Origin of the sequence: Collinsella sp. CLA-ER-H5, from assembly GCF_040092375.1 — a bacterium.
Taxonomy (GTDB): Bacteria; Actinomycetota; Coriobacteriia; order Coriobacteriales; family Coriobacteriaceae; genus Collinsella.
This window is the reverse complement of the sequence record NZ_JBBNLR010000003.1, coordinates 57,672-115,342: the sequence shown is the minus strand read 5'-3', so window position 1 is coordinate 115,342 and position 57,671 is coordinate 57,672. Positions and strand designations below refer to the sequence as shown.

The 57,671-nt window shown below is 60.2% G+C and carries 51 protein-coding genes and 6 tRNA genes (1 of these 57 only partly in view); 54 read left to right on the top strand and 3 right to left on the bottom strand.

The window, feature by feature from the left end; genetic code table 11:
• The 4 genes from cbiM to AAAX31_RS02280 all read left to right on the top strand — a co-directional run.
• Positions 1–679, top strand: partial view of a cobalt transporter CbiM gene (cbiM, locus tag AAAX31_RS02295; RefSeq protein WP_349076059.1) — the 3' portion only. 407 nt of this gene lie to the left of the window's left edge; the window shows 679 of its 1,086 coding nt (coding positions 408–1,086); its start codon lies off the left edge, out of view; it ends in the stop codon at positions 677–679.
• On the top strand, positions 657–1,493 hold the full coding sequence (locus AAAX31_RS02290) for an energy-coupling factor transporter transmembrane component T (RefSeq protein WP_349076058.1): 837 nt from the start codon (positions 657–659) through the stop codon (positions 1,491–1,493). Before cbiM ends, AAAX31_RS02290 begins: the two co-directional genes overlap by 23 nt.
• A gap of 46 nt (positions 1,494–1,539) precedes the next feature.
• Positions 1,540–2,310, top strand: coding sequence for an ABC transporter ATP-binding protein (locus AAAX31_RS02285; protein ID WP_349076056.1), 771 nt, complete (start codon positions 1,540–1,542; stop codon positions 2,308–2,310).
• A gap of 80 nt (positions 2,311–2,390) precedes the next feature.
• Positions 2,391–3,239 carry a hypothetical protein gene (locus AAAX31_RS02280; RefSeq protein WP_349076055.1) on the top strand — a complete coding sequence of 283 codons (849 nt, stop codon included), beginning with the start codon at positions 2,391–2,393 and terminating at the stop codon, positions 3,237–3,239.
• Between the two features lie 202 nt (positions 3,240–3,441).
• Here AAAX31_RS02280 and pyk read toward each other — a convergent pair whose 3' ends face one another.
• A complete protein-coding gene (gene pyk, locus AAAX31_RS02275) occupies positions 3,442–4,902 on the bottom strand; it encodes a pyruvate kinase (RefSeq protein WP_035136807.1) in 1,461 nt (486 codons plus the stop codon).
• A 74-nt stretch (positions 4,903–4,976) separates the two neighbouring features.
• Here pyk and AAAX31_RS02270 point away from each other — a divergent pair, with 74 nt between their 5' ends.
• From AAAX31_RS02270 to proC, 27 genes are all read left to right on the top strand, one after another.
• Positions 4,977–5,204 carry a hypothetical protein gene (locus AAAX31_RS02270; protein ID WP_195621186.1) on the top strand — a complete coding sequence of 76 codons (228 nt, stop codon included), beginning with the start codon at positions 4,977–4,979 and terminating at the stop codon, positions 5,202–5,204.
• A gap of 140 nt (positions 5,205–5,344) precedes the next feature.
• Positions 5,345–8,026: a cation-translocating P-type ATPase gene (locus AAAX31_RS02265; protein WP_349076054.1), complete on the top strand. Its 2,682-nt coding sequence runs from the start codon at positions 5,345–5,347 to the stop codon at positions 8,024–8,026.
• Between the two features lie 353 nt (positions 8,027–8,379).
• Positions 8,380–9,459: a ribosome small subunit-dependent GTPase A gene (rsgA, locus tag AAAX31_RS02260; RefSeq protein WP_349076064.1), complete on the top strand. Its 1,080-nt coding sequence runs from the start codon at positions 8,380–8,382 to the stop codon at positions 9,457–9,459.
• Between the two features lie 251 nt (positions 9,460–9,710).
• A complete protein-coding gene (cpaB, locus tag AAAX31_RS02255; RefSeq protein WP_022094089.1) occupies positions 9,711–10,370 on the top strand; it encodes a Flp pilus assembly protein CpaB in 660 nt (219 codons plus the stop codon).
• Positions 10,370–12,001, top strand: coding sequence for a P-loop NTPase (locus AAAX31_RS02250; protein WP_349076052.1), 1,632 nt, complete (start codon positions 10,370–10,372; stop codon positions 11,999–12,001). The genes cpaB and AAAX31_RS02250 overlap by 1 nt, the downstream gene beginning before the upstream one ends.
• 2 nt (positions 12,002–12,003) lie before the next feature.
• Positions 12,004–13,332 carry a CpaF family protein gene (locus AAAX31_RS02245; protein ID WP_271737914.1) on the top strand — a complete coding sequence of 443 codons (1,329 nt, stop codon included), beginning with the start codon at positions 12,004–12,006 and terminating at the stop codon, positions 13,330–13,332.
• Between the two features lie 50 nt (positions 13,333–13,382).
• On the top strand, positions 13,383–14,231 hold the full coding sequence (locus tag AAAX31_RS02240; protein WP_260699097.1) for a type II secretion system F family protein: 849 nt from the start codon (positions 13,383–13,385) through the stop codon (positions 14,229–14,231).
• Positions 14,228–14,869, top strand: coding sequence for a type II secretion system F family protein (locus tag AAAX31_RS02235; RefSeq protein WP_349076050.1), 642 nt, complete (start codon positions 14,228–14,230; stop codon positions 14,867–14,869). Before AAAX31_RS02240 ends, AAAX31_RS02235 begins: the two co-directional genes overlap by 4 nt.
• A gap of 10 nt (positions 14,870–14,879) precedes the next feature.
• The gene (locus tag AAAX31_RS02230) at positions 14,880–15,113 is read left to right on the top strand and encodes a hypothetical protein (RefSeq protein WP_006235091.1); all 234 of its coding nucleotides are present in this window, start codon (positions 14,880–14,882) and stop codon (positions 15,111–15,113) included.
• The gene (locus AAAX31_RS02225) at positions 15,077–15,640 is read left to right on the top strand and encodes a hypothetical protein (protein ID WP_161115718.1); all 564 of its coding nucleotides are present in this window, start codon (positions 15,077–15,079) and stop codon (positions 15,638–15,640) included. The genes AAAX31_RS02230 and AAAX31_RS02225 overlap by 37 nt, the downstream gene beginning before the upstream one ends.
• A gap of 1 nt (position 15,641) precedes the next feature.
• A complete protein-coding gene (locus AAAX31_RS02220) occupies positions 15,642–15,860 on the top strand; it encodes a hypothetical protein (RefSeq protein WP_022094024.1) in 219 nt (72 codons plus the stop codon).
• Positions 15,796–16,332 (top strand): TadE family protein, encoded by a 537-nt coding sequence (locus tag AAAX31_RS02215; protein WP_349076049.1) that lies wholly within the window; start codon positions 15,796–15,798, stop codon positions 16,330–16,332. The genes AAAX31_RS02220 and AAAX31_RS02215 overlap by 65 nt, the downstream gene beginning before the upstream one ends.
• Positions 16,304–18,457, top strand: coding sequence for a hypothetical protein (locus AAAX31_RS02210; protein WP_349076048.1), 2,154 nt, complete (start codon positions 16,304–16,306; stop codon positions 18,455–18,457). Before AAAX31_RS02215 ends, AAAX31_RS02210 begins: the two co-directional genes overlap by 29 nt.
• Entirely contained in the window at positions 18,457–18,933 is a 477-nt protein-coding gene (locus AAAX31_RS02205; protein WP_138374418.1) for a hypothetical protein, read from the top strand. Before AAAX31_RS02210 ends, AAAX31_RS02205 begins: the two co-directional genes overlap by 1 nt.
• Positions 18,909–19,289, top strand: coding sequence for a DUF192 domain-containing protein (locus AAAX31_RS02200; protein ID WP_349076046.1), 381 nt, complete (start codon positions 18,909–18,911; stop codon positions 19,287–19,289). The genes AAAX31_RS02205 and AAAX31_RS02200 overlap by 25 nt, the downstream gene beginning before the upstream one ends.
• A 58-nt stretch (positions 19,290–19,347) precedes the next feature.
• Positions 19,348–19,614, top strand: coding sequence for a hypothetical protein (locus AAAX31_RS02195; RefSeq protein WP_195362141.1), 267 nt, complete (start codon positions 19,348–19,350; stop codon positions 19,612–19,614).
• Entirely contained in the window at positions 19,611–19,898 is a 288-nt protein-coding gene (locus tag AAAX31_RS02190; protein WP_199575474.1) for a ribbon-helix-helix domain-containing protein, read from the top strand. Before AAAX31_RS02195 ends, AAAX31_RS02190 begins: the two co-directional genes overlap by 4 nt.
• Before the next feature lie 123 nt (positions 19,899–20,021).
• Positions 20,022–20,094: transfer RNA gene (locus AAAX31_RS02185), tRNA-Phe, on the top strand.
• Positions 20,095–20,392: 298 nt separating this feature from the next.
• Complete coding sequence (locus tag AAAX31_RS02180; RefSeq protein ID WP_349076045.1) at positions 20,393–21,454, top strand: cellulase family glycosylhydrolase; 1,062 nt, start codon at positions 20,393–20,395, stop codon at positions 21,452–21,454.
• A gap of 6 nt (positions 21,455–21,460) precedes the next feature.
• Entirely contained in the window at positions 21,461–22,339 is an 879-nt protein-coding gene (gene rsmI / locus AAAX31_RS02175; protein WP_117876694.1) for a 16S rRNA (cytidine(1402)-2'-O)-methyltransferase, read from the top strand.
• A gap of 69 nt (positions 22,340–22,408) precedes the next feature.
• Positions 22,409–24,010 (top strand): methionine--tRNA ligase, encoded by a 1,602-nt coding sequence (gene metG, locus AAAX31_RS02170; RefSeq protein WP_117876696.1) that lies wholly within the window; start codon positions 22,409–22,411, stop codon positions 24,008–24,010.
• Positions 24,011–24,120: 110 nt separating this feature from the next.
• Positions 24,121–24,981, top strand: a complete 861-nt coding sequence (gene rsmA / locus AAAX31_RS02165) for a 16S rRNA (adenine(1518)-N(6)/adenine(1519)-N(6))-dimethyltransferase RsmA (RefSeq protein WP_349076044.1) — start codon at positions 24,121–24,123, stop codon at positions 24,979–24,981.
• On the top strand, positions 24,971–25,888 hold the full coding sequence (locus AAAX31_RS02160) for a TatD family hydrolase (protein ID WP_349076042.1): 918 nt from the start codon (positions 24,971–24,973) through the stop codon (positions 25,886–25,888). The genes rsmA and AAAX31_RS02160 overlap by 11 nt, the downstream gene beginning before the upstream one ends.
• Positions 25,889–25,931: 43 nt before the next feature.
• A tRNA-Leu gene (locus AAAX31_RS02155) sits at positions 25,932–26,018 on the top strand.
• A 288-nt stretch (positions 26,019–26,306) separates the two neighbouring features.
• On the top strand, positions 26,307–27,245 hold the full coding sequence (locus AAAX31_RS02150; protein ID WP_349076041.1) for an SPFH domain-containing protein: 939 nt from the start codon (positions 26,307–26,309) through the stop codon (positions 27,243–27,245).
• Positions 27,246–27,251: 6 nt separating this feature from the next.
• Positions 27,252–27,722, top strand: coding sequence for a 23S rRNA (pseudouridine(1915)-N(3))-methyltransferase RlmH (rlmH, locus tag AAAX31_RS02145; RefSeq protein ID WP_099432630.1), 471 nt, complete (start codon positions 27,252–27,254; stop codon positions 27,720–27,722).
• Between the two features lie 73 nt (positions 27,723–27,795).
• Complete coding sequence (gene proC, locus AAAX31_RS02140) at positions 27,796–28,566, top strand: pyrroline-5-carboxylate reductase (protein WP_349076040.1); 771 nt, start codon at positions 27,796–27,798, stop codon at positions 28,564–28,566.
• Between the two features lie 158 nt (positions 28,567–28,724).
• On the opposite strand, the gene AAAX31_RS02135 is transcribed toward proC, so the two are convergent.
• Positions 28,725–28,898: a DUF6724 family protein gene (locus AAAX31_RS02135; protein ID WP_168170424.1), complete on the bottom strand. Its 174-nt coding sequence runs from the start codon at positions 28,896–28,898 to the stop codon at positions 28,725–28,727.
• Positions 28,899–29,009: 111 nt separating this feature from the next.
• Between AAAX31_RS02135 and serS the strand changes: the two genes are divergently transcribed.
• The 7 genes from serS to AAAX31_RS02100 all read left to right on the top strand — a co-directional run bounded on the left by serS (position 29,010) and on the right by AAAX31_RS02100 (position 34,835).
• Positions 29,010–30,293: a serine--tRNA ligase gene (gene serS, locus AAAX31_RS02130; RefSeq protein ID WP_349076038.1), complete on the top strand. Its 1,284-nt coding sequence runs from the start codon at positions 29,010–29,012 to the stop codon at positions 30,291–30,293.
• 173 nt (positions 30,294–30,466) lie between these two features.
• A complete protein-coding gene (locus AAAX31_RS02125; protein ID WP_117645937.1) occupies positions 30,467–30,844 on the top strand; it encodes a hypothetical protein in 378 nt (125 codons plus the stop codon).
• A 77-nt stretch (positions 30,845–30,921) separates the two neighbouring features.
• A tRNA-Arg gene (locus tag AAAX31_RS02120) sits at positions 30,922–30,998 on the top strand.
• 355 nt (positions 30,999–31,353) lie between these two features.
• Positions 31,354–31,430 (top strand) — tRNA-Arg (locus tag AAAX31_RS02115).
• Between the two features lie 348 nt (positions 31,431–31,778).
• Positions 31,779–31,855: transfer RNA gene (locus AAAX31_RS02110), tRNA-Arg, on the top strand.
• Positions 31,856–32,208: 353 nt separating this feature from the next.
• Positions 32,209–34,650, top strand: coding sequence for a hypothetical protein (locus tag AAAX31_RS02105; protein ID WP_349076036.1), 2,442 nt, complete (start codon positions 32,209–32,211; stop codon positions 34,648–34,650).
• Positions 34,651–34,744: 94 nt separating this feature from the next.
• Positions 34,745–34,835 (top strand) — tRNA-Ser (locus AAAX31_RS02100).
• Positions 34,836–34,966: 131 nt separating this feature from the next.
• Here AAAX31_RS02100 and AAAX31_RS02095 read toward each other — a convergent pair.
• Positions 34,967–36,307: a D-alanyl-D-alanine carboxypeptidase family protein gene (locus AAAX31_RS02095; protein WP_349076035.1), complete on the bottom strand. Its 1,341-nt coding sequence runs from the start codon at positions 36,305–36,307 to the stop codon at positions 34,967–34,969.
• 197 nt (positions 36,308–36,504) lie between these two features.
• Between AAAX31_RS02095 and AAAX31_RS02090 the strand changes: the two genes are divergently transcribed.
• The 16 genes from AAAX31_RS02090 to hisS all read left to right on the top strand — a co-directional run bounded on the left by AAAX31_RS02090 (position 36,505) and on the right by hisS (position 57,464).
• Positions 36,505–37,200, top strand: a complete 696-nt coding sequence (locus tag AAAX31_RS02090; protein WP_117628978.1) for a response regulator transcription factor — start codon at positions 36,505–36,507, stop codon at positions 37,198–37,200.
• 25 nt (positions 37,201–37,225) lie between these two features.
• Positions 37,226–38,464, top strand: coding sequence for an ATP-binding protein (locus AAAX31_RS02085; protein WP_349076034.1), 1,239 nt, complete (start codon positions 37,226–37,228; stop codon positions 38,462–38,464).
• Between the two features lie 103 nt (positions 38,465–38,567).
• Positions 38,568–39,443 (top strand): phosphate ABC transporter ATP-binding protein PstB, encoded by an 876-nt coding sequence (gene pstB, locus AAAX31_RS02080; RefSeq protein ID WP_199409619.1) that lies wholly within the window; start codon positions 38,568–38,570, stop codon positions 39,441–39,443.
• Positions 39,444–39,507: 64 nt separating this feature from the next.
• The gene (locus AAAX31_RS02075) at positions 39,508–40,236 is read left to right on the top strand and encodes a response regulator transcription factor (protein WP_089572665.1); all 729 of its coding nucleotides are present in this window, start codon (positions 39,508–39,510) and stop codon (positions 40,234–40,236) included.
• A 3-nt stretch (positions 40,237–40,239) separates the two neighbouring features.
• On the top strand, positions 40,240–41,664 hold the full coding sequence (locus AAAX31_RS02070) for an ATP-binding protein (protein ID WP_349076032.1): 1,425 nt from the start codon (positions 40,240–40,242) through the stop codon (positions 41,662–41,664).
• 178 nt (positions 41,665–41,842) lie between these two features.
• Entirely contained in the window at positions 41,843–42,499 is a 657-nt protein-coding gene (locus tag AAAX31_RS02065; RefSeq protein WP_055250503.1) for a Wzz/FepE/Etk N-terminal domain-containing protein, read from the top strand.
• A gap of 2 nt (positions 42,500–42,501) precedes the next feature.
• Complete coding sequence (locus AAAX31_RS02060; RefSeq protein ID WP_117736214.1) at positions 42,502–43,239, top strand: CpsD/CapB family tyrosine-protein kinase; 738 nt, start codon at positions 42,502–42,504, stop codon at positions 43,237–43,239.
• Positions 43,240–43,256: 17 nt separating this feature from the next.
• Positions 43,257–43,907: a CpsB/CapC family capsule biosynthesis tyrosine phosphatase gene (locus tag AAAX31_RS02055; protein WP_055250497.1), complete on the top strand. Its 651-nt coding sequence runs from the start codon at positions 43,257–43,259 to the stop codon at positions 43,905–43,907.
• 39 nt (positions 43,908–43,946) lie between these two features.
• A complete protein-coding gene (locus AAAX31_RS02050; protein WP_117637372.1) occupies positions 43,947–44,447 on the top strand; it encodes a GNAT family N-acetyltransferase in 501 nt (166 codons plus the stop codon).
• A gap of 202 nt (positions 44,448–44,649) precedes the next feature.
• Positions 44,650–46,674 (top strand): molecular chaperone HtpG, encoded by a 2,025-nt coding sequence (gene htpG, locus AAAX31_RS02045; RefSeq protein WP_349076031.1) that lies wholly within the window; start codon positions 44,650–44,652, stop codon positions 46,672–46,674.
• 483 nt (positions 46,675–47,157) lie between these two features.
• Entirely contained in the window at positions 47,158–49,932 is a 2,775-nt protein-coding gene (locus AAAX31_RS02040; protein WP_349076030.1) for a YhgE/Pip domain-containing protein, read from the top strand.
• Positions 49,933–52,122, top strand: a complete 2,190-nt coding sequence (locus AAAX31_RS02035) for a YhgE/Pip domain-containing protein (protein ID WP_349076029.1) — start codon at positions 49,933–49,935, stop codon at positions 52,120–52,122.
• Positions 52,123–52,322: 200 nt separating this feature from the next.
• The gene (locus AAAX31_RS02030; RefSeq protein ID WP_349076028.1) at positions 52,323–53,306 is read left to right on the top strand and encodes a DMT family transporter; all 984 of its coding nucleotides are present in this window, start codon (positions 52,323–52,325) and stop codon (positions 53,304–53,306) included.
• 116 nt (positions 53,307–53,422) lie between these two features.
• Positions 53,423–54,718 (top strand): M20 family metallopeptidase, encoded by a 1,296-nt coding sequence (locus AAAX31_RS02025; RefSeq protein ID WP_349076026.1) that lies wholly within the window; start codon positions 53,423–53,425, stop codon positions 54,716–54,718.
• A 40-nt stretch (positions 54,719–54,758) separates the two neighbouring features.
• Positions 54,759–55,916, top strand: coding sequence for an MFS transporter (locus tag AAAX31_RS02020; protein ID WP_349076025.1), 1,158 nt, complete (start codon positions 54,759–54,761; stop codon positions 55,914–55,916).
• Between the two features lie 234 nt (positions 55,917–56,150).
• Entirely contained in the window at positions 56,151–57,464 is a 1,314-nt protein-coding gene (gene hisS, locus AAAX31_RS02015) for a histidine--tRNA ligase (protein WP_349076024.1), read from the top strand.
• Positions 57,465–57,671: the final 207 nt, after the last annotated feature.

Here is a 57,671-nt window from a genome sequence, read left to right as displayed (position 1 = left end):
CTGGGGCACCTCGGTTTCTGCCGTCGTGAGCGGTTGGGTCGGCCTGTGCCTGGCGGCCCTGTGCGCGGCAATCGAGTTTGGTATTCAGCCGATGCTCTTTACCAACGCTTCGGGCGCGCCGCTGTACTGCCCCTTCCCGCTGTCCGTGGCTATTCCGGCCATGTTGATCCCGCATATGCTGGTTGCCGGCGTGATCGAGGGCGTGGCGACGGCCGCCATCTACGGTTTCATTAAGAAGACGGCGCCGAGCGTTATCGTCGGGCCCGAGGCCGTCGATGGCCAGCTTACTGCCGAGGGCGCTGCTGCCAAGAAGACCTCGCTGGTCCCCACGCTCATCTTGGTTGCCGTGCTTGTCGTGGCTACGCCGCTCGGCTTGCTTGCCACAGGTGACGCATGGGGCGAGTGGGACGCCGAGGGCGCCGCGACCGCCGTTCAGGAGGCTGGTGACGACAGCCTGCAGGCTTCGGTCGGCCTTGATACCCCGACCTTTGCCGACGCTCTGCCTACGGGTGATTACCTGCAGGCCTATTCCGAGGAGCAGGGTCTTGGCTTTGCCGGTCAGGCTGCCATGTATATCCTGTCCGGCGTGATTGGCGTGGCGGTGCTCACCATCGCATTCCGTCTGATCTCGCTGACGGTTAAGGAAAGCGGTGCTCATGGCAATAGCCGAGCTGCCTAGCTGGCTTGCGGTCGAGCAGCGTTACGAGCCCGTGGGGGCTCGGCATCGTGTGATGCAAAAGAACGTCCTGCACCTGGCGAGCCTGCTTGAGCGGGTTCGCCTGGGTGGAGGCGCGCACGAGGGCGGGTCGATGGTCGACCGCGCCCTTTCTTGCGTTTCGGCTCCGGTGCGCCTGGTGGGGATGTTCGTCTGCGTCCTGTGCGTGTGTCTGACGCAGAGCCCGCTGTACCTCATGTTGATGGCGGCTATCGCGCTGGTGCTGGTCGCGGTGCGCCCCGCACGCGGGCTGCGTGCGACCATTGTACCGGCGCTCGGCGCCACGGGGCTTGCGGTGGTTCTGGCATTGCCTGCCCTGCTGCTGGGCGCGTCTGCCACGGGCGCCATGCTCAAGATCGCGCTCAAGACCTTCATTAATGTGTCGCTGGTGCTGGGCGTTTCGTGGACGCTTACCTGGAGCCGCATGTCGGCGGCGCTCAAGATGCTGCATCTACCCGACGAGGTCATCTTTACGTTTGATATGGCGCTCAAGCACATTGAGGTGCTGGGTCGCACGGCGCACAATCTGTGCGAATCGGTCATGCTGCGCAGCGTTGGCCGTGCGCCTGAGGGATTTTCGCGTACCGATTCGATCGCGGGTATCATGGGCATGACCTTTATCAAGGCGATGGAATGCAGCCGCGCGATGGACGAGGCCATGCTCTGCCGCGGCTTTGCCGGCGCGTATCCGGCTCCCGCGCGGAGCGGCTTTGGCTGGCGCGATGCGGTCTATGCGGCCGGCGTGGCGCTGCTGGCAGTGTTGTGCGCCGTGCTGTAGGCGCTGCTGGTTCTGGCTGGGGATGCAAATAGGGAAGGGCGACGTTTTGACGATCGATATGAATAGTGCGGCGGGCACGAACGGTGTGGGCGGCGCCGAGGACACGCCGCTTATTGAGTTGCGCGACGTGGTGTTTTCCTATACGGGTCATACGGTTGTCGATGGTGTGTCGCTGCAGGTCGATCGTGGTGAACTCGTTGCCCTGCTCGGTCCCAACGGCTGCGGTAAGACGACGATTATGCGCCTTATTAACGGCCTTGAACTCGCGAACGCAGGGGCATACCTGTTTGACGGACGCGTGGTCGATGCGGCGTATCTGAAGGATTCTGCTGCTGCTCAGAAGTTCCACCAGCGCGTGGGCTTCGTGTTCCAAAACGCCGATGCCCAGCTGTTCTGCGCCACGGTGGGCGAGGAAGTTGCTTTTGGTCCCGCGCAGATGGGGCTGCCGGCAGACGAGCTCGAGCGCCGCGTGAGCGATGCCATGGGGTTGTTCCAGGTTGCCGACCTTGCCGACGCCTCTCCCTATCAGCTCTCGGGCGGGCAAAAGAAGCGCGTTGCGCTGGCTGCGGTGGTGTCGATGAACCCGGATATCTTGGTCCTTGACGAGCCTACCAATGGGCTCGACGAGGATTCATGCGACATCGTGGTCAACTTCTTGCTGGCCTACGTCGCGGCGGGTAAGACGGTCTTGATGAGCACACATCATCAGGATTTGGTGCGGCGCCTGGGTGCCCGCGCCATCTATATCGATCGATATCACCATGTGGTCGAGGCGCCGGTGTCGTCGTATGGAACCGAGAGCGGCGCTGCGGAATAGTTGCTGCGTAGAGCGTGCGTAGCCGCCCGCGCGGCTTTGCCGTGATGGTATAGTTATCCAGGTTTTTTATGGGGGTGGCTATGCCAAGCTGGAACATTCATATCGCTCAGACGGAGCGTTTGCTGGAGCGCACCGGTGCGCTTGCCAAGAGCGTGCGCGACCGCAATGCCTTTTTGTTTGGCTGCGTGGTTCCGGATATTTTCGTGGGCTATATGGTCCCTGGCATCGCCGATCCCATCCCGTACCGCATTACGCACTTTGCCAAGCCCGAGCCTATCCCTAAGCCGCGTGAGCACGAGTTCTGGGATACCTATGTGGCACCGTTGCTTAAAAGTTCGCCCACCGGTGCGCCAGCCGCGGCGACCTCGATTATCGAGGAGCGCGAGCGACTGAATCGCGTGCACTATCCCCAGCGCTACAGGGATGCTGAGCCGGTTGTCGGTCCCGGCGCTCGTGAGTTCTCGCTTGCGTCCGAAGATGTGGCGCAGTCGTTGCTCGATTTGACACTGGGTGTCTGGTCGCATCTGGTGGCCGATACCGTATGGAATACGCGCGTGAATCAGTACCTGGAGGCGCACGGCGGCAAGCCGTGCGAGGAGTTCCGCATTAAAAAGCAAGGCGACTTTGACTGGTTCGGCAAGACGCTCGGCATTGTTTCGATTCCGCGCGCGACCGATCGCCTGTATACTGCGGCGACGCGTTTTGGGCAGTATCCCATCCATAAGGAGTATGTGCTCAAGACCATCGGCGTTATGCACGAGATCGTGCGCGAAAACCCCGGCGAGCCCGACCATCCGCCATACCGCCTGCTGACCGAGAAATTCTTCGACGCAACGTTTACCGAGGTCATCGAGCTGACCGAGGCGGGTTTTGCCGCCCGTGTCGAATCGCCCGATGTGCCTGCGCTGCCCCTGATTGCTAGCTGCTAGCTGGCCGGCTTGACGGTGAACAGTTCATCCCAATTGACCAACGGCTCCCGTCGCAGGGCGTCTTCGGTGGTGCACTCGGCATCGGAGAGGCTTGCGACTGAACGCAAATCGATGAGGCGGCATATGAAGAAGGTCTTAAAAAGGGCCCGGAAGGCAATGCCTTCCGGGCCCTTTGCAATGCAAATGTGCTTGCAAGTACGATTTAGCGCACCTGAGCGACGTAAGCGACGTTGGTCGAGGAGACCTTGTCCTCGAGCTGGACGCTCATGCGGGGGTCGCCGGCGGTGGCGACGGTCAGATCGCCGGCCTCGACGTAGCCGAGCTCCTTAGCGGTCTCGATCGCCTTGACGATCGTGCCGTTGACGGTGCCCTGGGTAATCTCGGCCTGGTGCGGGATAACGCCCCAGTACATGATCATCTGCTGGACGGCCCACTCGTGGCGGGAGAACGCGCAGATCGGCATGTTGGGACGGAAGTGCGAGATCAGGCGAGCGGTACGACCGGTGGTCGTCGGCACGGTGATGCACTTGGCGCCAACGGTGGTAGCCATGTTCACAGCGGACATACCCACAACGTTGTTGACGACGCGGGTGCCGTGAGCATCGGCCGGAACCTCGAGCGGAGCGTGAGCCGGGAGGTACTTCTCAGTCTCGAGAGCGATGCTGGCCTGCATCTTGACGGCCTCGACCGGGTACTTACCGGCAGCGGACTCGCCGGACAGCATAACGGCGTCGGTGCCGTCGTAGATGGCGTTAGCAACGTCGGCAACCTCGGCGCGCGTCGGGCGCGGGTTTTGCTGCATGGAGTCGAGCATCTGCGTAGCGGTGATAACGGGCTTGTAGGCCGCGTTGCACTTGGCGATGATCTCCTTCTGGATGTGCGGAACGAGCTCGGGCTTGATCTCGATGCCCAGGTCGCCACGGGCGACCATGATGCCGTCGGAAGCCTCGAGGATCTCGTCGAAGTTTTCGACGCCCAGGGCGCACTCGATCTTCGGGAAGATCGTCACGTGCTCGCCGCCGTTCTCGCGGCAAAGCTCGCGGATGCCGCGGACGGACTCGCCGTCACGGATGAAGGAAGCGGCGATGTAATCGATGTTCTCGGTCAGGCCAAAGAGGATGTCCTGACGATCGCGCTCGGTGATGGCGGGCAGCGAGATGTTGACGTTGGGCATGTTGACGCCCTTGCGCTCGCCGATCAGGCCGTCGTTCTTGACGACGCAGGTCATGTCCTGGCCGTCGACGGACTCGACCTCGAGGGCGACCAGGCCGTCATCGATCAGGATGAGGGAGCCCTTCTCGACCTCGGAGGGCAGAGCCAGGTAGTCAAGGGAGATGTGCTCAGAGGTGCCGTGGAAATCCTCGGACGTGGGCTGAGCGGTGACGACGATCTTATCGCCGGTCTTGACGGCAACCTTCTTGCCATCGACCAGAAGGCCGGTGCGGACCTCGGGGCCCTTGGTGTCGAGCAGGATGCCGACGGGCAGACCGAGCTCCTTGGAAATACGACGGACGCGCTCGATGCGACCGTGGTGCTCGTCGTAGGATCCGTGCGAGAAGTTAAAACGGGCGACGTTCATGCCCGCCTTGATCATCTCACGGATGGTCTCGTCGCTATCGCAGGCGGGACCCATGGTGCATACAATCTTGGTGCGCTTGTACATTCAGACCTCCATCTGACATCGTCTTGCGCTGATAGATAAACCATAAGAAATAAAACTGAGATGATTATAACGAAATGCCGACCGAATACCCCAAAAAATCGACCGTATGCCGAATTAGAAGTTCATTTTTTGCGGTAAAAACGGTATATGAAAAATCTTTACCAACCGCTCTGACCGCTGCTATCTGGGCGATATTTCAGTTTGACGATGCGCCGAAGAAAAAACGTTTTATCAATGTTGAGCATCACACGGTCTGCATCGTTGCACTCGAGCCGTGTTTCCAATTGGAATGTTTTGGCTAGACGCGCCGCTTTGGGGTACCATAGCTCCACTATCAACTGCCGCTCAGCACGGCAGCCTTGATGAGCCCTTGCCCTTCTCCTGGGAATTATGATCGGGCATCAATCTGCTGAGTGGCCCGAATCCCAGGAGGGGACTCTATATGCAAAAGGAATACCTGTCCGCCGCGGCGGAGGTACTCAGCGACCAAGGTGTCGATGAGAACCTCGGCCTGAGCAACGACGAGGCGTCGTCGCGCCTCGCCAAGACAGGCCCTAACAAGCTCGAGGAAGCCGAGAAGACGCCGTTGTGGAGGCGCTTCTTTGAGCAGATGGCCGATCCCATGGTCATCATGCTGATCGTTGCCGCCGTCATCAGTGCACTCACGGGCATGGTCAAGGGCGAGGCGGACTTTGCCGACGTCGCCATCATCATGTTCGTCGTTATCGTCAACTCGGTGCTGGGCGTGGTCCAGGAAGCTAAAAGCGAGGAGGCTCTCGAGGCCCTGCAGGAGATGAGCGCGGCGCAGTCCAAGGTGCTGCGCGACGGCAAGCTCGTGCACCTGCCGAGCGCCGAGCTCGTGCCCGGTGACGTGATCATGCTCGAGGCGGGCGACTCCGTCCCGGCCGACTGCCGCGTGCTCGAGAGCGCCACGATGAAGATCGAAGAGGCTGCACTCACCGGCGAGTCCGTGCCTGTCGAGAAGCATGCCAACGTGATCGAGCTCGCCACCGGCACCGATGACGTGCCGCTCGGCGACCGCAAGAACATGTGCTACATGGGCTCCACCGTGGTGTACGGCCGTGGCCGCGCCGTCGTAGTCGGTACCGGCATGGATACCGAGATGGGCAAGATCGCCGGTGCCCTGGCTGAGGCCAAGGAAGAGCTCACGCCGCTGCAGGTGAAGCTTGCCGAGCTCAGCCGCATCCTCACCATCATGGTCATCGTCATCTGCGTCGTTATCTTTGGTGTCGATATCATCCGCCACGGCGTGGGCAACGTTCTTACCGACCCGACCGCCCTGCTCGACACCTTTATGGTCGCTGTCTCGCTTGCCGTCGCCGCCATCCCCGAGGGCCTGGTCGCCGTCGTGACCATCGTGCTGTCGCTTGGCGTGACCAAGATGGCCAAGCGTCAGGCAATCATCCGCAAGCTCTCTGCCGTCGAGACCCTTGGCTGCACGCAGACCATCTGCTCCGACAAGACCGGTACCCTCACCCAGAACAAGATGACCGTCGTCAAGCACGAACTCGCCGCGCCTAAGGAGAAGTTCCTGGCCGGTATGGCGCTGTGCTCCGATGCCCAGTGGGACGAGGACTTGGGCGAGGCCGTGGGCGAGCCGACTGAGTGCGCGCTCGTCAACGACGCCGGCAAGGCGGGCCTCACTGGCCTGACTGCCGAGCACCCGCGCGTGGGCGAGGCCCCGTTCGACTCGGGCCGCAAGATGATGTCCGTGGTTGTCGAGACCCTGGACGGCGAGTATGAGCAGTACACCAAGGGCGCGCCCGACGTGGTGATCGGCCTGTGCACCCATATCTACGAGGGCGATAAGGTTGTCCCCCTGACCGAAGAGCGTCGCGCCGAGCTCGTGGCCGCCAACAAGGCTATGGCCGACGAGGCCCTGCGCGTACTGGCGCTGGCAAGCCGCACCTACACCGAGGTCCCGGCCGACTGCAGCCCCACTGCGCTCGAGCACGACCTGGTCTTCTGCGGCCTGTCCGGCATGATTGACCCGGTTCGCCCCGAGGTCGCCGACGCCATCCGCGAGGCGCACGACGCCGGTATCCGCACCGTCATGATCACGGGCGACCACATCGACACCGCCGTGGCCATCGCCAAGCAGCTGGGCATCGTCACCGATCGCAGCCATGCCATTACCGGTGCCGACCTCGACCGCATGAGCGACGAGGAGCTCGACGCGCACATCGAGGACTACGGCGTGTACGCCCGCGTCCAGCCCGAGCACAAGACGCGCATCGTCGAGGCCTGGAAGTCGCGCGACCAGATCGTCGCCATGACCGGCGACGGCGTCAACGACGCCCCGTCCATCAAGCGCGCCGACATCGGCGTCGGTATGGGCATCACCGGCACCGACGTCACCAAGAACGTTGCCGACATGGTGCTTGCCGACGACAACTTCGCCACCATCATCGGTGCCTGCGAAGAGGGCCGTCGCATCTACGACAACATCCGCAAGGTCATCCAGTTCCTGCTTTCGGCCAACCTTGCTGAGGTGTTTTCGGTGTTTATCGCCACGCTCATCGGCTTTACCATCTTCCAGCCGGTGCAGCTGCTGTGGGTGAACCTGGTCACCGACTGCTTCCCCGCGCTCGCGCTGGGCATGGAGGATGCCGAGGGTGACATCATGAAGCGCAAGCCGCGCAACGCCAAGGACGGTGTCTTTGCCGGTCACATGGGCCTGGACTGCGTGGTCCAGGGTCTGATCATCACCGTGCTGGTGCTGGCGAGCTTCTTTGTGGGCGTGTACTTTGACATGGGCTACATCCACATCGCCGATATGATCGCCGGCAATGCCGACGAGGAAGGCGTGATGATGGCGTTCATCACGCTCAACATGGTCGAGATTTTCCACTGCTTCAATATGCGCAGCCGTCGTGCGTCGCTGTTCACCATGAAGAAGCAGAACAAGTGGCTGTGGGCTTCTGCCGCGCTGGCACTGGTGCTGACGGTGATCGTGACCGTGCAGCCGACGCTTGCCGAGATGTTCTTTGGCCCCGTGACGCTTGAGCTCAAGGGCGTTCTTGCCGCGCTGGGCCTGGCCTTCCTGATCATCCCACTGATGGAGATCTACAAGGCGATCATGCGCGCGGTGGAGAAAGAGTAACGCTCTCGTCCGGGCCCGCCCGCCTGCGGGGTTTCCACGGGCACGTCCTCGCCGCTTTGCGGCTGCGGGATGTGCCCTTAGGAAACCCCTCCCGGCGGGCGGGCCCTGCGGTATCCTTGCTGGCTTTTCTCCCGTGCGGATGGTAAAGGGCTGAAGGAAAGTATGTGAGCTGGTCGGGCTTTGCCCGACCAGCTCTTTTTGATTTAAAATACCTGCTCAGTTGTGATTTATGGTGCTGGGAGGCGCTTGTGGGCAAGGCGAAGGCTAAGGCGAAGAAAAAGACGACGGGGGCGCGGGCTAAGCGCGATCGTCGTCGGAAGCTTGCGACCGAGGCCCCCGCGTCTGCCGAGGAGCTGCTGGCAAGCGTGCCGGGACTCGACGCGCTGCAGGACGTTCCGGCGTTTGATGACCTGCCGGTCGATGAAGCCCAGCAGACTGCCTTTGACGATTTTTGCGCACATGCCGAGGAACCCGAGCAGATGCAGCTTGGCGCCGTGGTGCGCTTGGATCGCGGGTTTCCGCTGGTGGCGACTGCCGACGACACCTTCCGCGCCGAGCATGCCGTGGGGTTTGCCAAGTCGCGCGGCGAGGACGAGGTCCTGCTGCCTGCCGTGGGCGACCGTGTGGCGGTGCGCCGCGCTCCCGGGCACGATATGGGCGTGATTGAGTGCGTGCTGTCGCGCCGTACGAGCTTTGAGCGTTGGCGCGGCCGTGCCCGCGGAGAGCGTCAGGTGCTCTGCTCCAATGTGGATTGCGTGCTAATCGTGCAGGCGCTCGGTGCCGGTGAGGTGCTGCTCGACCGCGTGGCGCGCTCGCTGGTGTTGGCACTCGACTGCGATGCCGAGCCGGTGGTGGTGCTCACCAAAGCTGACCGCTGCGATGCCGAGGAGCTCGAGCGCGATCTGGACCGCGTGCGCCGCCTGGTGGGTCCGGACGTGCGCGTGATCGTGACGTCCTCTGCCGAGGGGCGCGGCCTGGACGAGGTTCGTTCCTGCGTGCCTGCCGGGAGCTGCGCCATGATTCTGGGCGAGTCGGGTGCCGGCAAGTCGACACTGCTCAATGCACTGCTGGGCCACGATACGTTGGCGACTGGCGGTGTGCGCGAACGCGACGACCAGGGCCGTCACACTACCGTCGCGCGCGTGATGGTGGCACTGCCGGGCGACGCCGGCGTGATCGCCGATGCCCCGGGCCTGCGCAGCCTACCGCTCGTGGGTCACGAGCGGGGTCTGGCGCGCGCCTTCCCCGAGATTGTCGAGGCATCGCGCGCGTGCCGGTTTGGCGATTGCACACATACCCATGAGCCGGGTTGCGCCGTTCGCGAGGCCGAGGACGCCGGGCAGATCGACAGCCTGCGTCTGGAAACGTTCCAAAACCTGGCGTCATCCATGCGCGTGAGCGCTCAAATGCTCGATCCCGATGTTCATCTGTAATTGATTTTTCTATGACAGCCGTCTCCCAACTGTTCGGGAGACGGCTTTTTTGCTGCGGAAAAGCCTCGAAACATGCAGTTTGCTGACGTGCTGACCAAAACCTTGCCACGAGCTTGACGGGCTGGTCAGCTTCTGGTCAGCGATTGGTTTGACATCGAAAACCAAGATCGCGATTGCGCCGCTTTGCACTCTGACCGCCCAGACAATGGTGGTAAGGGCATTCGCCCGGCACTGCCATGAGAGGAGCGGCCGTGAACAAGAGCAAGCGCATCGCTATCAGTCTGGTCGCGGGCGTGCTCGCTGCTCTGCTCTGCATGGTTTACGGCTCGTCGATCCGCTCGCAAGCCGAACAGGTCCAGGCTGAGACCTTGGCCAAGTACGGTGGCGATCGCGTCGAGGTATGCGTTGCGGCGCGCGATATCGATGTGGGCGAGACCCTCGATGAGACCAATGTCATAACCCAGGAATGGCTGACGAGTCTGCTGCCGCGTGACGCGGCGACCGAGCTGCGCCAGGTGCGCGGCGACGTGACGACTTCGCGTATTCCCAAAAACGCCGTGATCTGCAATGTCTACACCAAGGCCGAGAGCCACAAGCTCGAGGTGCCTAAGGGCAAGGTCGCCGTTTCGGTGGCGGTCGATGCCGAGCACTCGGTCGGCGGTGCTACGGGCGTGGGCAGCTACGTGGATGTGTATGTGCAAAAAGACGGCGTAACCGATCGGCTGTGCGGCGCGTACGTGATCGATACCAGTGAGGATTCCGGTGCCACGCGCGAGGGCAAGATCGAATGGGTGACGCTGGCGGCTGACCCCGAAGACGTCAAGGAACTGCTGGGAGCCTCGGGCAAGGGAACGGTCAGCTTGACGATTCCCGCCACGGCGCGCGGCAAAAAGAGCGGAGGCGACGAGTGATGAAGGCGATCTGGCTTGCGTGCTGCGCGTGCGGCGATTACGGGCTGTTGCAGCGGGAAGTCGAGGGCCGTGACGCGGGTGCACAGGTGCTTCGCGTGGGTGACCTGGACGGGCTGGTTTCCATGGCGCGGGCGTTTCCGTCGCGCCGCGGAGCTGCCATCATCGCGGCGTCTCTGTTTGATACCGAAGATGTGCGCAAAACTGTTGCGCGCCTGACGGCCGAAGGCCGCGTGAGTCGCGTGGTCGTCTTGATAGAAGCGCTCGATCCGTCGGATATCGAGGGGCTGTTTCGTGCAGGGGCGACCGAGGTCATCGCTGCGCACAGTATATGCGGCAACGGGCGCGCGGGCGAGGGAGCGGTTGATTCCGATCGGCGCATGACGATTGAGCCCGATGCTTTTGTTGATAGGGAACCCGGGGCGCCTCGCGCTACAAGAGGCCCGCGTGTTGATGATTATGGAAAAGCGGAAGCCGAGCATGGTCGGCGCCCCCGGAACCCCCTTGCATACGATGGCGCTGGAGGGCCGGTGCAGCATACTAGCGATTCCCCGGCTGTAGATATGGGATACGTGCACGGCGTGAATCTGGTGGATGAACTCGACGAAGTTGAGGGCTTTGCCGGGTGCGGCGAGTTGTCGCTGATGCAGCATGAGCAGATTGCACAGAACGAGCCTGCCTCGCAGACCGAACAAGCTGCCATGCCGGCTTGGACACAGCGTGTGGTTGCGGCGGAGGAGACGGGGACGCTGTCACCGACGCCTCCGATGCCGCCGGTAGACGCTGCCGCTCCGCAGCGTCGAGCTCCGGTCATCTGCGCCATTTCGGGTTCGGGCGGTTGCGGCAAGTCGACGATCGTTGCCACCATGGCACACACATCGTCGCTGTTGGGCTTGCGTGCCGCCGTGCTCGACCTGGACCTGATGTTTGGAAACCTTTACGACTTGTTAGGCGTCGATGCTCCGCGCGATATGGCGGCACTTATCGAGCCGTCGGCGGCGGGCGCGCTCACCGAGCCGGATATCGTAGCCGCATCGATGCGCGTGGCGCCGGGCGTTACGCTCTGGGGTCCCGTCGCGGCGCCCGAGCAAGCCGAGCTCATGGCACGTCCGGTGGAGCTACTGCTTGATGTCCTGCGTCGCGAATCCGACGTGGTCTTTATCGATACCTCGGTCTTTTGGGGCGACGCCGTGGCGGCTGCGGTGGCGGCGAGCGACCGTTGCCTGGTCGTTGGCGATGCTGCGGTGTCGTCCGCGACATCGGCGTCGCGCGTCATTGAACTGGCAAGTCGAGTAGGTGTGCCGCGCACGCGCATGAGCGCCGTGTTCAACCGGTTCGGTGCGCGCGGGGCAGACGAGGACGTCGCCATGCGCTTTGAGATTGCCTGTGCGTTGAGCTCCAAGATTCGTATCGCCGATGGCGGGCAGGATCTCGCCGCGCTCATGGCGTTTGGGCGCGCTGACGAGGCAGTGGGGCAGACCAGCGCTTTTGCGACCAGCGTGCGCGAGGCCACGCGCGAGATGCTCGTGGAACTGGGGTGCGCCGTCGGCCCTTGGAGCGATATGGTCGCCGATCGTGCAACGCGCACCGAACGCCCGCGTATTCGCCTTCCCTGGTCGCGCGAGGGCGATTAGCGATGAGCCTGCAAACGAGGATTAAGGCTGCCGGCGCTGCAGCGGCGGCAGCGCCTGTAGATGCGGGGCGTCGCCGCGCGGTGAAACGACGCACCAAGCGCGCCGTGATGGACCGCATGGGTTACGACGAAGTGGCGCGTATCAGCGCCTATATCGACCCGGCACTTGCCCGCTCGGAATTGCGTCCCGCGGTGGAGGCGGCGCTCAATGTTGAGGAGCCGACCGATCTCGCGACGACCGAGCGCGAGACCATCATCGACGAGATTTTGGATGACGTGGTGGGCTTGGGGCCGTTGCAGCCGCTCATCGAGGATGACACCGTTACCGAGATCATGATTAACGGCTGCCGCTCGGCTTTCTTTGAACGCGGCGGCGTCTTGCACCCCATCGAGCATGCGTTTGAGGATGATGAGCAGATCCGTGTGCTTATCGACCGCATCATCTCGCCACTTGGCCGCCGTATCGACGAGCGCAGCCCCATCGTCAACGCCCGTCTCAAAACGGGCTATCGCGTCAACGCGGTGATTCCGCCTGTGGCGATTGACGGACCGATTCTCACCATCCGAAAGTTCTCGGACCGCATCTGCTCGCTGGACGAGCTTGTGGGGCTGGGGTCGCTGCCGCTTTGGTATGCGCAGCTGCTGTCATGCGCTGTGTCGCTGCGACAGGACCTGGCGGTTGCGGGAGGCACGGGATCTGGTAAGACCACTCTGCTCAACGCGTTGTCATGCGAGATCTCCACCGGCGAGCGCATCGTGACGATCGAGGACTCTGCCGAGCTCAAGTTTGCGCATCATCCGCACGTGGTGCGCCTAGAGGCGCGCGAGGCTTCAATTGAGGGCGAGGGCGCGGTGACGATCCGCGACCTGGTGACCAATGCCCTGCGCATGCGCCCCGACCGCATCGTGGTGGGCGAGGTGCGCGGTGCCGAGTGCTGCGACATGTTGCAGGCCATGAACACGGGCCACGACGGGTCGCTCACCACGCTTCATGCGGGTTCCGAGCAGGAGACCGTGGTGCGTCTGACGTTGCTTGCACGTTATGGCATCGATCTGCCGAGCGAGCTCATCGAGGAGCAGATTGCCATGGCGCTCGACGGCATCGTGATGTCCGAGCGCCACGCCGATGGCAGGCGTTTCGTCTCCTCGTATTCGGGGGTGCGTCGCGCCGCGTCGGGCGGCGTAGAGCTCGAGCGCTATGTGACTTTCGATGCCGCCGAGCGCACCTGGAAGCTTGACCGCGAGCCGCCGTTTATCGCAGAAGGCCTGCGGTCGGGGACGCTCACACAAGAGGAGGTGGACGAATGGAGGTCGCTGTGCCCCTCGTCGTAGGGGGTTTGGCAGGGTTTTCTGTTGCGACGGCGTGCGGGGCGGAACCTCGTGTGCCGCAGGTACCGCCGGCGGAGCTGGCGCGTCAGGCGCTCGAGACGGTGGCAGAGAAGCTGCCGCGTGAGCTGGTGGAAAACGATCTGCTGAAAAAGATCGCCCGTTCGTGGGCATCGCTGGCTCCGGCGCGTCGCCTTGGCCTCGCGATCGAGGATGCTTCGGGGCGTTTGGCGTTTCTGCTGCTATCGAGCGGTGTCTGCTGCGTATTGCTAACGATGGTGTCGTTATCGCCCCTCGGATTTGCCTTGGGACTTGTTGCTCCGTTTGCCGTTGGCGCCGCTCGGGATGGCTTTGAGAGCCGGCGCGAGCAACACGATGCAGAAGAGGCCATGCCCGAGGCGTTTACCGCACTTTCCATGTCGCTTGCCTCGGGACATTCGCTGGCCCAGGGCATGCGCTTTGTGGGCGCTCATGCGCAAGAACCGGTGCATACCGAGTTTTTGCGGGTGGCGGCGGCAATCGATTGCGGCATCTCGGCGACCGATGCGCTCGATGACTTGCTCGTGCGCATCGACGCCCCCGGCCTTTCGCTTGTGACCTTGGCGCTTAAGGTGTCTCAGCGCACCGGTGCTCCGCTTGCCGACTTACTGTCCGAGGCGTCGAGCATGGTGGGGGAGCGCATTGAGCTCAAGCGCCGCCTGGATGTTAAGACGTCGCAGGCTCGCATGTCTGCGCATATGGTCGCGGCGATGCCGACGGGCATGTGCGCGGTGTTGACGCTGCTTTCGGCAGATTTTCGTCGCGGTCTTGCGACGCCTGCCGGCGCGGGCGCTGTGGTGCTGGGTCTTGCCCTCAACGCCGTTGCCCTGGTGGTTATCCGGCGCATTATGCGGGTGGAGCTATGAGCGCCCCGGTTGCAGTTGCGGCTTGCCTGTGCGCTCTGAGTGTATTTGTCGCGACGGGTTTGGATCGGGCGGATGCACGCAAGATCGCAGAGGCCTGCAAGCGCGAGGCGGTGCTGGTCGCTGCCGCGGGTCGCTCGGTGGTCGATGCTCTGGCCGCGCGAATGAAGGGCGCGGTTGGAGCGGGCGGCCCGGCGCGAGTATCGCTCGGCGAAGTGTCCGAGATGATCGATGTTGTGCGCTTGGGTCTTTCGGCCGGTCTTTCGTTTGATGCGGCGCTTGAGATTTTCTGCGCCAACCGCCGGTCAGTGCTGGCTCATCGACTTGAGCGGGCCTGCATGGCGTGGCAGGTGGGCGTGGGCACGCGTGAGGACGAGTTGTTGGCCGCCGCACGCGACCTGGACGTGCGAGCGCTCGAGACCTTTGCCATCACGGTGGGGCAGGCGCTCGCTCTGGGTGCCCCACTTGCCGAGACACTGGCCGCTCAAAGTCGCGAGATCCGTGCGGCTCATCGCGCCGCGGTCGAGCGCGAGATCGAGCGTGCGCCCGTCAAGCTGCTGATTCCCACCGGCACACTCATCTTGCCGGCGTTGCTTCTGTCCATATTGGGCCCGCTGTTGGGAGCAGGCGGGATGATGTAGGGAGGAATACATGAACACGATGACTGACGTTGCTGGCAAGGTCTGGAGCTGGGCTGTTTGCCAGTCAATTCGCGCTCGCCAGCATGCCGGGGAGCTACTGCAGGAGGAGAGTGCACAGGGTACCACCGAGTATGCCATCTTGGTCGGCGTGCTCGTGGTGATCGCGATTATCGCCATCGTCGCATTTAAGGGCAAGGTCCAAGATCTATGGAACGCTATCAGCGAGGGCATCAACAGCCTGTAGAGGGCGAGCGCCCCATCGGGGTGCTGCTGGTGTTTGCTTGCCTGACCGTGGCGATAGCGGCGGTGCTTTGGGGGCTTAACGCCGCGCGGCAGCAGCGTCCTGGGGCCGCCTTCGATTCGGGCTCAGATTCGGCGGTGGCGTCTCAAAAAGATGAGATGCGAGATGCGGACGATTCGGATGTCGCTGTCACGGCGCAAACCTTTCTGCGGACGCTCGACAAGCGGTCTGGCACTGCGACGGATTCGCCTGAGGACAACGCGATTGCGGTCCGGCTTGCATGGTCCGAGGACCGACCGATGACCGAGGCAGCGGCGGATATGTTACGCGCCTACCGCGAGGTGCCAACGGCCCAGCTCGCCCTGAGCGGCTATCTCGATATTAAGGGCAACGTATGGGGCGCCATCGTGCGCGATGGGCGCGGCTGGGTCGATATGGTGACGGTTGCCGCGGATGCTGGCGATGCTTCGTGTCGTCTGCGCGCCGTGCGTCTGGTCCCGCAAACAATAAGCTCAAAGGAGGGATCGTGAAATGCATGGCGTTCTGCGTGAAGAGGTTGCCCAAGCGACTGTGGAATACGCCATCGTTACAGTGGCGCTGTTATCGATCGTGCTGGCGATCGCGGGGCTTTGGCGTGCTGGCACCGATGGGCGCTTGGCGGCGCTGGTTGAGCGGGCGGCATCCCATGGCGTTGCCTCGACGTCGGTTATCGACGCCGCTGCGGGCGCTAAGGACATCGCGTTGTATTGATATCGCGCGCGAGGACCGGGCGCAGTCTACGGTCGAGGCCGCTTTTTTGCTGCCGACGTTTCTGACGCTCATCCTTCTCGCACTGCAACCAGTGTGCTTGCTTTATACGCGCGCGGTCATGGAGTCTGCCGCCGCCGAGACCGCGCGGCTCATGACCACGACGACGGCGGAGGACGACGATCTTAAGGAGTTCACCCGCCGCCGGCTTGCCGCAGTGCCCAACGTTTCGATCTTTCATGCCGGCGGGCCGTTGTCGTGGGATATCGAGCTTGGTCGGGCCGGTGCGGGTGGCGTCTCGTCCGTGTCCGTTTCCAGCGAGGTCAAACCGTTGCCTGTGATCGGTGCGTTTGCGCAGGCTATGAGTGGTGCAGGCGAGGGCGGCTACGTTGAGCTCAAGGTCGATGTCTCGTATCAATCACGTCCCGAATGGCTGGAGGGAGATTATGATTCGTGGATTGCTGCATGGGATTAAGCGTTTCTGGTCTAGACGCGTTTTGACGCGCCGTCCGAGCTGCCATCGCAAGCGAGGCGGCTTTATGGGCCGCGCCGGTGTTGATCTGTTTATCGAAGACAGCGCCTATACCACGCTTTCTTCTGCCGTGGTCATCCTAGTGGTGCTCACGTTGTTGTTTTCGTCGACCGCGGCGATATGGAGCATGTCGCGTGCCGGGGATACCCAGGTGGCGGCCGATAGCGGCGCGCTGGCGGGTGCCAACGTAGTGTCGTCCTATCACACGGCTGCCACGGTGGTTGATGCGAGCATCTTGAGTCTGGGGCTAGCGGGGTTTGCCACGATCGGGACGGGCCTGGTCGCCATCCTCATCCCGGGTGCCGAACCAGTTGCCGGCAATATGATCGACACCGGGATCGAGATCATTAAAACGCGCAACAAGTTTGCCAAAAGCGCATCGGAAGGCTTACAGAAAATCGAGACGGCTCTGCCGTATCTGATTGCCGCGCGTGCCACGCAGGCGGTGTCGGCGCAGGATACCGATAGTGTGACCTATACCGGTACGGCGCTTGCTGTGCCCAGGACATCCGAGTCGGACTTCGCTGCGCTCAAAGGGTCAGAGATCTCGACCGATGCCATTAAAGACACATCAGATGATTTAGAGCGTGCGGCCGAGGAGCTGCGGAAGGCTTCTGAGGACACGGCGAAGGCTAAAGAGCGCGCTTGGCTGGCGGATTGTGGCGGGTCGGACGAGAGTTCGATTGGCAAGTACTCGTGTATGTGGGAGCGTGCGAAAAAACTAGCAGAACTATCTGACAGCCAGAACCGTCATGAAAAGTCGAGCATCACATGGGAGCCGCAAATAGCGCTCGATCGCGCGAAAACCTATTACCGACAGCGCTTGGCGAATGAAAAACCTCAGGGATCGAGCGTCGAGATGAAAGCGCAGTCAGCCGCTCGAAAAGCGTTCTATGCCTATGCGATTGAAGAGGTCGATCGAGCATACATAAAAGATGATGGCGAACGGTTTTCTGCCTATATCCCACTATTGCCGCGTGTCCCAAACGAGGTGCGGCCGACCGAACTTTACACCGATGCCGCATGGCCTGTAAGCAACAACGACGGCAGAACATACCTGCATTATGGAGTCGAATGCCCCGTCTATCAGAAAGGGACTCCGAGTGGGCTGGCATCTGTTGCTGATTATGATGGTCGTGATACATGCGAAGCGTGCGGCTTCGGCGTGGTTACGCTTGGAAGCGCCCTCATGCCGCCATCGTTCATCGAAAACGGCTTCGAGTACCACTTTGACAAGTTCAAAGAGGCTCTGGAAGACTACGTCGAATGCCGCAACAAAGAGCTCGAGCTCGAGCGTCAGACCGAAGACGAGGCCGATCGTGCGGGCAATACGTTTGACCAGGCCATCAAGGAGCTTTCGGGCGAGCGTCCGCGTATCGCTCCGCCCGGTCGCAACGGCGTGGTCGCCTTTGCGGTTACGGGTGCCATCTCGAGCCCCGACGAGCTCAACTCTTCGTTTAACACGGCAGTCAGGCTTGGCAATCGCGGTGCTATCTCTGGCGCGGTGCTGGCACCCGATGACGCGACGGCGCAAAACAACGTGCTTTCGCGATTTTTCTCGACATTGAAGGAACGCTCGGGCGGCGTTGCCGGCGTGCTCGACGGCGTCATGGATGTTTGGGGACGGCTGCTCGTAGGATACGGTGATATTCAAGGTTCGGCCGACGAACTTATGGACGAGATGATTAAAGGCCTGGGAGGGGGCAGCGGCGCGTTGGGCTCCATCGCATCGTGGCTCGGCGATACCGTTTCGGCGTCCGTGGCGGCGCTGGGTTTGGAACCGTGCGACTTGCGCCTGCGAAAGCCGGTGCTGACCGATTCTGCCAACGTCATTAAGAGTCCGGGGTCTGACATTGCGGGTCTCTCTCAAGCGCAAGACAAACTGCGAAGTATTCCGTTGGGCGTGACCGATCCCAAGGCGCTTTGCGAGGCGTTGGAATATCAAGTCGAACGCACCATTAGCGGTACGGTGTTCACACTTGCGGAGATTCCTCTGCCCGGCGGCGGCTTCATCCCGCTCACCGTCGATGTCGCCACGCTGGTTGGCGCTCTGGGCGGTGGGTCGTAATGAGTATCCGCATGCGTCTGCGCGAGGAGCGCGCCCAAGCGACGGTGGAGATGGCAGTGGTTACGCCCGTTTTGCTGGTGCTGGCACTCATCGTGTACAACGTCATGATCTTTGCCGGCGCTGTCGCGCGCTTCGACCGCGTGGTGCCCGACATCGTGCTAGCGCATGCCGTGGCGTCGGAGGGGGAGGGCGACGAAAGCTCTGCCGATGCCTCGGCGACGGTCCAGACTCAAATTCTGAATGCCATGGAAGGCTATGACTTGCAGATCGAAGTGTCGAGCGAGCAAGGCGCGAAGGCATCAGATGGTGGCCTGCTCTCCCTATCCGGTACGTTTAGGACCTACACCTGCACCATGCACTATGAGCCGTGGCCGACTTCTCTCAGCATCGCTGGCGTTCCGCTGGGGGCGCCGACAACGTTGTCGCACGAGCGCGCGGTGACGGTCGATCCATGGCATCCGGGGGTGGTCATGTGACCGCGGTCTCGTCCTACATCGCTTACGCGCGGGCACTCAACAGGCTGGGTTGGACGCCGGCCGAGTTTGTGGTGGCGGAGTCGTTTGTCGTGCGCCTGCGCGGCATGCTGGGACGGCGTCCGGTTGCCGCCAACGGCCTGTCGCTCGTCATGGCGTTTCCACGCTGCTCTTCGGTCCATACGTGTTTTATGGCCTATCCCATCGACATCGCCTTCATCGATCACGACGGCAATATCCTCGCGCGCTACGAAAACGTTCGTCCTTGGCGCATGTGCTCCTGCCTCGGCGCCTGGGCCGTACTAGAGCGTCCTTCAATCATTGTTTCGACTCCTGCTCTCCAACGCGTGCCGGCTTAAGAATTGGCGACAGTGGACTTTCGTCATACGAAATTGGGTAAGATGGAGGAGAAGATGCATGGATGTTGAGATCCATCCCAACGCTAAAAAGCACCTGACGGAAAAGCAGGTGCTTAGCGCTTGGCTTGCGGTTACTGAGTGCATTCGTCGCGAGCCGAAGGACGAGCCGCCGAGATGGCTTGCAATTGGATGGCTCTCAGACGGACGAAGCGTGGAGCTTGTCGCGGTCGAGCTTGTCCGTGGGTGGCTTATCATTCATGCCTTGTCTCCAGTCCAGAAGAAATTTTGGCAGGAGATTGAACAGGCTCGGCAAAGGGGTCGATGATGGGCAAGACGTATACGGCCGCTAATGGTCAGGTTGTAACGGATGAAATGATTGACGCGTGGTGCGAGTCGTACGAGCGCGGAGAGTTTCCGGATGGCGAACACACCGTTGGTGGGATCGTGCATGGACGGCCCCCGCTCTCAGGTGAGGGGACGGCAACGCTGTCGGTCAAGATTCCTCTGGGAATGAAGGAGGCCATTCGTCGACGGGCGGCTGCCGAGGGGATGACGCCAAGTGAGTTTGCCCGTGCGGCTCTGAGTGAAAAACTTCTTGCTGCCGGCTGATGCCTCTGACGTGCCGATTTATAGAACCGAGGCTGTGCCCAAAAACTTTTTTAAAATTCTCGGTTGACCGGAACGCGTCCTTGGTTATACTAATCAAGCCTTGAAACAAGGCACACCTCAAATGGCTGGGTAGCTCAGTTGGTAGAGCAGAGGACTGAAAATCCTCGTGTCAGGGGTTCGATTCCCTTCCCCGCCACCTTGAATTGACTAGGACCTCTGCAAAGGGGTCCTTTTATTCTATCGAGGACTCTGCGGAAATTGCGTCCCGGAATTTGGCTTCAGAGTGGGATGCGCTTTCCGGCGCTTACTTCCGACGTGCGCGCACATCTCGGCGCACCAGCTCGTGCCCACCTGTCCCAGACATTCCTCCCACTTTTGCGCCACTTTGTAGACCGTTCGGTCGCCTGTCTGCATGCGCGGGTATACTCAAATCGATAGATATGTCATGCAAGAGCGATGCGGGCTTAGCCCGTATGATTCAAAAGGGGGCAGTGATGGAGAGGATACTCGGCGTTAATCTCTCTGGCTGGTTTATTCCCGAGCCTTGGGTGACCCCGTCGCTATACGCGGCGACCGGTGCATCCAACGCGGCCGAGCTGCAGGAGGCCATGGGCACCGCCGCCTATAACGAGCGCATGCGCCGTCATTACGAGACGTTTGTGAGCGAGGACGATTTCCGCCGCATGGCGCAGATTGGCCTCAATGCCGTGCGTCTGCCGGTACCCTGGTATGCCTTTGGCTCGCAGGAGTCCGATGCGTCCTACATCTCGGTTGTCGACTACATCGACCGTGCAATTGAGTGGGCTGCCAAGTACGACATCCGCGTGCTGCTTGACCTGGCAACTGTGCCCGGTGGCCAGGGCGATTCCAACGATTCGCCCGCCACGCCGGAGGCTGTTGCCGAGTGGCATTCGTCCACCAACGGTCGTCATGTCGCACTCGACGTGCTCGAGCGCCTGGCCGATCGCTACGGCGAGGCCGAGAGCCTGCTGGGCATTGAGCTGCTGGATACGCCGCAGATGAGTGTCCGCAAGAGCCTCTTTGCCATGACGGATGGCATTCCGGCCCACTACCTGCGCAATTTCTATCGCGATGCCTATGAGCTCGTCCGTTCGTATATGCCCGAGGATAAGATCGTCGTCTTTTCGTCTTCGGGACATCCCAGCGAGTGGAAGCATTTTATGCGCGGCGCTAAGTACAAGAACGTCTACATGGACCTTCACCTGTACCATTACCGCGACGAGTATGCGCTCGATATCACGAGCCCCCGCGGGCTGACGACGGCGATTTCGCGTAACAAGCGCGAGCTTAAAGAAGCGATTTCGACTGGGTTCCCCGTGCTGGTGGGCGAATGGTCGGGCGCGGCGATCTTTGCCAACTCGTCGGTTACGCCCGAGGGCCGCAATGCCTACGAGCGCGTGTTTATCGCCAACCAACTGGCTTCGTTTGCACCGGCTGCCGGTTGGTTCTTCCAAACGTGGAAGACCGAGAAGCGCATTGCAGCATGGGACGCCCGCGCGGCGCTCGGTACGCTCGAGCGTGGCATGATTGAATAGGTTGATATGACGCAAAACAGCGCCCATACGGGCAAACTCTATGTGGTCGGCACGCCCATCGGCAACCTGGGCGACCTGTCCCCGCGCGTTGGCGAGGCGTTTGCCGCCGCCGATGCCATCTGCTGCGAAGACACGCGTGTGACGTCAAAGCTGCTGATGCACCTGGGCATTTCCAAGCCGCTTGTCCGTTGTGACGAGAATGTGATCGCCAGCCGCGCCGCCGGCCTGGTCGACCGTCTGCTGGCGGGGGAGACCCTCGCCTTTGCCTCGGACGCCGGCATGCCGAGTGTGTCCGATCCCGGCCAGGCGCTGGTCGAGGCGGCGCGTGAGGCCGATGTGCCCGTCGAAGTTATTCCTGGGCCCTCTGCTTGCGTCACGGCGCTCGTTTCGTCCGGTATTCCTTGCGAGCATTTTTTCTTCGAGGGCTTTTTGGGCCGAAAGCACGGCGACCGCGTGCGCCGTTTGCAGCGCCTTGCCGTGGTGCCCGGCGCGCTCATCTTCTACGAGTCTCCACATCGCATCGTGGCGACGCTCGAGGCCGTGACGGAGGTCTTTCCCCAGCGCGAGGTTGCTGTCTGCCGCGAGCTTACCAAGCTGCATGAGGAGGTCCTGCGCGGCACCGCCGCCCAGCTTGCCGAGGAGCTGCGTGCTCGTGGCGAGGTAAAGGGCGAGATTGCGCTGGTCATCGCGCCGCCGAGCGAGGATGAGGAGGCCGGTATCGTGCCGGTTGGCGCCGCGGCAGCGGATCCCGACGAGGCCCTGTGCGAGGATATTCGCGCCGCGCTCGAGGAGGGGGAGCCCGCGTCTGCGGTGGCCAAGCGCCTGTCTCAGAAGTATTCGCGCCGTAAGCGCGATGTCTATGCCATGGTGCTCGATATGCAATAGATGGAGGATATCCAGCCCTTGCGCTAGAATCATCCCCTGTATGCAACGTTTTTCTGGAGGACAAACCCCATGGATCAAAGCAAGCCTTCGTTCTTTATCACGACGCCCATCTACTACGTCAACGCCGATCCGCACCTGGGTACGGCTTATTCCACCATCATCGCCGATGTTCAGGCTCGTTATCGCCGCTCTGCCGGCTACAACGTCAAGTTCCTGACCGGCATGGACGAGCATGGCGAGAAGGTCGCCGAGGCCGCAGCCAAGCACAACATGACGCCGCAGGAGTGGACCGACAGCCAAGCCCCGCACTTCAAGGAGCTGTGGAGCAAGCTCGAGATCTCCAACGACGACTTCATTCGCACCACCGAGCCGCGCCAGCATCATGCCGTGCAGTACCTGTGGGAGCGCATGAAGGAGTCCGGCTACCTGTATAAGGGCAGCTACGACGGTTGGTATTGCGTGCCTGACGAGACCTACTTCACCGATACGCAGGTCCAGAAGGGTGACGAGGAGTACGGCAGCGTCGGTCAGCACCTGTGCCCCGATTGTCACCGTCCGCTTGAGCGCGTGCAGGAGGAGTCTTATTTCTTTAAGCTTTCCGCCTTCCAGGACAAGCTGCTCAAGCTCTATGACGAGCACCCCGACTTTGTCGAGCCTGCGTTCCGCATGAACGAGGTGCGCAGCTTTGTCGAGGGCGGCCTCAACGATCTTTCCGTGAGCCGCACGAGCTTTGACTGGGGCATTCAGGTTCCGTTTGACGAGGGCCACGTGACCTACGTGTGGTTCGACGCCCTGCTCAACTATATGACGGCTGTCGGCTACGGCGTCGACACCGACGAGGCCCGTGCCGAGCTGGCCTATCGCTGGCCCGCGCAGTTCCACATCGTGGGTAAGGACATCATCCGCTTCCACTGCGTCATTTGGCCCGCCATGCTCATGGCCATCGGCGAGGCCCTGCCCGAGCATGTTTTTGCCCACGGCTTCCTGACCGTGCGCAACGCTGAGACCGGCAAGGCCGAGAAGATGTCCAAGAGCCGCGGCAACGCCATCGCTCCGCAGGACGTCATCGACATGCTGGGTGTCGAGGGCTATCGCTATTACTTCATGACCGACGTGGTGCCCGGCACCGACGGCGCCATCAGCTTCGATCGCATGGAGCAGGTCTACAACGCCGACCTGGCCAACAGCTGGGGCAACCTTATCTCGCGTTCGCTCAACATGAGCGGCAAGTACTTTGACGGCTGCGCGCCCGCCAAGCCCGCATTGTTCGATGCGTTCGACAATCCGCTGGCAAAGATTGCCGATGGCCTGGTCGAGCGCTATATGGCCAAGATGGACGTGCTCGATTACGGTGGAGCCAAGGACGAGGTCATGGAGCTCATCCACGCCGCCAACCATTACATCGAGGACTCCGAGCCCTGGGCGCTTGCCAAGGACGAGGCTAAGGCTGATGAGCTCGCGTTTGTGATCTACAACCTGCTCGAGGCCATCCGCATTGCCGCTCACCTGCTGATGCCGCTCATGCCCCAGACTTCTGCCGAGGCCCTGCGCCGTCTGTCCTGCGAGGACGAGGCCGCAAGCGACGACCTCAAGGGCATTTGCGCTTGGGGCCTGCTTGCCGGTGGTCAGCCCGTCGAGAAGGGCGATCCGCTGTTCCCGCGTCTGGCGTAGAGACCGCGCGGGCGCCATATCGGCAATTTGCTGTTTAGATGTAAGGGCATGGCCGCCACGGTCCATGCCCTTTTGTTTCAAGACGCCGCCATCATGCTAAGGAGGCAACCATGACAACTTCGCCTTTGGCAAACCCCACGGCCACCAGGGAGCTGCTAGAGGAGTTTGGCCTTGCGACCAAGCATCGCCTGGGCCAGAACTTTCTAATCGACAATCATGTGATCGAGCGTATCTGCGAGCTTGCCGAGCTTGCAGGTGACGAGCGCGTACTCGAGGTGGGTCCGGGTTGCGGTACGTTGACACTTGCGTTGCTGCAGGAGGCGGCGTGCGTTACGTCCATTGAGGCCGATCCTGAGCTCGAACCGGTGCTCGACGCCCACGCCGCTGACTATGCCAACTTCCGCTTTATTATGGGCGACGCGCTCAAGGTGGGCCCGGAGCAGATTGAGCAGGCCGCCGGCGGCGAGCCCACGGTATTTGTCGCGAACTTGCCCTATAACGTGGCGGCGACAATCATCCTGCAGTTCTTCCAGACGATGCCCGCGCTCAAGCGCGCCGTCGTCATGGTGCAAAAGGAGGTTGCCGATCGCATTGCCGCAGTGCCGGGCAACAAGACCTATGGCGGCTATACGGCAAAGCTCGGCCTGTATGCGCAGGTGACGGGTCGCTTTGAGGTGCCGCCGCGTTGCTTTATGCCGGCACCGCACGTGGACTCGGCCGTCGTGCGTATCGACCGTGTTGACGGCGTGGTGCCCGAAGGGCTCGATCGCGACTTTGTGGCTCGCGTGATTGATGCTGCATTTGCCCAGCGTCGCAAGACCATCCGCAATTCCATGAGCGCCAACGGCTTTGCCAAGGACGTGCTCGATGCCGCCTTTGAGGCTTGCGGTATCGCACCCACCACGCGCGCCGAGACGCTTGATGTTGCCGACTTTGTCCGTCTGGCCCAGGAGCTAATCCATGATGCCTAATGCCGAACGTGTGACGTTTGCCAAGAAAAAGAAGACGGTTGCTTGTCCCGTGCCCTTGGCACCGCTTGCTGACACGCATGCGCATCTGCTTTCGTTCTGGGGCAAGGAGGTGCCCGAGACGCTCCTGCGCGCCAAGGCCGCGGGCGTCGAGCTATTGGTGACGATGCTCGACCCCATCGCCGACAAGCGCAGTGTGACGGACTATAGCGACTGGCTGACGCGCGAGATTCTGCCGATGCAGGGTATCCCGCAGATCAAGTATCTTGCCGGCGTGCATCCGTATGGCGCGCCGGACTATACCGACAACGTTCATGCACAGGTCGTTGCCGCACTCGATGACCCCTTATGCGCCGGTATTGGCGAAATCGGCCTGGACTACCACATGGACTATGACGACGACATTGCGCCGGCACCCCATAACGTGCAGATTGATTGCATGGCACGTCAGCTCGAAGTTGCCGTGCGCCGCAATGTGCCGGTGGAGTTGCACCTGCGGCACGAGGACTCGGATGGGGAGCGCACCTCGCATATGGATGCGTACAACGTGCTTCGTGAGGTGGGCGTGCCCCAGGCCGGTTGTGTGCTGCACTGTTTTGGCGAGGACCGCGCCACGATGGAGCGCTTTGTGGAGCTGGGCTGCTATATCGCCTATGGTGGTGCGGCCACCTTTAAGCGCAACGACGACGTGCGCGAGGCATTTGCGGCGACCCCGCTCGACCGCATTTTGTTCGAGACGGATTGCCCGTATATGGCTCCGGAGCCCATCCGCGGTCTTGAATGCGAGCCCGCAATGATCTCCATTACGGCAAACGCGCTGGTTAACGACCGTGTCGATCGTGCTGGTGAGGACGCCGAAACAATCGCGCAAGCCGCTTGGGAAAATGCCTGCAAACTTTTTCAAAAATAGTTCTTGCGTTCGCGATGGCGCTCCGTTATTCTAATTCCTGCACGCGGGCGTGGCGGAATTGGCAGACGCGTACGGTTCAGGTCCGTATGGGGGCAACCCCATGAAGGTTCAAGTCCTTTCGCCCGCACCATTGATTGAAAGAGCTCCCAGCAATGGGAGCTTTTTTGTTATGGGCCCACCGCAGGGACTTGAACCTGCGAAGGAGCAAGCGTAAAGAAAACGCGGAGCGTTTTTAGCGAGCTGGCGAGTCCGCCGGCAGGCGGCCGAAGCCGGTGCGGATCCGCGAAGCGGATACGCGGACGTCCTTTCGCCCGCACCATTGATTGAAAGAGCTCCCAGCAATGGGAGCTTTTTTGTTATGCACGATCTCCTTGGACGGGTATCCTAGTACCAACGTGTGCCTATCAGAGGAGAGACCATGCTGTTTTCCGGTATCATCGCCGCCCTTACCAGCCTTTTGATTCCCATCATCATCCTGTTGCTGCTGCTCCCCAACGCCTGTTATGTCGTTGAACAGCAGCACGCCGTAATCATCGAGCGCTTGGGTAAGTTCAACCGTATCGTCAACGCGGGCTTCCACATGAAGGTACCCGTGATCGACCGCAAGGCCGCCACGGTGAGTCTGCGCACCATGAAAAACGGTTTTGGCATCGACGTTAAGACCCAGGACAACGTGACTATCGGCCTTGAGGTCTCTGCTCAGTACCACGTGAGCTATGACATGGGCGCCGGCCCGGCAGATTCGGGTATCTACAAGAGCTACTACATGCTGCAGGAGCCCGTCGACCAGATGCGTGACTTCATCACCGACGCCCTGCGCTCTTCGATTCCCGTCTACACACTCGATGAGGTCTTTGCCAAGAAGGATGACATCGCCAAGGACGTTAATGCCACCGTGTCCGAGCAGATGGCTGCCTACGGCTTTACCCTCGTGTCGACACTCATCACCAAGATCGCGCTGCCGACCGAGGTCGAGAACTCCATGAACGACATCAATGCCGCCCAGCGAAAGCGCGCTGCCGCGCAGGAGCTCGCCGAGGCCGACCGCATCAAGCGCGTCACCGAGGCGACCGCCGAGGCCGAGGCGATGGAAAAGGCGGGCGAGGGCATCGCCAACCAGCGCAAGGCCATCGCGCTGGGTATCAAAGATTCGCTCGAGATTATCCAGGAGACGGGTGTCGGCAACGACGAGGCCAACCAGCTGTTCATGTTTACGCAGTGGACCGAGATGATGACGGAGTTTGCTCGCACGGGTAAAACCTCGACGGTCGTGCTGCCGAGCGATTTCTCGCAGTCGGCCTCGATGTTCGAGCAGATGCTGACCGCCGGCAAGGTTCAGAACGAGTCGAAGGAGTAGACACGCGTGAAATACACCGTCGTTTGCGTCGGTAAGCTCAAGGAGCGCTTTTGGAAGGACGCGTGCGCTGAGTACACCAAGCGCCTAGGTGCCTATGCCAAGGTTGATATCCGCGAGGTGGCCGATATCGACCCGGCCAAGGCGGGCGGCGTGGATGCCGCGCGCGACAAGGAGGGGGCGGCGATTCTTGCTGCCTTGCCGTCTCGAGCGCATGTGATCCTGCTGGCTATTGAGGGCAAGGAGCGCTCGAGCGAGGAGTTTTCGGCGCGGCTCGATGATCTTATGCTGCGTGGCAACAGCGACATCGCCTTTGTGATTGGCGGATCGGACGGCGTGAGCGATGACGTGCGCGCACGAGCCGACGAGATGCTCAGCTTTGGACGTATTACCTTGCCGCATAACTTGGCGCGCGTGGTGCTGCTGGAGCAAATCTATCGCGCCTGCAAGATCAGCCGAGGCGAGCCGTATCACAAATAGGTCGGCAATACGAAACAATGGCGTGGGACAATAGCTTTCGTTTTGAAGAGCGTGTCTGAGAGGACTATGAGATATGAAGATTGGGTTTGTCGGTTTTGGCAATATGGCGAGCGCTATGGCTGATGGCTGGATCGCTGCCGGTGTAGCTGCGAGCGACATGTGCGCCTGCGCGGGTCGCTACGACGCACTGGTTGAGCGCTGCGAGGCGCGCGGCATGGTCGCCTGCCACGATGCCGCCGAGGTTGTCGCCACATCCGATATCGTGGTCGCTGCGGTCAAACCGTACATGATCGAGAAGGTATTCGCCCCGCTCAAGGATGTTCTTGCCAAAAAGGTCGTTCTGTCGGTTGCCTGGACCTGGGACAGTGCCAAGTGGGAGCAGGTCCTGCCGGGCGTCGCGCATATCTCGACGGTGCCCAACACGCCGGTTTCGGTGGGCGAGGGCGTCATCGCTTGCGAGAAGGCTTCCACGCTTAGTGATGAGCAGAGCGCGGTGGTGCTTGATCTGCTTGGCAAGCTCGGTGCGGTGGTCGAGCTCGATACGAGCCTGCTGTTCGTGGGCGGCACGGTGGGTGGTTGCGCTCCGGCATTTGTCGCTATGGCAATCGAGGCCCTGGGCGATGCGGCGGTCAAGCACGGTATCCCGCGTGCCGATGCCTATCGCATTGTGAGCCAGATGGTGCTAGGTACGGCAAAGCTGCAGCTTTCAACTGGCCAGCATCCTGCGGCGATGAAGGATGCCGTATGCTCGCCCGGTGGTGCCACCATCAAGGGCGTCGTTGCGCTCGAGGACGCCGGCATGCGCAGCGCCCTGGTCAAGGCAATCGACGCAACCCTCCAGTAAAACCGACCAAAAAAGGGACAGGTTTATGTTGGCAGGTTTTTCCTGCGGTTTTGTCCCTTTAGCGAAAAGTGCCCCGCAACTGGCTCAATTCCAGTTGCGGGGCACTTGCGTTTGCCCAGATAAAACCGACCAAAATAAACCTGTCCCTTTTTGGCAGGTTAGTCCCAGAAGCTGTCTTCTTCGTCCTCGGACTTGGGGCCGCGGTCGACATACATCTTATGGGTGCGCTTCTCCATTACAAAGGCAATAATCGCAAACAGCAGGATGCCGCCGGCGAAAAGGATGGCAAAACCGGTGCGGGTGCCAAACAAAAAGGAAAAAACTGCGTCCATTGGGTGCCTTCTTGCGTAGTTGAGTTGGGTCGTAAACGCTCATAAGTATATACTTGCCCATACATGTACAAGGTTGCAACCTAAATGGAATGTATATCGCCGGAGGATCTAATGCTTGATATCAAGTTTGTTCGCGAGAACCCCGATGCCATCGATGTCGCCATGGCTAACCGCCAGACGTCTTGGGATCGCGAGAAGTTCTTTGAGCTCGACGACGAGCGTCGTGCCGTCATCACCGAGGTTGAGGAACTTCAAGCCATGCGCAATGCCGAGTCCAAGAAGATCGGCGCCCTGATGAAGGAGGGCAAGAAGGACGAGGCCGAGGCCGCCAAGGAGGCCGTGCGCGCCGTCAACGAGAAGATTGACGGTCTGGCCGAGCGCCGCACCGCCCTCGAGCAGGAGCAGTACGACTTCATGGCTCACCTGCCCAACATTCCTTGCGAGGCCACGCCGTACGGCAAGGACGAGGACGAGAACATCGAGCGCCGTCGTTGGGGCACCCCGCGCGAGTTCGACTTCGACTTTAAGCCGCACTGGGATCTGGGCACCGACCTCGACATCCTTGACTTCGAGCGCGGCAACAAGCTCTCCGGCAGCCGCTTCACCGTTCTCGGTGGCGCCGGCGCCCGTCTTGAGCGCGCCCTCATCAACTTCTTCCTCGATACGCACACCAGCCGTGGTTTTAAGGAGTGGTGGCCGCCCATCGTCGTCAAGCGTCAGACCATGTTCGGCACGGGCCAGCTGCCCAAGTTCGAGGACGACGCCTATCACGTCTCGGGCGACAACTTCCTGATCCCCACCGCCGAGGTCGTGCTCACCAACCTGCACGCCGGTGAGGTCCTCGACGCCGACACCCTGCCGCGCCGCTACACCGCCTTCACCCCCTGCTTCCGCGAGGAGGCCGGTTCCGCCGGTCGCGATACCCGTGGCATCATCCGTCAGCACGAGTTCGACAAGGTCGAGATGGTCAAGTTCGCTAAGCCGGAGGAGTCCGACGAGGAGCTCGAGAGCATGACCGCCGAGGCCGAGTACCTGCTGCAGCAGCTGGGCCTTCCGTATCGCGTGATTAGCCTGTGCACCGGCGACTTGGGCTTCTCTGCCCGTCAGACCTACGACATCGAGGTCTGGCTGCCGAGCTACAACGCCTACAAGGAGATCAGCTCCTGCTCCAACTGCGGTGACTTCCAGGCTCGCCGCGCCAACATCAAGTATCGCGACCCCGAGAACTTCAAGGGTTCGCGCTACCTGCACACCCTCAACGGTTCCGGCCTGCCGGCTGGCCGTACCATGGCTGCCATTCTGGAGAACTACCAGAACGCCGACGGCACCATCACGATCCCCGAGGTCCTGCGTCCCTACATGGGCGGCCTCGAGAAGATCGAGCCGGTCGCGTAACTTGGCTGCATAGGCGATATGCAAGGGCGCTCCTTCGGGGGCGCCCTATTTCGTGCGCAGGTCCATACCATGCTGTGCGGACAGCTCAATAGAAAACACACGAACAACTGTTCTGTATGCAGCCATCTACCTGCTATGCTTTTGCTAAATAAGAGCGAGAGAAAGGGGACGCGATGGAGCTGTTTGATGATCGGGTGGTTTTGTTTGAGAGCGACGAGGGCGGGGAGTACCTGCTTGTGACGTGTGAGCCGTCTGGCATGGGTGGCCTGGTGGTTCGACAGACGAGCGAGGGGCCGTTGACGCAATGGTGCTACGAGGAGTCGCCTCATGTGGTTGAGACGTTTGTGGCGCACGAGGGGCTTGTGGCCCTAGAGCATTTCTATGGGGTCCAGACATCTAATCAGGTTGCTCGCATGTTGAGCATCTCGTTTGCCGATTATGATTGTGCCCAGCGGGTGAGATCGCTCCTGAGGGAACTTGATGCTAAGTTTGACGTGATCGAAAAGCCAATCGATCGTACGGGGAATGGCGGTATATGCGGAGCAGCATGACAAGACTGCGTTCCACAAAAAAGTTTGAAATTGTGCTTGACTCCAATAAGCTAAAGTGGTTTTATATGTCTTGCGCTGCGGCGTTACCTCAGCTGGATAGAGGGTCTGACTACGAATCAGAACGTCATAGGTTCGAATCCTATACGCCGCACCAATTGAAATTGAAAGCCTCCGGCAACGGGGGCTTTTCTTTTATGGCAACACCGCATGGATTCGAACCTCGGTCGAGGCGCGGGCGTCAAGAAAACGCGGAGCGTTTTTAGCCCGCGGGCGAGTCCGCCGGCAGGCGGGCGAAGCCGGTGCGGATCCGCGAAGCGGATGCGCGGAATCCTATACGCCGCACCAATTGAAATTGAAAGCCTCCGGCAACGGGGGCTTTTCTTTTATGCCGCCACCGCATGGATTCGAACCTCGGTCGAGGCGCGAGCGTCTTAATCATCACTTCGTAAAATTTTTCCAAATTGTCGCTTGACCCATCGAGGGGTCACGTGCATAATAATCCGTGCGTTGCGGCGTTACCTCAGCTGGATAGAGGGTCTGACTACGAATCAGAACGTCATAGGTTCGAATCCTATACGCCGCACCAATTGAGTTTTTAGCCTCCGGAAACGGGGGCTTTTCCTTTACGGGGGCATTGCGGAGATTCGAACCTCGTTCGAGGCGCGAGCGTCAAGAAAACGCGGAGCGTTTTTAGCGAGCGGGCGAGTCCGCCGGCAGGCGGGCGAAGCCGGTGCGGATCCGCGCAGCGGATGCGCGGAATCCTATACGCCGCACCAATTGACTTTAAAGCTCCCGGCGACGGGGGCTTTTCTTATATCGCGATGCGTCGAAGATCGCGCCAAGCCCTCCAAATGATTAAAAATCAAATTCGATAACTTTTTTTGAAAAAATGCTTGACCATTATTCAGTCCCTGTGCATAATAATCAACAAGTCGCGGCGTTACCTCAGCTGGATAGAGGGTCTGACTACGAATCAGAACGTCATAGGTTCGAATCCTATACGCCGCACCATTTGAGATTAAAGCTCCCGGCAACGGGGGCTTTTCTTTTACGTAAACACCGCATTGATTCGAACCTCGGTCGAGGCGCGGGCGTAAAGAAAACGCGGAGCGTTTTTAGCCCACGGGCGAGCACGCCGGCAGGCGGGCGAAGCCGGTGCGGATCCGCGCAGCGGATGCGCGGAATCCTATACGCCGCACCATTTGAGATTAAAGCTCCCGGCAACGGGGGCTTTTCTTTTGCGTCAGCTTGAGTGCTTTCGTCCAAAGGGACGATTTCCTGTCGACTCGTGTAAGATTCCGAGTAGATGTCGCGACTTATTCGCGACCACTCCTTCTTCAAGCGACCGATCAGGGTGATATTTCGTGGCAGAGCGTCCGACATACAAGCTCAGGTTTCTCGATCCCAAGAAGCGCTTTCCGGCGATGCCCGAGCAGCCTGCGGGACGCTCATATGGCGTAGTCTGGAAACTCTTTGGCGAGGATCAGCATGAATCTTGTTATGTCGTCGAATTTGTTGGCAAAAGTCATGTGTCGCTTTTGGGCTACGTAAGCGTTTCGGGTGAGGTGTACAAGGTGGACCGCCCCGTCAGCGAGGCTCCGCTGCCCAACGATCCCGACATGGAACTGGTCCTTGACGAGTCGGACTCCGGTATTGGTGAGATTGTGGTTCGGGGAGCCAACGGCACGATGCGCGCGTGCGCGCGAACCGTCGGCTCTCCCGAAGGCCCCATGCGCGAGCAGTCCGACCACGAGACATGGAATTCGACCCGCTCCCTTCCTTACGGCGAGTTCATGGCGTCGATGTTCCTGCGCTACGTGATATTTGCCAACTCCGAAAGCGCTATTGCGAACACGGCGGGCGTCGACGGTCTCGATGCGGACATGCAAAATGTTATCGACAAGATCAAGCTCGTAAAGTTGCCCGAGCCGGTCGAGGTGTTTTTGGGCTTTAACACGGCACCGCTCCCTGATGCTATCGAGACGCTGCTTTACCGCGTTGACCATGCCGAGAATCCGAGCGGTATCGAGCGCTATGCCGCTGCCCTTATGAGTGAAATTGACTTGCCCCGCCTGCGCACCATCGCTGCCAAGTCCGAGATGAGCCTGGCTCGCATTGATCGTTCAAAGCTTTTCTATCTCAATTTTGATCGTAGCCTGCTGGACCAGGACGAGATTGACATGCTGCTTGCCATCGAGTGCCGTCTCAACCGCCTCTCCGGCATCCTTGAGCGCATCGGGGCTGGATTGGTCCCCGCGGCCTCGTCGCCGAGCCTTGAGGGCTGCGCGCTCTTTGATGCGTGGCATATCGCTAAGACGACCAACGATGTTCCTCGACTGCTCGATACGGCCTCGAGCGATAACCCGTGGGGCGAACCGGGTACGGTGGCTTGCCAGCCGGGCGGTGAGTGGGATGTGCGTACCCGCTTCGCGCGTATTGTCGAGGCGCTTAACGTGGTCACGCGGCTCGACTATACCTATCGGGCAAACGTTGCCGAGGGGATTATGCTCGTTCGGTTTGGGCAGTCTGTCGTTGATGCCATGCCGCAACGTGAATACGACGCTCAAGATGACGCCTGGCACGAGCTGGACGAGGACACGCGCACGATCTGGGCCGCGGAGCACGATGCGCGCGTGGCGCTCACGCTTGCGGCAGCGTGTTTTGCCGCGGGCACCTGCATCACGCGCTGCTATGTGCAGATTGCTGCTCCCGACAGTGAGCAGGGCGAGTGCGTTGTCGCAACGTATTTCTTTGGGCGTGCGGCCTATCTGGCCGATTGCGTGCCTGTCGCCAAGGATCTTGAGAGCATGGACATGGACGATATGCCGTGCAAGCGTGTGCTTGAGGCGTATGAGTCAACCGCTCCGGAGACGATTGAGCCGGCGGAGGTTCATGCTCGTCCGCGTGATGACCATCGCATGCTGCCGCCGGCGCTGCGCGATCTGCTGCTTGCCGATACGGCTGACGAGCTGGAGGTCATGGAAGAGGACGACGACCCATACGTGGCCCGTGTTGTTGAATTGCGCGAGCAGGCAAAAGTCGACCGTACAGGTGCTTTTGAAGGCTTTTCCCGTCTTGTCGAGGAGTTGGAGGCCAAGTGCGCCGTCGCCGAGCTTTTGGCGACAGGTCCGGTTCAAACGCAGTTTTGCGATAACCAGCTGGTGCGCATGGTGCTACCGGTGTTGGAAGAAGACCGCTCTGTGCGAATCCTTCGTGCGCCCGATGCGCTGTACTTTGCCCAGCACGAGATCTGCAGCTTTTACGCCGAGCAAGAGGACTTTGAACGAGCACTGCCCGAGGTGCGCCATCTTTACGATCTGGCGCGCTCGTCCATGCAGTCGCACTTTGCGCTCATCAACGTGCTTGCGCGTCTGGAGCGCTTTGACGAGATTATCGAGGTGGCGCGCCACGGCCTACGTATTGCCAGCGATCGTTCTGCAATCGGCTACCTGTTCTATCGCTTGGCGTTTGCCTATTGGAATTGCGATCAGCTCGACCTGGCGCTGGCTTGTTACCGTCTGGTGCCGCGCGGCGAGGAGTCGGGCAGCAGCGCGCTGGAAGAAATGCAGGGCCTTATGAACGAGATGGGTGTCAGCGAGCCTCCGACGTTCGAGGAAGCGGTCGAGACCATCCGCAGGGCTGGACTCGAATTGCCGCCCGTGCCCGCGGTGGCCAACCAGCTTGCGGATGCCGCCGTGCAACTGGTCGATAACGGCTTCTTTTTCCTGGCGCGCGGCTGCATCTTCCAAATGTGGCGCACCATGGGCAACGATGAGCTCGGCTCCCTCAATCGCTCGCTGGGGTAGGGGCGAAAACTGCAAGGAGGAAAGGCCGCTAGGCAATTAGAAAATTTCCTCTTGCCCATCCTTGGCTGTTTGGTTACTATAGAACGGCTGTTACGGAGAGCTGACCGAGAGGCCGAAGGTGCTCGCCTGCTAAGCGAGTATGCCCCAAAAGGGCATCTGGGGTTCGAATCCCCAGCTCTCCGCCAGTATGACTTGAAAGAAGGGTCCCATTTGGGGCCCTTTTTTGTGCGGAGAAAGGAGGCTGGGGATTCGAACCCTCAAAAAAGAAGGCATCCTTTCGGATGCCTTCTTTCGGTGAGCGTATTGTTCTTCGATCCTACACCTTGGGCGCCTTGGCTACGGTCTCGCTCTCTGCCGTGAGTGGCCGGTTGTCGATGCGGCGGCCCAGGCGGTCGAGCTTCACGAGCAGCCACTCGATGGGATTGGGCCCCGAGCCTTCCTCGTCGGCAACCAGGTCCATGACGGCGACCTTGGTCCCGTCCTGCTTGAGCGTAATGCTGCCCACCTTGTCGCCCACATGCACCGTGCCCGAAAGATCGTCGTAGCTAACCTTTTCGGTCACCTCGCCGGCAAGGGAAAACACGGTCGCTTGCGCCGTAGGATCGGCGAGTGTGGCGTCGATCGTCTTATCAGTCCAGTCGGTTTGACCAATGCGCGCCATAAGCGGGTTGCCGTTGGCGGTCTTTTCCTGCGTGTTAGCGATTGCGACCGTCACCTTGTGACCGTAGTACCAATTGGCAAGGGTTGCGGTATCGGTAAAGCGCTGGTCGGTGGTGGTGGAGTTCAAAACGACGGTGTAGATCTCGTCGCCATCGCGGTTGTAGGCACCCGTAAAGCAATAGCCTGCATCGTCGGTAGTGCCGGTCTTGCCACCGATGTTGCCATCTTGGCCCAGCAAATAGTTATGCGTGTCCATGGAATGCGAATGGTCGGTGCCGTCGGCGCCCGTGACCTCGATCCAGGAATCCTCGCTCGCTACGACCTCGCGGATCGTGTCGTTTTTCATGGCCTCCTGCATCATCAGCGCTACGTCGTGTGCGGTTGAGTGCATATCGCCAGCCCACTCATCAAAGTCCAGACCATGCGGGTTTTCAAAAAGCGTACCGGTGCAGCCGAGCTTCTTAGCGCGCTCGTTCATGGCCTTCACAAATGTGGCCTCGGCGTCTTTGGTCTTAGGGTCGATCTTCTTGCCCACATATTCGGCGAGCACGATGGCGGCGTCGTTGCCCGAGGGAATCATCAGGCCGCGCAGTGCCTGCTCCACGGTAAGCTCGTCGCCTTCGAGCAAGCCGGCGGTCGAATTACCCACGGTGGCTGCGGCGTTGCTCACCGTGACCTTCTCGTCCATCTTGCAATTCTCGACGGTTAGGATTGCGGTCATGACCTTGGTGATCGAGGCAATCTTGACCTGCTCATCGGCGCCGCGGGCATAGTAGACGGTGCCGTCTTTGCCCATGACGAGGGCATTGGTCGCATCGATATCGGGCAGGTTTTCGGCCGTGATACCGCGCGCATCGGCGGTTTTGCCGCAAACATTGTCGGTCGTGAGCACTTGGGCGCCGGCGACGGTGGGCACGCCAGCGGCAAGGGCGATAGCGCAGACAAAGCCGGCGGCAAGCTGGGCTGAGCGCTTTGCAAAAGAGATGAGGGACTTCACAGATTTCGCTTTCGACGGGATGGTCTCTTCTGGAACTAGAGTATATCGTTTGCCGGTGTCGGCGATTATCGCGTGCGTGCGTGGCCCACATCCGCGCCCGAACGGGCACAAGGGTGCTTAAGGCCGACTTAATCACCCACGCTTGTTGTGTGTGGCATGCGCCCCCTCGGGCATAATGGAGCGCGAGAGGAGCACGCATGAACGAGCGCATTTTGGTAGTTGATGACGAAAAGGCCATCGCCGACTTGGTTGGTATCTACCTTACAAAAGAAGGCTTTGACGTACAGGTCGCCTATAGCGGGGCCGATGCTGCCAAGGCAATCTTGGAGCAGGAGTTCGATCTGGCGCTGCTGGATGTCATGCTGCCCGATATCGATGGCTTTGAGCTGCTACGTACGATCCGTTCCAGCCATACCTATCCCGTGATCATGCTGACGGCGCGCGATGCCCAGCAAGACAAGATCGAGGGCCTTTCGCTTGGCGCGGACGATTATGTGGTCAAGCCGTTCCGTCCGCTTGAGCTCATCGCACGCGTGCACGCTCAGCTTCGTCGCTACACCAGCTACGGTAGCCGCGCGCAGGCGGCCGAGTCGCCGACCATCCAGCTCGACGGCCTTGAGATCAACCGCGATGCTCGTTCCGTGACAGTGGACGGTTCACCGGTTCGCCTCACGCCCATCGAGTATTCCATCTTGCTGTATCTGGTCGAGCATCGCGGCAGCGTGGTGGCCGTGGAGGACCTGTTCCGCGCGGTGTGGAACGAGGATTTTATGCCCGGCTCCAACAATACGGTGATGGTGCACATTCGCCACCTGCGCGAAAAGATCGGCGACGACGCTCAAAAGCCGCGCTTTATCAAAAACGTCTGGGGCGTCGGCTACATAATCGAATAACGCCTTTGATGGTGGGGAAGTGGATATGACAAAAGACGATAGGCGGGTATTCGAGGTGCCCGATCGACTCTTTGAATACGTAAGGGCGGTCGTTGACAACCGTGCGTTGGCGACGGTACTGCTCTTTATGCTGAGTCTGCTGCTCATCGGCATCGACAATATCGTTGGCATCCTGGCGGTGCTGCTCATTGGCTTTTTGCTGATCGATCGATTCGAAATCGTTCGCCGCTGCGTGGTAATCGGCGGTGCCGCGTGGACCCTTACGCTGGCGATCGGGGCCCTGGCGCTTGGCGGTATTCGCGAGCCCGTGTTCTTTGATGCCGGCTTTGTGTTCAACATGCTTGGCTTTGTGCTGGCACTTGCCGTGTGCGTCCTGTTCTTTTGCGGGCGTGCCCTGTACTACCAGGGTTATGAGCAGGGCGAGCAGCATGCCGACCGCGTGATCGCCGCCCGCATTCAGGACCGTCTGATCGATAACCCCGACACATGGGACAACATTGACGGCGACTTCCTCGAGGTCGAGGGCGCGCTCAACCGGGTGCGCGATTGCGAGCGTAGGGTTCAACAAGCCCTGCGTGACGAATCCCACCGCAAAGATGACCTGGTGACGTACCTGGCGCACGACCTGCGCACGCCGCTCGCCAGCGTGGTGGGCTACCTTTCGCTCTTGCAGGAGGCCCCCGATTTGCCGCTTGAGCAGCGCGCACGTTTTACGGGCGTGGCACTCGACAAGGCCCACCGGCTCGATGCGCTCATCGAGGAGTTCTTCGACATCACGCGCTTTGATTTCCACGATATCGTGCTCACCCGCAGCTACGTCGATTTAGGGCTCTTACTGGCACAGGTGGCCGACGAGTTCTATCCCATTCTCAACGAACAGCATAAAGAAGCCCAGGTTGATATCTGCGAGGATCTGACGGTGCTCGTGGACGGCGACAAGATGGCTCGCGTATTCAACAACATCATGAAAAACGCCGTTGCCTATAGCTATGAGGGCTCGACTATCACGATCGAGGCCGGGCGCCAAGACGATGGCGGCGTGCGCGTACGATTTATAAACCAGGGCGATCCGATCCCTGCGGCAAAGCTCAAGGTGATCTTTGAGAAGTTCTATCGCCTGGATGCGGCGCGTGCAACCAATCGCGGTGGCGCCGGTCTGGGCCTTGCTATTGCCAAGGAGATCATCGCGGCACACGGCGGTACCGTTGCATGTGAATCGACGCCCGAACACACGATATTCACCATCGAGCTGCCCGCCGCATAGCCAGCGTGCGCTTACAAACACTTGACAATGTGCTCACGTGCGTATGAGCCGCGATTCCTACTATCGATACTGCTGAATTGATATCGATATGGAGGTATGCGGTATGACGGCTGCTGCGGCTGTGGAGCCCACGGAGCTTGAAGAACTCATGGAAGCGCAGGCCGAGGCCGCGCATGAGCGCGAGGTTGGGGACGCGACTCGCCCCACGGCAGAGGATCTTGCCGCCTCGCCGACGCGCATCGACGTCGAGGGCCTCGACCTGTTCTATAGCGACCACCATGCGCTCAAGGACGTGAATATCAAGATCCGCGACAAGCAGATCACCTCGTTCATCGGGCCTTCAGGCTGCGGAAAGTCTACGTTGCTGCGCTGCTTTAACCGCATGAACGACGGCATCAAGGATTGCCGCATCGAGGGCAAGATTGCGCTCGATGGTCAAGATATCCTGGGCGATTACGACATCTGCCGTTTGCGCCAGCGCGTGGGCATGGTGTTCCAGCGCCCCAACCCGTTTCCCATGAGCATCTACGACAACGTCGCCTACGGTCCTCGCGGTATGGGTGTGCGCGACCGCGCCGTCCTCGATGAGCTGGTCGAGGACTCCCTTCGTCGCGCTGCGCTATGGGATGAGGTCAAGGACAAGCTCAAGGAGACGGGCCTGGGTCTTTCGGGTGGACAGCAGCAGCGCCTGTGCATCGCCCGCGCACTTGCCGTGCAGCCCGACATTCTGCTGATGGATGAGCCGACCTCGGCACTCGACCCTGTGTCGACGCTCGTGGTGGAGCAGCTTGCCTGCGAGCTCAAGGAGACCTGCACGCTGGTGGTCGTGACGCACAACATGCAGCAGGCCGCGCGTATTTCCGATTCGGTTGCGTTCTTTTTGCTGGGTGAGCTGGTGGAGCACGCGCCCACCGCGCAACTCTTCAAGAATCCGTCCGATCCGCGCACCGCGGATTATTTGACGGGGCGTTTTGGCTGACGCTGTCTTTTACAGGTGCCTTTAGGGTTAAGATGCGGTCATATCGGCCGCAAAGGGGTTCAACATGATCTATTACGTCGAGGACGATGACAACATCAGGGATTTGACAGTCTACGCGCTGCGCAAGCAGGGAATCGAGGCCGAGGGCTTTTCGTGCGATGGCGAGTTTAAAGCTGCCGTGGCGCGACGGGTGCCCGATGCTGTGCTGCTCGATATCATGCTGCCCGACACCGATGGCTTGGCGATTATGCGTCGCCTGCGTGCCGATCGCCTGACGGCGACGGTGCCCATCATGATGCTTACCGCCAAGGACACCGAACTCGACAAGGTGATGGCGCTCGATGGCGGTGCCGACGATTACCTGACTAAGCCGTTTTCGCTCATGGAGCTTGCGAGCCGCTGCCGCGCACTGCTGCGTCGCGGCGGCATGGTCAAGCAGGCGAGCGATGTGCTCAGCGTGGGCGACATCGTGCTTTCGCCCAGCCATCGCGAGGTGACCGTGGCCGGCGAGCCGCTTAAGCTCACCCTGCGCGAGTTCGACCTGCTCGAGTACCTCATGCGCAAGCCCGGCGTGGTCTTTACCCGCGAGTCGTTGCTGCAGAGCGTGTGGGGCTGGGACTTCGACGGCGGTTCGCGCACCGTCGACGTGCACGTGCAGACGCTTCGCCAAAAACTGGGCGAGCATGCCAGCGCCATCGAGACCGTGCGCGGCGTGGGCTACCGCTTGGCCGAGCCTTCTGCCGGTGATGGTGCCGAAGGCGACGACACCGCGGCCACCGCATCTGAGGAGTAACCCGTGGTCTTCGCCCCCCAGGGAAAACATACGCTGTCGCACCGCGTTTTTGTGACGATCTTTGTCTGCGCCATGGCGGTTATCGTGGCGTTTACGGTGCTGGGTGCGTTCTTTGTGCAAAACACTTTGGCGGATGCCACGAGTGCCAATCTGGCGCAGGAAACCGAGCTCATTGCTGCCGCCCTCGACGAGCAGCAGGAGCCCATTCCGTTCTTGCGGAGCCTCGATCGCGAGGATCTTCGTATCACGCTGATCAATAAGGACGGATCTGTTGCCTACGACAACGAGGCGTCGCCTTCCACACTGCCCAACCATGGCGATCGCCCCGAGGTCATTGAGGCCTTTGAGAGTGGTTCGGGTTCCGCGGAGCGCGCAAGCTCTACACTCGACGAGATTATGCTGTATCGCGCCGTCACCCTTGATAACGGCCAGGTCGTTCGCTTGGCGCAGGCCCAGCCTGGCGTTGCGGCGATTTTGCTGTCGATGCTGGCGCCGATGCTGCTTATCGCAGCAGCGGGTGCGGTACTCTCGTTTTTTATGGCGCGCCGTGAGTCCCGTGCCATCATCGCGCCGTTGCAAGAGGTGGATTTGGATCACCCACGCCGTAGCTATGAGCACGCCTATGCCGAGATGGTCCCCATGCTTGAGCGTATCGAGTCGCAGCGCCAGGAACTCAAGCGCCAAATGGCGGTGCTAGCGGACAACGACCGTATGCGCCGCGAGTTCACGGCGAATATCACCCATGAGCTCAAGACGCCGCTTACGGCGATTTCGGGCTATGCCGAGCTCATCGCAAATGGCATGGTCGAGGGCGAGGACGACCTGCGCAACTTTGGCGGTCGCATCTATCGTGAGGCGGGCCGCTTGGCAGCGCTTGTCAACGACATCCTTACGCTGTCTAACTTGGACGAGGCCGAACGTGCAACTGAAGGCGAGGCAGTGCCCATTGGGTCTACGGAGCCTATCGAGCTCTCTCGCGCCATTTTGACGGTGGAACAGCGTCTTGAGCAGGTTGCCCGGCAGTCGAATGTGACCATTGGGCACGAGACGAAGCCCGTGGTGATCGAAGGCGTGTCGCGCCTGATCGACGAGCTGATCTATAACCTTGCAAGCAACGCCATTCGCTACAACCAACCTGGCGGTACGGTCACGCTGCGCTGCGGAACCAACGATGAGGGCCGTCCGTACCTGTCTGTTGCTGACACGGGTATCGGTATTGCGCCCGAAGAGCAGGGTAAAGTGTTCGAGCGTTTTTACCGTGTGGACAAGAGTCGTTCTAAGGCGCGTGGCGGAACCGGCCTGGGCTTGGCGATTGTTAAGCATGCCGCTCTGTACCATCATGCCGCGATTGACCTGTCGAGTGAACCGGGCGTGGGGACTACCATTACGGTGACGTTTCCCGTGCAGCAAGAGGGACCGTTCGCGTAGCTGTGTGGCAAAAACCGAGGATTAGACGATACGCCCGCGTCTCCGCTGCCGCGTAGGTTGTTGCGCAACTTACGCGCGGACGCTGTATCTTATGTATAGAGTTCGGACATGGCAGAAAGATGCGATATCATATGAGCAGTTTTGTCGATACGAACTAGGGAAATGAAAGGCAAGCTGCATGACCCTTCTCGAACTGTTCCAGCTGCTGAAGAAGCACCTCAAGCTGGTCATCACCCTTCCGGTGGTCTGCGCGATCGCCATGGGCATCGTGTCCTTCGTTGCGATGGACAACACCTATACCGCGACGACGAGCATGTACATTCTCGCCAAGACCGACGATAGCGGTCAGATGAGCTACAACGATCTCTCGGCGAGCCAGATGCTTTCCAACGATATCGCCACGCTGCTGGATAGCGATAGCGTTAAGAGCGGCGCCGCCAAAGAACTGGGCCTCACCGATCTGGATGACTACAAGGTGTCTGTTTCCTCCGAGACCACCACGCGTGTCATTACGCTTTCGGTTACCGGCACCGATGCCAAGGAGACGGCTGAGGTCGCAAAGGCCATTGCCAGCTCGGTGAGTACGGTCGCTCAGAACGTCGGCGCTGCCCAGAGCATCAACGTTATCGACGAGGCTAAGACCCCCGAAGCCCCCAGCGGCCCCAAGCGCACGCTGTATATTGCCGTCGCGTTCCTCGCCGGTATCTTTATCGCAGTTGCCTATGTCGTTTTGGCAGACATGCTCAATACCCGCATCCGCGGTGCCGAAGAGGCAGAAGAGCTCCTGGGTATTCCCGTTGTTGGCCGAATTCCGGCTATGAAAGGTGGTAAATAGGCATGGCTAAGGCAAAGAACACCGATAAGCTCGTTGTGCAGAATGCCGCCAAGACCCTTCTGGCCAACATCCGCTTTGCGAGCGTGGACGACCCCATTCGCACCATCACCGTTACCTCCTCGATTCCCAACGAGGGCAAGTCTACGGTTTCCATTAATCTTGCTCAGGCAATCGCCACGAGCGGCAAGAGTGTCCTGCTGGTCGAGGCTGATATGCGTCGCAGGTCCCTTGCCGATATGCTCGGCGTCCGCTCCCGCGGCGGACTCTATGCAGTCCTGTCCGAGCAGGTTTCTATCGACCAGGCGATTGTCGAGACAGGTCAGAAGAATTTCTACTTCCTCGATGCCGAGCCGCATATTCCCAATCCTGCCGACATCATCGTCTCTCATCGCTTTGCCAAGCTGGTCAAGGCACTGTCTGCCAAGTTCCAGTACGTCATCTTCGATGCTCCTCCGGTCGGCACCTTCATCGATGCTGCCGAGATTGCCAGCCTGACCGACGGCGCGCTGTTCGTGGTGCGCGAGGACTTTACCAAGCGCGAAGAGGCGCTCAACGCTATCGCCCAGCTTAAGAAGTCCGAGAAGGTCAAGCTCATCGGTACCGTCATGAATTACTGTGAGACCGAGACTAGCGAGTACTACTATTCTTACTACACCAAGGACGGTAAGAAGGTTAAGAAGGGCTCCGACGATCAGGGCACTTCCAAAAAGGGCATCTTCACCAACCGAGCAAACGTTTAGTTGATTAAGGCTGACCTATGCGTGACATTCATTGCCATATCTTGCCGGGTGTAGACGACGGCGCCGCCGATCTCGAAGAGAGCTTGGCGATGCTCGAGGCTGCCAAGCGGGCCGGTGTAACCAGAATCGTTTGCACTCCTCACTGCCGTGATCCCTATTTTGATTACGACAAGATGTGGGATGCCTTTGAGCTGCTGCGCGATAACGCTGACGGTTTTCCGCTCCAGATGGGCTTCGAGGTCAACCATCGAAAGCTCGTTGAGCTTGGTATCGATGCCGCGGATCACTTGCATTTCGATGGGACCAACGAGTTTCTGCTCGAGCTTTCGACGCATGCCGATGCGTATGCGTTTAGAGAGTACGAGAACACGATTTACGATTTGCAGTGCCGTGGCTACCAGGTGATCATCGCTCATCCTGAGCGCTATCGTGCGGTTCAAAAGGATGTAAGCGTGGCGGAGCGCCTGGTCGATATGGGCTGCAAGCTGCAGGCTTCGGCGGACTTTATTGCCGGCGGTCGCTTTGGTCGCGAGAAAAAGCCGGCACAGCGCCTGTTCGATCAGAACCTGTACAGCTTCATCGCGAGCGATGCCCATAACGTGGGTCATTACGACTGCCTGGCGAAGGCTCGCGCGAAGTTTAGCGTGCGCGGAGCTCATTTTCGCTAAAATCTGTCCCTAACGTTCGCATTGAATGAAAGGGCAGCCATGGATATCCAACTTAAGACGGGATGCTTTGATGACGCGGCGTTGGTGCGCCGCGTCGTTTTTATGGACGAGCAGGGCTACGAGAACGAGTTTGACGCTATCGACGAGGATCCGAACTGCATTCATGTGACGCTCTATGTAGACGGCGAGCTTGCCGGTTGCTCGCGCGTGTTTCCCGAAGAGCTTGAGCGCGCGGCTGACGCAGAGGCTCCGGTGTCGCCGGCGTGCGACTTGGACGAAGGTGTCGCGGCGGGGGAGACCTACATTATGGGGCGCGTGGCTGTGCTGCCGAGCATGCGCCGTCGCGGTCTGGCGAGCAAGATTGTCGAGGCCAGTGATACGTGCGCGCGTGATGCCGGTGCCAAGCTCATTAAGCTGCACGCGCAGGAATACGTGCTGCCACTCTATGCCAAGGCGGGTTACACGCAGATTGCCCCGGTGGACTACGAAGACGAGGGCCAGCCCCATGCTTGGATGGCCAAGCGCGTAGATGGCAGATAGGGACGTTCATTTCCTGCCGGCAGTCGGGGACACTCCTTGGCAATTGGCGTATCAGAGCGTTTGGACATACAGTTTTTCGATTCCGTATGTATATATGCGCGCTAATGGGTTATAAAATCTAAGTCTGGACATAGCAGGTCTGCGATGCGGCTCGGGCAACCGGGCCGTTTTTGCGGACGGGGGTAGCGCGAAAGGACTGCACATGCGTCAATTTAAGACCGAGAGCAAAAAACTGCTCGACCTCATGATCAACTCCATCTACACCAATAAGGAAATCTTCCTGCGCGAGCTTATCTCTAATGCGAGTGACGCCGTCGACAAGCTCAACTTTAAGAGCCTGCAGGACCCGAGTGTCAAGCTCGACCAGGGCGACCTGGCTATTCGCGTCTCTTTTGATAAAGACGCCCGCACCATTACCATCTCGGATAACGGCATTGGCATGACCGCCGAGGAGCTCGAGCGCAATCTGGGCACCATCGCCCATTCCGGCTCCGAGGAGTTTAAGACCGAGAACGCCGAGCAACAGGGCTCCGATGTCGACATCATCGGCCAGTTTGGCGTGGGCTTCTACTCCGCCTTTATGGTCGCCAGCCACGTGAAGGTCGTCAGCCGCGCTTATGGCGAGGACACCGCCCACGTTTGGGAGTCCGACGGTCTTGAGGGCTACACCATCGAGGATGGCGAGCGTGCTGAGCACGGTACCGATGTCATCCTGACGCTGCGCGAGAACGAGAAGCTCGACGCCGACGGCGAGGCCGAGACCTACGATCGCTTCCTGACCGAGTGGGGCCTCAAGAGCCTGATTCAGCAGTACAGCAACTATGTGCGCTACCCGATTCAGATGATGGTGAGCAAGAGCCGCCAGAAACCCAAGCCCGAGGACGCCGGCGACGACTACAAGCCCGAGTACGAGGACTACCAGGAGCTCGAGACCATCAACTCCATGACGCCGATTTGGAAAAAGCGCAGCTCCGACGTTGAGCAGAAGGATTACAACGAGTTCTACAAGTCCACGTTCCACGACTTTGACGATCCCGCGCGCACTATCAGCTTCCATGCCGAGGGTACGCTTGAGTACGATGCGCTGCTGTTTGTGCCGGGCCGCGCCCCGTTCGATCTGTACAGCAAGGACTACGAGAAGGGCCTGGCGCTCTACAGCTCCAACGTGCTGATTATGGAGAAGTGCGACGACCTGCTGCCCGACTACTACAACTTTGTCCGCGGCGTCGTGGATTCTGCCGACGTGTCGCTCAACATCTCGCGTGAGACGCTGCAGCAGAACCGTCAGCTCAAGGCCATCGCCAAGCGCGTGGAGAAGAAGATTACCGCCGATCTTGAGGATATGCGCGACAACGACCGCGAGGCCTACGAGAAGTTCTTTGAGAACTTTGGCCGCGGTCTTAAGTACGGCATCTACTCGAGCTATGGCATGAAGGCCGATGAGCTCGCCGACCTGCTACTGTTCTGGTCTGCCAAGGAGCAGAAGATGATTACCCTGGCCGAGTATGCCAAGGGCATGCCCGGGGATCAGAAGGCCATCTACTACGCCGCCGGCGACTCGCGTGAGCGCTTGGCCAAGATGCCCGTGGTAAAGGGCGTGCTCGAGCGCGGCTATGACGTGCTGCTGCTGACGCAGGATGTGGATGAGTTCACGTTCCAGGCTATGCGTGAATACGTTGCCGCCGATATGCCCAAGGTCTACGAGGACGATGCTGCCCGCGAGGCTGCCGAAAAGGCCGTGGCCGACGGTGCCGAGCCCGAGGTCGAGGATCGTCATCTGGAGCTCAAGAACGTTGCGACCGGTGATCTTGACCTGGCGACCGAGGACGAGAAGAAGGAGGCCGAGGACGCCACCAAGGAAAACGAGGACCTCTTTAGCGCTATGAAGGAGGCGCTCGGTGACAAGGTCGAGAAAGTTGCCGTCTCCGCGCGCCTGACCGATGCCCCCGCTTGCATCACCACCGAGGGTCCGCTTTCGCTCGAGATGGAGAAGGTGCTCCAGAAGGGACCCGAGGGCGCGCCCGACGGCATGCCCAAGAGCCAGCGCGTGCTCGAGCTCAACGCCAAGCACCCGGTCTTTGACAAGCTTGTCGCTGCCCAGAAGGTAGGTGACGCCGACAAGATCAAGCAGTACTCCGGCCTGCTCTACGATCAGGCCCTGCTGGTCGAGGGTATCCTCCCCGAGGACCCCGTTGCCTTCGCGGCGGCTGTTTGCAACTTGATGTAGTTAAGTAGTTACGCCTTTGGGTCCGCCGTTCTAACGAACCTATTGGTTCCGTCGTTCTAACGAACGACGGACCGGTCGACGCTGCAAACGCCCCTAAGCGGCAATCTGACGTTCAATCGTCGGTCGCGTACCAAAGTACGCTTCCCTCCTCTTTCACGTCACCTTGCTCGCTCAGGGGCGTTTTCGCTGACTTATGCTCAACCTGCGACGCTTTCGTGGCCCTAAGTAGTCATCGGGGACGTTCTTGTTTGACTAGTCGTTTAAGAACGTTCCCAATGACTATTCGGATTGCTAATTTGTGCGGGCTGTGGTTTTGTGACCTGCTGAAATAAAAGATACTGTACAACTGTACACTAACTCATCTTCGTAGTATATTGCTACCCGCAAAACTCAGCACCATTGTGCCGCGAGGCACTAAAGCGCCTACGTACAATGGTTGTCGATAGTACGATTCGATTCAACGACAGGATGGATGGTCCAAGCGTGAGTCTCGGCAGCAAACTATCCAACGCAAAGGTCTCCTTTGCGATATTCAAGCGCGACATTAAGCGACTGCTTGTGAACCCCGTCGCCTTGGTGGTTACCCTGGGCGTGTGCGTTATCCCCTCGCTGTATGCCTGGTACAACATCGTGGCAAACTGGGATCCGTACGGAAACACCCAAGGTATCAAGATTGCCATCGCCAACAACGATCAGGGCACTCAGAATGACTTGGTGGGCGAGCTCAACGCGGGCGACCAGGTCGTCGATCAGCTCAAGGAGAACGATCAGCTGGGCTGGACCTTCGTCGATTCGGCCGCCGATGCCAAAGAGGGCGTCGAGAGTGGTGAGTACTATGCGGCCATCGTAATCCCCAAGAACTTCTCCGACAATCTTGTTTCGATGCTCGATGGCAATTACCATCAGCCGAAGCTCACCTATTACGTCAACGAGAAGAAGAGCGCTATTGCGCCCAAGGTCACCGACACTGGTGCCAATACCATCGAGGAGCAGATCAACTCGGAGTTTGTCTCCACGGTGGGCGAGACCGTCGCGGGCATTGCCAAAGATGCTGGCATCGACCTTAAAGACAAGGCGACCCAGACCCGGGATTCGCTGGCGGGCTCGGTGTCCGAGGCGTCTGATACCCTGGGCGAAGTACGCGATTCCATCGGCGACATGAACACCGCCATCGACAAGACGAGCAGCTCGATTGCTTCGGCCGATGCTGCGCTGGCGGGCCTGCAGGGGCAGGCGCCCTCTCTAACGCAGGCGATCTCCCAGGGCAACGACCTGCTGGGCGAGGCTCGCGCCACGGCGGGCAACTCTATCACCTCGCTCTCCAAGGCACTCTCGGAAGGTAGCCTTGCACTCACCAAGACGTCAGCCTCCGCGAACGCTGCGATTGGCAAGCTAACGGGTACGGTCACATCTACGACCACCCGCATCGACAACTCGCTCGAGTCTCTCCAGGCGACGATCGATCACAATAAGGCCGTTATCGGGCACTTGGAGATTCTCGTTAATGACACGTCGACAGGTTCCGAGGAAATTGACGCGCGCATTGTATCGACCATCGATTCGCTTCGCGAGCAAAACCAGAAGCTGCAGAGCATCAAGGATGGCCTTTCTGCACAGTCGAGCGCCATGGCAAACGACGCTACGGCAATCTCGAACGCGAGCAACGCACTCAACGCGGCAATTCAGACCGGTACGGCTAACCTCGGTCAGGCTCAGACCGATCTGGGTCAGAACGCACTTCCGAAGGCTTCGAGCGCGCTTGACTCCTTTGCCGCCGTTTCGGGCGATTTGACCGGCATTGTGTCGGGTATGACCCCCACGATAGCGAGCGCGCGCGGCACGCTGGCGCAGCTCGACGCCACGCTCAAGCAGGCAAAGACCACGCTGTCCCAAACCGACGCCTCCCTTGCCAAGGTTCAGGACAAGCTCGCGACCGCCGCCAATGACATTGCGGCGCTGCAGACCTCTGAGTCTATGGGCGAGTTAGCCGACCTCATGGACGTCGACGTCAATGACGTGGCAGATTTCATGGCATCTCCGGTTGAGCTGACGTCCAAGTCAATCTATCCGGTCAAGAGCTTTGGCTCGGGCATCGCGCCCTTCTACACCAATCTGGCGCTGTGGGTGGGCGGCTATGTGCTCATCGCTATCTATAAACTCGAGGTCGACCGCGAGGGCATCGGTAGCTTTACGGCGCGTCAGGGCTTCTTTGGCCGCTGGCTGCTGCTGGTGATCCTGGGTGCGTTGCAGGCCATCATCGTTACGGTGGGAGATCTGGTCATTGGCGTTCAGTGCGTCAATCCGCTGCTCTTTGTACTGGGCGGCATCGCTATTTCGTTCACCTACGTCAACATCATCTATGCGCTGTCCACCACGTTTAAGCATATCGGTAAAGCCATTGGCGTCATCCTCGTCATTGTGCAGATCCCCGGCTCGTCGGGCATGTATCCCATCGAGATGATGCCCGGCTTCTTCCAATGGCTGCATCCGCTGCTGCCCTTCACCTATGGCATCAACCTGCTGCGCGAGACCGTCGGTGGCATGTATTCGTTCAACTACCTGTTCAACCTGTGCATCCTGGGCGTGTTCCTTGCCATCGCACTCTTTATTGGCTTGCAGCTGCGTCCGCTGCTGCTCAACCTCAACCTGCTCTTTGACAAGCAGCTTTCCACGACGGGCCTCATGATCTGCGAGTCCAACGACCTGCCGCGCCAGCGCTATTCGCTGCGCACGGCCATGCGCGTCATGCTCGATTCGGATTCGTACCGTCGCGAGCTGCTCGATCATGCCGTGGCGTTTGAGCATCGCTACCCGTACTACATCAAGGGCGGTTTTGCCGCCGTGGTAGGCGTGCAGGTTCTGCTCTTTGTGCTTTCGACGGTGCTCGATATCGACAATAACGGCAAGATCATCCTGCTCGTTATCTGGATCATTTCGGTTATCGCCATCTGCGGCTGGCTCATCAACATCGAATACATCCGTGCGAGCCTCAATACCCAGATGCGTATCTCGGCGCTTTCGGACGAGGACCTTCGCCGCGAGATGCGCGAGCACACGGCTGCCATCCCTGCCGCCCGTCGCATGTTTGGTCTCAACGCCAGCGAGCGTGGCGCCAAGGGAGGCGAACAGCCTACGAGCCGTCTGTCGCATATCGGTGCGCATCGTAAGGCTCAAGATGCCGACGGCGCTGACAACGTAAACGGAAACGACGGGGACACCACCCCGCTTGGCAAGCACTCTAAAGGAGGTGAGGCATAAATGAAGAACATCCTGCACCTGTTTAAGCGTGATGTCCAAAACGTGTCTCGCTCCGTGATCGGCATGGTCGTCGTGATGGGCCTCATTATCGTGCCGTGCCTGTACGCGTGGTTTAACATCGCCGGCAGCTGGGATCCGTACGGCAATACCGGCAACCTTAAGATTGCAGTGGTCAACACCGATGAGGGCTACGAGAGCGACCTGATTCCCGTCGAGATCAACGTGGGCGAAAACGTGACGGCGACCCTGCGCGGTAACGAGAACTTTGACTGGGTTGTCCTCAACGACCGCGATAAGGCGATTGAGGGCGTTAAGTCGGGCGCATACTATGCCGCCGTCGTTATCCCCAAGACGTTTAGCGCCGACATGATGACGCTTTTCTCGACCGAGGTGAAGCACGCCGATATCGAGTTCTACGAGAACCAGAAGGCCAACGCCATCGCACAGATCGTGACTGAAAAGGGCTCGAGCGCCGTCCAGAGTCAGGTCAACGAGACCTTTACCAAGACCATCACGACCATCGGCCTTAAGACCGTGTCCAGCCTGCTCGACTATATGAGTACCGACCAGGTGAGCAGCTTTATCGCCAATCTTTCCTCTACGCTGGGCGATTCGGTCGAGGACCTGCAGGACGTTCAGGCGAGCGCGACGTCGCTCGCGGGCATATTGAGCTCTACGTCCGATTCACTGATATCGGCGGGCGGCATGCTCAAGCAGACGGGCACCGTTGATGAGTCGACGAAGCAGCTCATGGAACATGCCAAAAGCGGCATCGATGATTCCAAAGAAGCGCTTAAGGCGGCAAACGATGCCATCGATGCCGCGATCGATGGAAGCGCGGGTTCGTTCGACAATGTGTCCGCCGAGCTTGCGAAGGCATTCGATGCCGCGAATCAGCATGTTGACCTTACGGTGTCTCAGCTCAACGAAGCCGCAGCGGCGCTCAATACGCGTGCTGACGATATCGATGCGATGGCCGATCGGCTCCGCAGCCTTGCCGACCAGGTGAGTGATGACAAGCTCAAAGACGGTCTCAAGTCCGCTGCTACGTCGCTGGGCAGAATCGCCGTTGAGTACCGCAACAATGCGAAGGACCTGACGGCGACCGCAAAGTCCCTTTCGGACGGCATGGCGGAGGTCAACAACTCGCGTGCCGAGGTTGACCAGGCAATCGCCGATGCCAAGGCGGGTATCTCGGGAGCCAAGTCCGACTACGATTCCACGTTCTCGGTTAAGGCCAAGGAGCTCAAGAAGACCATTTCGGGCGTTTTGGATTCCCTGAACGGGATCTCGGGCGACTTGGATAGCGCCGTAGCAGGACTGACCGATGCGTCCGGCTCGCTGGCGAAGGGTCTGTCCAAAGCCGCAAAGCTCGTCAACAAGGCTTCTGACCAGCTGGGTGAGGCGTCGGACAAGATCAGTGCCTTTAAGGACGAGCTTGATAGCGCTCTGATGTCGGGTGACCTGGCCATGATTAAGACAATGATTGGCAACGACCCCGAGGGCCTCGCCGTGTCGCTTTCTGGCCCCGTTGCGCTCGACCGCAAACCGGTCTATCCGATCCGCAACTACGGTTCGGCCATGGCACCGTTCTACACGATTCTGTCGCTTTGGGTCGGCTCAATCGTACTGGCGGCCATGATGAAGGTCTCGGTTGACGATGAGCTTATCAACGAGCTCATCCCCGTACGCCTGCACGAGATCTATCTGGGTCGTTACCTGTTCTTTGGCGGTTTGGCCCTGCTGCAGGCAACGCTCGTGTGCGCGGGCGACATTCTGTTCTTTGGCATTCAGTGCGACAACCCGCTGCAGTTTGTGCTGGCGGGCTGGGTCGCGAGTCTCGTGTTCTCCAATATCGTCTACACGCTTACGGTTTCGTTTGGCGATATCGGCAAGGCGCTCGCTGTCGTGCTGTTGGTCATGCAGGTCGGCGGTTCGGGCGGCACGTTCCCCATCGAGATGACCGGCCCCGTGTTCCAGGCAATCTATCCGTTCCTGCCGTTCACTCATGGCATCAACGCCATGCATGCCGCCATGGCCGGCGCCTACCATATGGAGTATTGGATTGAGCTGGGTATCTTGGCGAGCTACCTGATTCCGTCGCTGGCCCTGGGCGTCGTCTTCCGCCGCCCGGTCATCAAAGCCAACGACTGGATCATCGAAAAGCTGGAGTCGACCAAATTGATTTAGCGCGACAACGTGGCGTTGACGGAACATCGAGGCCTTCCGGCTCGACGCTTTAGTTGAGTGAATTGCATGAGCTGCTTGGTTGTTGTTACAGTAGCGGGGCGTGCCGGGGGTCCGGCGCGTCCCGTTTTTATTTGACCATGAGGCGGCATGCGGTCACGCGCGTGCGGACACCACGCCCAGATTGAGCGCGAGGATGCCCTATGCCCCAGCATGCCACTGACAATATCGAAATGATGCCCGACAGCCCTGTGGCTCGCGAGGACCTGGGTGCGGGCGGCACCTCCCGTGGTGCCGGTGCTCGTTCGCCGTTGTTCTGGAAAGTTCTACTGCTTTCGGTGGCGATTATCTGGGGTTACTCCTTTACCACTATGAAGGACGCGCTCGACACCATTCCGGTGTTTGAACTGCTCTACGTGCGCTTTCTGCCTGCGGCGTTGGTCATGTTTGTCATCTTCCACAAGCGCATCATCGCGCACCTCAACGCCCGCAATCTTATCGTCGGACTTGGAATGGGCACACTTATGTGGGCCGCCTACGTCCTGCAGACGGTCGGTCTGGCGCAAACCACGGCGGGCAAGAACGCGTTTTTGACGGGTACGTACTGCATCCTCGTGCCCTTTGCGAGCTATTTTCTGAGCGGCGAAAAACTCACCCGCTATAACCTGGGCGCGGCACTGCTGTGCTTGGCGGGCATTGGCCTGGTGGCGCTCGATAGCGTCGAGTTCAATATCGGCGATGCCATTACGCTGGGCGGCGCGGTCTTCTTCGCCATCCAGATGGCGGTGACCGCCAAGTACGGTCGCAAAATGGACATCAACGTCATCACGTTTTGGATGTTTGTGGGCAATGGCATCCTAAGCCTGGTCTCGTCGCTGCTATTCGAAACCCAGGCGCCTCTGTCCGTGTGGACGCCGAGCTTTATCAGTGCGATGGCGTTTCTCTCGGTGGGCTGCACATGCGTGGCTCTGCTCATCCAAAACGTCGGCCTGGCGCATGTCCCGGCTTCGACGGGCTCGCTGCTCCTTTCGATGGAGTCGCCTTCGGGCGTGTTGTTTTCGGTGCTGCTGATGGGGGAGGCGCTCACCTCGCGTCTGCTCGCCGGCTTTGTGCTTATCTTCCTGTCGATTATCTTGAGCGAGACTCACTTCGATTTTTTGCGTCGAAAGCCGCGCCCGCAATTGTAAACAACTTGTTGCGCCGCCCTCCTGGGGCGGCATTTTTTATGCCTCGCCCTTAAAGTTGTACCTTACACTTTACGCTATCAAAGTGCTTACCGCAAAAACGTTACTGGAGGGCATTTATGGCACCAGCTCAGTCCGATCTTCAACCGCAATCAGCGCCCAAGGCCACCGCAGCGGCGCAGGCCGCTATCGGTGACGGTCTCGTTGCAGAAGCTCAGGCTTTTGCAGACGAGCTCGCTGCGTGGCGACACGATTTACACCAGATGCCCGAGCTGGGTAATAGCCTCCCACAGACCTCTGCGTATATTCAAGCGCGCCTGACCGAGATGGAAATCCCATTTGCCACGCTCGTCGATGGTTCCTGTGTTGTGGGCCTTGTCGGCGCCGGTGCCGCCGCGGCCCAGGGCAATGGCGTCTGCACGGACGAACAGGCCGGTACGGTCATCATGCTCCGTGGCGACATGGATGCCCTGCCCGTTGCCGAAGAGTCAGGTGAGCCTTTCGCCTCTACGAACGGCTGCATGCACGCATGCGGACACGATATGCACGCGACGGCGCTGCTTGGTGCGGCGCGCCTGCTCAAGGCCCGCGAGTCCGCGCTTGTCGACGCCAACGCCACGGTTAAGTTGCTGTTCCAGCCGGGCGAGGAAACCTTTGAGGGTGCCCGCGCCGCCATCGCCGACGGTCTGCTGCAGAACCCGCGTCCCCAGGTCGCCTTTGCCATGCATGTCAATAGCCAGTCGCCGCTTGGCCTGGTGCTCTACGGCAGCCCGGCGCTCTCGGGCGTGTACGGTTTTCGCATCGCGCTTCAGGGCAAGGGCGGCCATGGCTCGAGCCCCGAGATCTGCATCGACCCCATCACGGCCGGCGTGCATGTGCATTTGGCGCTTCAGGAGCTTATCGCTCGCGAGGTGCCGGCGGCCAAGGAGGTCGCGCTTACCGTTGGCAAGTTCACCGGCGGTCAGGCCGCAAATGTCATTCCCGACACTTGTGTGCTCGAGGGAACGCTGCGTGGCTTCGATGTCGAGCTCATGGAGCACCTCAAGGCCCGCATCGCGGAGGTCGTCAAAGGCGTTGCCACGACCTATCGTACGCCGGCGACTATTGAGACGCTCTCGGATGTTCCCCCGCTCGTACTCGATGACGATATGACGCAGGCGTCGCTTGGCTACGTGGGCGCGGTGCTGCCCAAGTCCGCCTTCCTGCCGCTGTTCCACGCCATGGCGAGCGAGGACTTCGCGTTGATCTCGAGCGAGATCCCGAGTGCGTACTTTACCGTGGGCGCTGCCGTGACTGATACGGACGAGCATTTTGCTCAGCATCATCCCAAGGCACGTTTTAGCGATGCCGAGCTTCCCCTTGGCGCCGCGGCTTATGCCGCCGTCGCTTTGGGCTACATCGCCGACCACCGGTAGCACCCAATCTTGCTGCTCGTTTGTTTAAAAAAAGAACAGCATGTCTCAGCAACGTAAGTTCTTCCCCGGCTGGCTCGTGGTGGCCTCCGGCTTTGTGATCATGGCCACGTGCTACACCATTTTCGTCAACTGCATGAGCCTGTTCCAGCCGCTCATCGTCAGCGACTTGGGAGTATCTCTTGCGCAGTACAACATCTCCAATGCGATCTCCACGGTGGTGAGCGTTATCGGATCGCTTGTCATTGGCCATGTTGCCGACAAGGTTAGTGGTCGCATTTTGGGTTCGCTTACCGTCATAGCCACCTCGGCGGTGCTCGTGGGCATGAGCTTTGTCGGTGAGCTGTGGCAGGTCTACGTGCTCTTTGCCGTCTCGGGCTGCTTCGCTGTCGCCTCGACCCGCCTGCTCATTAGCCTGGTGACCGCCAACTGGTTTACGGCCAAGCGAGGCCTTGCCATCTCCATCGCACTTTCGGGCTCGGGCTTTGGCGGCGCCATTCTGTCTCCCATCGTGAGCTCGCTGATCGTGAGCGTGGGTTGGCGTTCCACCTTCTTGGTGCTTGCCGCCGTCTGCATTGTGGCGGCGCTGCCCATCACGGCGTATTCCTTCCGCACCAAACCTTCCGAGATTGGCCTGAAGCCGCTCGGCGAGAACCCGGGCGATCCGTCCGTCTCGACGGCTGGCGACAAGGACGAGCACACGGCTCCTGAGGTTAACGTTGGCTGGTCTCGCATCAAGAAGAGCCCGGCGTTTTGGCTGCTCGTCGTCGCCTTCCTCTTTATGGGCCTCGTTAACGGCGCCATCTACGATCGCTTTGGTTTGCGCTTTGGCAACGTGCTGGGTTCCGTTGCGTGTATTGTCGCCTGTGTGGCGCTGTGCTTCCCGACGACGGACCTTGGTCCTATTGTTGCCGCTGTGAGCTTTGGTATCGGAACGTGCATGGGCACCATCACGCCTACCATTGCCGCGTCCAAGCAGTTTGGCATGGCCGACCTCGGCAAGGTCACGGGCACCATTACCTCGCTCGAGATGGTCGGCGGCACCGTGGGCGCTATCGTCTCGGGCGTGCTGTTCGATGCCACGGGCTCCTTTGCGAGCACCTGGATTGTGTGCCTGGCATGCTCCGTTGTCATGCTCGTGTTCCTGCTGGCATCCGAGCCCATCGCCGCCAAGCTGCGCGCGAGCGTGGCGGGGGAGTAGACGTCCGTCGCTCTTTTCTATTTGCCCCGTTCTATCCGTGGCTGCCCTGGAGGCCGAATAGATGCTCGTACCATCATTCGGTTTCCAAGGCGGCCACGGATCACAAACAGCGGCGGCGCATCTGGCCGAACGAGTCCCCATACCCTCGTTCGGTCAGACGCGCCGCCGCTGTTTGTGTTTGTGCCGTATAATATCCACTACCTATGACGCGATACAAAAGAAAGGTGTTTGCCCATGCAGGCACAGAAGGCGGAGGGAACCCGCGACCTTATCGGCGCCGAGATGCGCGCCTGGCAAAAGATGCAGCAGATTGCGGCCAGCGTATTCGAGCCGTTTGGCTTTAAGCCCATCGAGACGCCCGCGATCGAGCAGGTGGACGTCTTTGTCCACGGCATCGGCCAGTCGACCGACGTCGTGCGCAAGGAGATGTTCCGCGTGTTTAGCGGCGCCAACCTGGAGCGCGTCTTTACCGAGGGTACCGATACCAAGCTCAAGCCCAAGCAGCGCCTGGCACTTCGCCCCGAGGGCACGGCCGGCGTGGTGCGCGCCGTCGTCGAGAACAATCTGGTGCCCCAGGGCTCCACGCCGTTTAAGGCGTACTACGCCGAGGCCATGTTCCGCGGCGAGCGTCCCCAGAAGGGCCGCCTGCGCCAGTTCCACCAGGTGGGCATCGAGTGGCTCGGCGCTCCCGATCCGGCGGCAGACGCCGAGTGCATCATTATGCTCATGGAGTTCTACAAGCGCCTGGGCTTCGATCTTTCCAAGCTCCGTCTGCTCATTAACTCGATGGGCGATGCGCAGTGCCGTCCGGCCTATCGCGAGCAGGTTAAGCAGTTCATTCTCGACCACGCCGACGAGATGTGCGACGAGTGCCGCGAGCGCGCCGAGCTCAACCCGCTGCGCGCCTTCGACTGCAAGAACGACCATTGCCGCGAGATCATGGCCAACGCTCCGCTGATGGGCGACAACCTGTGCGACGAGTGCCGCGAGCACTACGAGCAAGTCAAGCGCTATCTGGATGCCGCCGGTATCGAGTATGTCGAGGATCCCACCTTGGTGCGCGGCCTGGACTACTACACCCGTACTGTCTTTGAGGTCGAGGCCCCTGGCGCCGGCGTCGGCTCCATCGGCGGCGGCGGCCGCTACGACGGCCTGGTCGAGCTCGAGGGTGGCAAGCCCACGGCAGGCGTCGGCTTTGCCGTCGGTTTTGAGCGCGCCCTGCTGGCCCTGCAGGCCTTTGGCAGCGATCTGGGTGCCGAGGAGGCCCCGTGCGTCTATGTCGCCAACGCAGGCAAGGAGCTGCGCCAGAACGTCTTTGCCATTACGCAGGAGCTTCGCGCCGCAGGTATCGTGACCGAGGCCGACTATCAGGGTCGTTCGCTCAAGGCCCAGTTTAAGCAAGCCGATAAGGTAGGCGCCAAGCTCATCTTGGTCCTGGGTGGCGACGAGCTTGCCGCCGGCAAGGTCAAAGTGCGCGACATGCAGAGCCATGACGAGGTGCTCGCCGATCTGGACAACGTCGTCGAGGCGGTTCGCGAGCGCCTGTAGCGCATCTTTTTGAGCTTCGGGCCTGCTACGTGCCCTGCTCATGGAGAGCGATTGTTACGGGGGTGTTTCGCTTTTATGCGGAATGCCCCCGTTTACGTATGCCGCCCACCGAGAAATACGACCATTTAGGGCAAAAACCTTTGCAATGCAGAAAATACTTTTGTGTGGTAAAGCGCAATCAGTGTCGAAAGTATTTCTCAAGCGCCT

Excerpts from the sequence above, each read along its gene's own strand:
- AAAX31_RS02290 (WP_349076058.1), top strand. The coding sequence starts at position 657 with ATGGCAATAGCCGAGCTGCCTAGCTGGCTTGCGGTCGAGCAGCGTTAC.
- AAAX31_RS02280 (WP_349076055.1), top strand. The coding sequence starts at position 2,391 with ATGCCAAGCTGGAACATTCATATCGCTCAGACGGAGCGTTTGCTGGAG.
- pyk (WP_035136807.1), bottom strand. The coding sequence starts at position 4,902 with ATGTACAAGCGCACCAAGATTGTATGCACCATGGGTCCCGCCTGCGAT.
- AAAX31_RS02270 (WP_195621186.1), top strand. The coding sequence starts at position 4,977 with ATGCCGACCGAATACCCCAAAAAATCGACCGTATGCCGAATTAGAAGT.
- AAAX31_RS02265 (WP_349076054.1), top strand. The coding sequence starts at position 5,345 with ATGCAAAAGGAATACCTGTCCGCCGCGGCGGAGGTACTCAGCGACCAA.
- AAAX31_RS02250 (WP_349076052.1), top strand. The coding sequence starts at position 10,370 with ATGAAGGCGATCTGGCTTGCGTGCTGCGCGTGCGGCGATTACGGGCTG.
- AAAX31_RS02245 (WP_271737914.1), top strand. The coding sequence starts at position 12,004 with ATGAGCCTGCAAACGAGGATTAAGGCTGCCGGCGCTGCAGCGGCGGCA.
- AAAX31_RS02235 (WP_349076050.1), top strand. The coding sequence starts at position 14,228 with ATGAGCGCCCCGGTTGCAGTTGCGGCTTGCCTGTGCGCTCTGAGTGTA.
- AAAX31_RS02230 (WP_006235091.1), top strand. The coding sequence starts at position 14,880 with ATGAACACGATGACTGACGTTGCTGGCAAGGTCTGGAGCTGGGCTGTT.
- AAAX31_RS02225 (WP_161115718.1), top strand. The coding sequence starts at position 15,077 with ATGGAACGCTATCAGCGAGGGCATCAACAGCCTGTAGAGGGCGAGCGC.
- AAAX31_RS02220 (WP_022094024.1), top strand. The coding sequence starts at position 15,642 with ATGCATGGCGTTCTGCGTGAAGAGGTTGCCCAAGCGACTGTGGAATAC.
- AAAX31_RS02215 (WP_349076049.1), top strand. The coding sequence starts at position 15,796 with ATGGCGTTGCCTCGACGTCGGTTATCGACGCCGCTGCGGGCGCTAAGG.
- AAAX31_RS02210 (WP_349076048.1), top strand. The coding sequence starts at position 16,304 with ATGATTCGTGGATTGCTGCATGGGATTAAGCGTTTCTGGTCTAGACGC.
- AAAX31_RS02205 (WP_138374418.1), top strand. The coding sequence starts at position 18,457 with ATGAGTATCCGCATGCGTCTGCGCGAGGAGCGCGCCCAAGCGACGGTG.
- AAAX31_RS02200 (WP_349076046.1), top strand. The coding sequence starts at position 18,909 with ATGGCATCCGGGGGTGGTCATGTGACCGCGGTCTCGTCCTACATCGCT.
- AAAX31_RS02195 (WP_195362141.1), top strand. The coding sequence starts at position 19,348 with ATGGATGTTGAGATCCATCCCAACGCTAAAAAGCACCTGACGGAAAAG.
- AAAX31_RS02190 (WP_199575474.1), top strand. The coding sequence starts at position 19,611 with ATGATGGGCAAGACGTATACGGCCGCTAATGGTCAGGTTGTAACGGAT.
- AAAX31_RS02180 (WP_349076045.1), top strand. The coding sequence starts at position 20,393 with ATGGAGAGGATACTCGGCGTTAATCTCTCTGGCTGGTTTATTCCCGAG.
- rsmI (WP_117876694.1), top strand. The coding sequence starts at position 21,461 with ATGACGCAAAACAGCGCCCATACGGGCAAACTCTATGTGGTCGGCACG.
- metG (WP_117876696.1), top strand. The coding sequence starts at position 22,409 with ATGGATCAAAGCAAGCCTTCGTTCTTTATCACGACGCCCATCTACTAC.
- rsmA (WP_349076044.1), top strand. The coding sequence starts at position 24,121 with ATGACAACTTCGCCTTTGGCAAACCCCACGGCCACCAGGGAGCTGCTA.
- AAAX31_RS02160 (WP_349076042.1), top strand. The coding sequence starts at position 24,971 with ATGATGCCTAATGCCGAACGTGTGACGTTTGCCAAGAAAAAGAAGACG.
- AAAX31_RS02150 (WP_349076041.1), top strand. The coding sequence starts at position 26,307 with ATGCTGTTTTCCGGTATCATCGCCGCCCTTACCAGCCTTTTGATTCCC.
- proC (WP_349076040.1), top strand. The coding sequence starts at position 27,796 with ATGAAGATTGGGTTTGTCGGTTTTGGCAATATGGCGAGCGCTATGGCT.
- AAAX31_RS02135 (WP_168170424.1), bottom strand. The coding sequence starts at position 28,898 with ATGGACGCAGTTTTTTCCTTTTTGTTTGGCACCCGCACCGGTTTTGCC.
- serS (WP_349076038.1), top strand. The coding sequence starts at position 29,010 with ATGCTTGATATCAAGTTTGTTCGCGAGAACCCCGATGCCATCGATGTC.
- AAAX31_RS02125 (WP_117645937.1), top strand. The coding sequence starts at position 30,467 with ATGGAGCTGTTTGATGATCGGGTGGTTTTGTTTGAGAGCGACGAGGGC.
- AAAX31_RS02090 (WP_117628978.1), top strand. The coding sequence starts at position 36,505 with ATGAACGAGCGCATTTTGGTAGTTGATGACGAAAAGGCCATCGCCGAC.
- AAAX31_RS02085 (WP_349076034.1), top strand. The coding sequence starts at position 37,226 with ATGACAAAAGACGATAGGCGGGTATTCGAGGTGCCCGATCGACTCTTT.
- pstB (WP_199409619.1), top strand. The coding sequence starts at position 38,568 with ATGACGGCTGCTGCGGCTGTGGAGCCCACGGAGCTTGAAGAACTCATG.
- AAAX31_RS02075 (WP_089572665.1), top strand. The coding sequence starts at position 39,508 with ATGATCTATTACGTCGAGGACGATGACAACATCAGGGATTTGACAGTC.
- AAAX31_RS02065 (WP_055250503.1), top strand. The coding sequence starts at position 41,843 with ATGACCCTTCTCGAACTGTTCCAGCTGCTGAAGAAGCACCTCAAGCTG.
- AAAX31_RS02060 (WP_117736214.1), top strand. The coding sequence starts at position 42,502 with ATGGCTAAGGCAAAGAACACCGATAAGCTCGTTGTGCAGAATGCCGCC.
- AAAX31_RS02055 (WP_055250497.1), top strand. The coding sequence starts at position 43,257 with ATGCGTGACATTCATTGCCATATCTTGCCGGGTGTAGACGACGGCGCC.
- AAAX31_RS02050 (WP_117637372.1), top strand. The coding sequence starts at position 43,947 with ATGGATATCCAACTTAAGACGGGATGCTTTGATGACGCGGCGTTGGTG.
- htpG (WP_349076031.1), top strand. The coding sequence starts at position 44,650 with ATGCGTCAATTTAAGACCGAGAGCAAAAAACTGCTCGACCTCATGATC.
- AAAX31_RS02035 (WP_349076029.1), top strand. The coding sequence starts at position 49,933 with ATGAAGAACATCCTGCACCTGTTTAAGCGTGATGTCCAAAACGTGTCT.
- AAAX31_RS02030 (WP_349076028.1), top strand. The coding sequence starts at position 52,323 with ATGCCCCAGCATGCCACTGACAATATCGAAATGATGCCCGACAGCCCT.
- AAAX31_RS02025 (WP_349076026.1), top strand. The coding sequence starts at position 53,423 with ATGGCACCAGCTCAGTCCGATCTTCAACCGCAATCAGCGCCCAAGGCC.
- AAAX31_RS02020 (WP_349076025.1), top strand. The coding sequence starts at position 54,759 with ATGTCTCAGCAACGTAAGTTCTTCCCCGGCTGGCTCGTGGTGGCCTCC.
- hisS (WP_349076024.1), top strand. The coding sequence starts at position 56,151 with ATGCAGGCACAGAAGGCGGAGGGAACCCGCGACCTTATCGGCGCCGAG.